53 protein-coding genes and 2 pseudogenes (2 of these 55 cut by a window edge) are annotated in these 57,671 nt (G+C 36.6%); 31 read left to right on the forward strand and 24 right to left on the reverse strand.

Annotated features, from left to right (window positions below; translation table 11 throughout):
- The 3 genes from fumC to BEN71_RS09630 all read left to right on the forward strand — a co-directional run.
- Nucleotides 1-195: the end of a class II fumarate hydratase gene (gene fumC, locus BEN71_RS09615; RefSeq protein WP_068975991.1), read on the forward strand. It extends 1,200 nt beyond the left edge of the window; only the last 195 of its 1,395 coding nucleotides appear in the window; the start codon falls outside the window, past its left edge; its stop codon occupies nucleotides 193-195.
- 1,064 nt (nucleotides 196-1,259) lie between these two features.
- Nucleotides 1,260-1,751 (forward strand): hypothetical protein, encoded by a 492-nt coding sequence (locus tag BEN71_RS09625; RefSeq protein WP_068975990.1) that lies wholly within the window; start codon nucleotides 1,260-1,262, stop codon nucleotides 1,749-1,751.
- A gap of 225 nt (nucleotides 1,752-1,976) precedes the next feature.
- Complete coding sequence (locus BEN71_RS09630) at nucleotides 1,977-2,579, forward strand: nitroreductase family protein (protein ID WP_068975989.1); 603 nt, start codon at nucleotides 1,977-1,979, stop codon at nucleotides 2,577-2,579.
- A 410-nt stretch (nucleotides 2,580-2,989) separates the two neighbouring features.
- Here the strand turns inward: BEN71_RS09630 and BEN71_RS09635 are convergent.
- Together BEN71_RS09635 and BEN71_RS09640 are read right to left on the reverse strand one after the other, a co-directional pair.
- Nucleotides 2,990-4,149: pseudogene (locus BEN71_RS09635) on the reverse strand (MFS transporter).
- 12 nt (nucleotides 4,150-4,161) lie between these two features.
- On the reverse strand, nucleotides 4,162-4,596 hold the full coding sequence (locus BEN71_RS09640) for a MarR family winged helix-turn-helix transcriptional regulator (RefSeq protein WP_068975988.1): 435 nt from the start codon (nucleotides 4,594-4,596) through the stop codon (nucleotides 4,162-4,164).
- A gap of 330 nt (nucleotides 4,597-4,926) precedes the next feature.
- On the opposite strand from BEN71_RS09640, the gene BEN71_RS09645 reads away from it, so the two are divergent.
- The 5 genes from BEN71_RS09645 to BEN71_RS09670 all read left to right on the forward strand — a co-directional run bounded on the left by BEN71_RS09645 (nucleotide 4,927) and on the right by BEN71_RS09670 (nucleotide 8,996).
- Nucleotides 4,927-5,412 carry a DUF2946 domain-containing protein gene (locus BEN71_RS09645; RefSeq protein WP_086322716.1) on the forward strand — a complete coding sequence of 162 codons (486 nt, stop codon included), beginning with the start codon at nucleotides 4,927-4,929 and terminating at the stop codon, nucleotides 5,410-5,412.
- Nucleotides 5,413-5,686: 274 nt separating this feature from the next.
- Complete coding sequence (locus tag BEN71_RS09655) at nucleotides 5,687-7,144, forward strand: cytochrome ubiquinol oxidase subunit I (protein WP_068975985.1); 1,458 nt, start codon at nucleotides 5,687-5,689, stop codon at nucleotides 7,142-7,144.
- A complete protein-coding gene (gene cydB / locus BEN71_RS09660) occupies nucleotides 7,144-8,148 on the forward strand; it encodes a cytochrome d ubiquinol oxidase subunit II (protein ID WP_068975984.1) in 1,005 nt (334 codons plus the stop codon). Before BEN71_RS09655 ends, cydB begins: the two co-directional genes overlap by 1 nt.
- Nucleotides 8,149-8,241: 93 nt before the next feature.
- Nucleotides 8,242-8,349, forward strand: a complete 108-nt coding sequence (locus BEN71_RS09665) for a DUF2474 family protein (protein ID WP_086322717.1) — start codon at nucleotides 8,242-8,244, stop codon at nucleotides 8,347-8,349.
- A 329-nt stretch (nucleotides 8,350-8,678) separates the two neighbouring features.
- Nucleotides 8,679-8,996 (forward strand): DUF7710 domain-containing protein, encoded by a 318-nt coding sequence (locus BEN71_RS09670; protein WP_068975983.1) that lies wholly within the window; start codon nucleotides 8,679-8,681, stop codon nucleotides 8,994-8,996.
- Nucleotides 8,997-9,002: 6 nt separating this feature from the next.
- Here the strand turns inward: BEN71_RS09670 and BEN71_RS09675 are convergent, their stop codons facing one another.
- Entirely contained in the window at nucleotides 9,003-9,920 is a 918-nt protein-coding gene (locus tag BEN71_RS09675; protein ID WP_068975982.1) for a LysR family transcriptional regulator, read from the reverse strand.
- Between the two features lie 129 nt (nucleotides 9,921-10,049).
- Here BEN71_RS09675 and BEN71_RS09680 point away from each other — a divergent pair, with 129 nt between their 5' ends.
- From BEN71_RS09680 to BEN71_RS09720, 9 genes are all read left to right on the forward strand, one after another.
- On the forward strand, nucleotides 10,050-11,288 hold the full coding sequence (locus BEN71_RS09680; protein ID WP_068975981.1) for an acyl-CoA dehydrogenase family protein: 1,239 nt from the start codon (nucleotides 10,050-10,052) through the stop codon (nucleotides 11,286-11,288).
- A 187-nt stretch (nucleotides 11,289-11,475) separates the two neighbouring features.
- Nucleotides 11,476-12,597, forward strand: a complete 1,122-nt coding sequence (locus tag BEN71_RS09685) for a phosphotransferase family protein (protein ID WP_068975980.1) — start codon at nucleotides 11,476-11,478, stop codon at nucleotides 12,595-12,597.
- Nucleotides 12,594-13,292 (forward strand): histidine phosphatase family protein, encoded by a 699-nt coding sequence (locus BEN71_RS09690; RefSeq protein ID WP_068975979.1) that lies wholly within the window; start codon nucleotides 12,594-12,596, stop codon nucleotides 13,290-13,292. Before BEN71_RS09685 ends, BEN71_RS09690 begins: the two co-directional genes overlap by 4 nt.
- Before the next feature lie 50 nt (nucleotides 13,293-13,342).
- Nucleotides 13,343-14,086 carry an SDR family oxidoreductase gene (locus tag BEN71_RS09695; protein WP_068975978.1) on the forward strand — a complete coding sequence of 248 codons (744 nt, stop codon included), beginning with the start codon at nucleotides 13,343-13,345 and terminating at the stop codon, nucleotides 14,084-14,086.
- Nucleotides 14,087-14,115: 29 nt separating this feature from the next.
- Nucleotides 14,116-14,454: a hypothetical protein gene (locus BEN71_RS09700; RefSeq protein WP_227542671.1), complete on the forward strand. Its 339-nt coding sequence runs from the start codon at nucleotides 14,116-14,118 to the stop codon at nucleotides 14,452-14,454.
- A 79-nt stretch (nucleotides 14,455-14,533) separates the two neighbouring features.
- Nucleotides 14,534-15,244: an SGNH/GDSL hydrolase family protein gene (locus BEN71_RS09705; RefSeq protein ID WP_068975976.1), complete on the forward strand. Its 711-nt coding sequence runs from the start codon at nucleotides 14,534-14,536 to the stop codon at nucleotides 15,242-15,244.
- A 32-nt stretch (nucleotides 15,245-15,276) separates the two neighbouring features.
- Nucleotides 15,277-15,627, forward strand: a complete 351-nt coding sequence (locus BEN71_RS09710) for a hypothetical protein (protein ID WP_068975975.1) — start codon at nucleotides 15,277-15,279, stop codon at nucleotides 15,625-15,627.
- A 202-nt stretch (nucleotides 15,628-15,829) separates the two neighbouring features.
- The gene (locus BEN71_RS09715) at nucleotides 15,830-16,711 is read left to right on the forward strand and encodes an IS982 family transposase (RefSeq protein ID WP_068975974.1); all 882 of its coding nucleotides are present in this window, start codon (nucleotides 15,830-15,832) and stop codon (nucleotides 16,709-16,711) included.
- Nucleotides 16,712-16,858: 147 nt separating this feature from the next.
- Nucleotides 16,859-17,449: a uracil-DNA glycosylase family protein gene (locus BEN71_RS09720; RefSeq protein ID WP_068975973.1), complete on the forward strand. Its 591-nt coding sequence runs from the start codon at nucleotides 16,859-16,861 to the stop codon at nucleotides 17,447-17,449.
- 24 nt (nucleotides 17,450-17,473) lie between these two features.
- Here BEN71_RS09720 and BEN71_RS09725 read toward each other — a convergent pair whose 3' ends face one another.
- Nucleotides 17,474-18,337 (reverse strand): DMT family transporter, encoded by an 864-nt coding sequence (locus BEN71_RS09725; RefSeq protein WP_068975972.1) that lies wholly within the window; start codon nucleotides 18,335-18,337, stop codon nucleotides 17,474-17,476.
- A gap of 146 nt (nucleotides 18,338-18,483) precedes the next feature.
- On the opposite strand from BEN71_RS09725, the gene BEN71_RS09730 reads away from it, so the two are divergent.
- Nucleotides 18,484-19,872, forward strand: coding sequence for an aminotransferase-like domain-containing protein (locus BEN71_RS09730; protein ID WP_068975971.1), 1,389 nt, complete (start codon nucleotides 18,484-18,486; stop codon nucleotides 19,870-19,872).
- A gap of 77 nt (nucleotides 19,873-19,949) precedes the next feature.
- On the opposite strand, the gene BEN71_RS09735 is transcribed toward BEN71_RS09730, so the two are convergent.
- Nucleotides 19,950-20,387 (reverse strand): hypothetical protein, encoded by a 438-nt coding sequence (locus BEN71_RS09735; protein WP_068975970.1) that lies wholly within the window; start codon nucleotides 20,385-20,387, stop codon nucleotides 19,950-19,952.
- A gap of 176 nt (nucleotides 20,388-20,563) precedes the next feature.
- Here BEN71_RS09735 and BEN71_RS09740 point away from each other — a divergent pair, with 176 nt between their 5' ends.
- Complete coding sequence (locus tag BEN71_RS09740) at nucleotides 20,564-21,205, forward strand: class I SAM-dependent methyltransferase (RefSeq protein ID WP_068975969.1); 642 nt, start codon at nucleotides 20,564-20,566, stop codon at nucleotides 21,203-21,205.
- Between the two features lie 38 nt (nucleotides 21,206-21,243).
- Here BEN71_RS09740 and BEN71_RS09745 read toward each other — a convergent pair whose 3' ends face one another.
- The gene (locus BEN71_RS09745; RefSeq protein ID WP_068975968.1) at nucleotides 21,244-22,722 is read right to left on the reverse strand and encodes a phospholipase D family protein; all 1,479 of its coding nucleotides are present in this window, start codon (nucleotides 22,720-22,722) and stop codon (nucleotides 21,244-21,246) included.
- Between the two features lie 193 nt (nucleotides 22,723-22,915).
- On the opposite strand from BEN71_RS09745, the gene BEN71_RS09750 reads away from it, so the two are divergent.
- Together BEN71_RS09750 and BEN71_RS09755 are read left to right on the forward strand one after the other, a co-directional pair.
- Complete coding sequence (locus BEN71_RS09750) at nucleotides 22,916-24,025, forward strand: S-(hydroxymethyl)glutathione dehydrogenase/class III alcohol dehydrogenase (protein ID WP_068975967.1); 1,110 nt, start codon at nucleotides 22,916-22,918, stop codon at nucleotides 24,023-24,025.
- Nucleotides 24,026-24,272: 247 nt separating this feature from the next.
- Nucleotides 24,273-24,467, forward strand: a pseudogene (locus BEN71_RS09755) (I78 family peptidase inhibitor); the annotation flags it as partial.
- Nucleotides 24,468-24,554: 87 nt separating this feature from the next.
- On the opposite strand, the gene BEN71_RS09760 reads toward BEN71_RS09755, so the two are convergent.
- From BEN71_RS09760 to BEN71_RS09775, 4 genes are all read right to left on the reverse strand, one after another.
- Nucleotides 24,555-26,141, reverse strand: a complete 1,587-nt coding sequence (locus BEN71_RS09760) for an ATP-binding cassette domain-containing protein (RefSeq protein WP_068975965.1) — start codon at nucleotides 26,139-26,141, stop codon at nucleotides 24,555-24,557.
- A 319-nt stretch (nucleotides 26,142-26,460) separates the two neighbouring features.
- Nucleotides 26,461-27,666, reverse strand: coding sequence for an amino acid aminotransferase (locus tag BEN71_RS09765; RefSeq protein ID WP_068975964.1), 1,206 nt, complete (start codon nucleotides 27,664-27,666; stop codon nucleotides 26,461-26,463).
- A 230-nt stretch (nucleotides 27,667-27,896) separates the two neighbouring features.
- Nucleotides 27,897-29,129 (reverse strand): HmuY family protein, encoded by a 1,233-nt coding sequence (locus BEN71_RS09770; protein ID WP_068975963.1) that lies wholly within the window; start codon nucleotides 29,127-29,129, stop codon nucleotides 27,897-27,899.
- An 84-nt stretch (nucleotides 29,130-29,213) separates the two neighbouring features.
- Nucleotides 29,214-31,142, reverse strand: a complete 1,929-nt coding sequence (locus tag BEN71_RS09775; RefSeq protein ID WP_068975962.1) for a TonB-dependent receptor plug domain-containing protein — start codon at nucleotides 31,140-31,142, stop codon at nucleotides 29,214-29,216.
- A 267-nt stretch (nucleotides 31,143-31,409) separates the two neighbouring features.
- Here BEN71_RS09775 and BEN71_RS09780 point away from each other — a divergent pair, with 267 nt between their 5' ends.
- Both BEN71_RS09780 and BEN71_RS09785 read left to right on the forward strand, forming a co-directional pair.
- Nucleotides 31,410-32,408, forward strand: a complete 999-nt coding sequence (locus tag BEN71_RS09780) for a DUF6607 family protein (protein WP_068975961.1) — start codon at nucleotides 31,410-31,412, stop codon at nucleotides 32,406-32,408.
- A 151-nt stretch (nucleotides 32,409-32,559) separates the two neighbouring features.
- Nucleotides 32,560-33,336 (forward strand): alpha/beta fold hydrolase, encoded by a 777-nt coding sequence (locus BEN71_RS09785; RefSeq protein ID WP_068976001.1) that lies wholly within the window; start codon nucleotides 32,560-32,562, stop codon nucleotides 33,334-33,336.
- A 119-nt stretch (nucleotides 33,337-33,455) separates the two neighbouring features.
- Here the strand turns inward: BEN71_RS09785 and BEN71_RS09790 are convergent, their stop codons facing one another.
- Together BEN71_RS09790 and BEN71_RS09795 are read right to left on the reverse strand one after the other, a co-directional pair.
- Nucleotides 33,456-33,812 (reverse strand): helix-turn-helix domain-containing protein, encoded by a 357-nt coding sequence (locus tag BEN71_RS09790; protein WP_068975960.1) that lies wholly within the window; start codon nucleotides 33,810-33,812, stop codon nucleotides 33,456-33,458.
- Nucleotides 33,802-34,110 carry a type II toxin-antitoxin system HigB family toxin gene (locus tag BEN71_RS09795; RefSeq protein ID WP_068975959.1) on the reverse strand — a complete coding sequence of 103 codons (309 nt, stop codon included), beginning with the start codon at nucleotides 34,108-34,110 and terminating at the stop codon, nucleotides 33,802-33,804. The genes BEN71_RS09790 and BEN71_RS09795 overlap by 11 nt, the downstream gene beginning before the upstream one ends.
- 192 nt (nucleotides 34,111-34,302) lie before the next feature.
- Between BEN71_RS09795 and BEN71_RS09800 the strand changes: the two genes are divergently transcribed.
- Entirely contained in the window at nucleotides 34,303-35,466 is a 1,164-nt protein-coding gene (locus BEN71_RS09800; RefSeq protein WP_068975958.1) for an MFS transporter, read from the forward strand.
- Nucleotides 35,467-35,534: 68 nt separating this feature from the next.
- Here BEN71_RS09800 and BEN71_RS09805 read toward each other — a convergent pair whose 3' ends face one another.
- Together BEN71_RS09805 and BEN71_RS09810 are read right to left on the reverse strand one after the other, a co-directional pair.
- The gene (locus tag BEN71_RS09805; RefSeq protein WP_068975957.1) at nucleotides 35,535-36,230 is read right to left on the reverse strand and encodes an LrgB family protein; all 696 of its coding nucleotides are present in this window, start codon (nucleotides 36,228-36,230) and stop codon (nucleotides 35,535-35,537) included.
- Nucleotides 36,230-36,670 (reverse strand): CidA/LrgA family protein, encoded by a 441-nt coding sequence (locus BEN71_RS09810; protein WP_068975956.1) that lies wholly within the window; start codon nucleotides 36,668-36,670, stop codon nucleotides 36,230-36,232. Before BEN71_RS09810 ends, BEN71_RS09805 begins: the two co-directional genes overlap by 1 nt.
- Nucleotides 36,671-36,767: 97 nt before the next feature.
- Between BEN71_RS09810 and BEN71_RS09815 the strand changes: the two genes are divergently transcribed.
- Both BEN71_RS09815 and BEN71_RS09820 read left to right on the forward strand, forming a co-directional pair.
- Nucleotides 36,768-37,667: a LysR substrate-binding domain-containing protein gene (locus BEN71_RS09815; RefSeq protein ID WP_068975955.1), complete on the forward strand. Its 900-nt coding sequence runs from the start codon at nucleotides 36,768-36,770 to the stop codon at nucleotides 37,665-37,667.
- Nucleotides 37,668-37,951: 284 nt separating this feature from the next.
- On the forward strand, nucleotides 37,952-38,233 hold the full coding sequence (locus BEN71_RS09820; RefSeq protein ID WP_086322714.1) for a hypothetical protein: 282 nt from the start codon (nucleotides 37,952-37,954) through the stop codon (nucleotides 38,231-38,233).
- Between the two features lie 109 nt (nucleotides 38,234-38,342).
- On the opposite strand, the gene BEN71_RS09825 is transcribed toward BEN71_RS09820, so the two are convergent.
- The 5 genes from BEN71_RS09825 to kdpA all read right to left on the reverse strand — a co-directional run bounded on the left by BEN71_RS09825 (nucleotide 38,343) and on the right by kdpA (nucleotide 46,650).
- Nucleotides 38,343-39,059, reverse strand: a complete 717-nt coding sequence (locus BEN71_RS09825) for a response regulator (protein ID WP_068975954.1) — start codon at nucleotides 39,057-39,059, stop codon at nucleotides 38,343-38,345.
- Between the two features lie 59 nt (nucleotides 39,060-39,118).
- Nucleotides 39,119-41,767, reverse strand: a complete 2,649-nt coding sequence (locus tag BEN71_RS09830) for a sensor histidine kinase (protein ID WP_068975953.1) — start codon at nucleotides 41,765-41,767, stop codon at nucleotides 39,119-39,121.
- A 492-nt stretch (nucleotides 41,768-42,259) separates the two neighbouring features.
- Nucleotides 42,260-42,862 carry a potassium-transporting ATPase subunit KdpC gene (gene kdpC, locus BEN71_RS09835; RefSeq protein ID WP_068975952.1) on the reverse strand — a complete coding sequence of 201 codons (603 nt, stop codon included), beginning with the start codon at nucleotides 42,860-42,862 and terminating at the stop codon, nucleotides 42,260-42,262.
- An 18-nt stretch (nucleotides 42,863-42,880) separates the two neighbouring features.
- Nucleotides 42,881-44,914, reverse strand: coding sequence for a potassium-transporting ATPase subunit KdpB (gene kdpB, locus BEN71_RS09840; RefSeq protein WP_068975951.1), 2,034 nt, complete (start codon nucleotides 44,912-44,914; stop codon nucleotides 42,881-42,883).
- Between the two features lie 11 nt (nucleotides 44,915-44,925).
- Complete coding sequence (gene kdpA, locus BEN71_RS09845) at nucleotides 44,926-46,650, reverse strand: potassium-transporting ATPase subunit KdpA (RefSeq protein WP_068975950.1); 1,725 nt, start codon at nucleotides 46,648-46,650, stop codon at nucleotides 44,926-44,928.
- 379 nt (nucleotides 46,651-47,029) lie between these two features.
- Between kdpA and BEN71_RS09850 the strand changes: the two genes are divergently transcribed.
- Entirely contained in the window at nucleotides 47,030-47,728 is a 699-nt protein-coding gene (locus BEN71_RS09850; RefSeq protein WP_068975949.1) for a DUF1826 domain-containing protein, read from the forward strand.
- A gap of 97 nt (nucleotides 47,729-47,825) precedes the next feature.
- Here the strand turns inward: BEN71_RS09850 and BEN71_RS09855 are convergent, their stop codons facing one another.
- The 5 genes from BEN71_RS09855 to pdxR all read right to left on the reverse strand — a co-directional run bounded on the left by BEN71_RS09855 (nucleotide 47,826) and on the right by pdxR (nucleotide 53,735).
- Nucleotides 47,826-48,626 carry a sulfite exporter TauE/SafE family protein gene (locus BEN71_RS09855; protein WP_068975948.1) on the reverse strand — a complete coding sequence of 267 codons (801 nt, stop codon included), beginning with the start codon at nucleotides 48,624-48,626 and terminating at the stop codon, nucleotides 47,826-47,828.
- Between the two features lie 105 nt (nucleotides 48,627-48,731).
- The gene (locus tag BEN71_RS09860) at nucleotides 48,732-49,226 is read right to left on the reverse strand and encodes a flavin reductase (protein WP_068975947.1); all 495 of its coding nucleotides are present in this window, start codon (nucleotides 49,224-49,226) and stop codon (nucleotides 48,732-48,734) included.
- A 439-nt stretch (nucleotides 49,227-49,665) separates the two neighbouring features.
- Nucleotides 49,666-50,697, reverse strand: coding sequence for a methionine synthase (locus BEN71_RS09865; RefSeq protein WP_068975946.1), 1,032 nt, complete (start codon nucleotides 50,695-50,697; stop codon nucleotides 49,666-49,668).
- Nucleotides 50,698-51,003: 306 nt separating this feature from the next.
- Nucleotides 51,004-52,005 carry a putative oxygenase MesX gene (locus tag BEN71_RS09870; protein ID WP_068975945.1) on the reverse strand — a complete coding sequence of 334 codons (1,002 nt, stop codon included), beginning with the start codon at nucleotides 52,003-52,005 and terminating at the stop codon, nucleotides 51,004-51,006.
- 221 nt (nucleotides 52,006-52,226) lie between these two features.
- The gene (pdxR, locus tag BEN71_RS09875; RefSeq protein ID WP_068975944.1) at nucleotides 52,227-53,735 is read right to left on the reverse strand and encodes a MocR-like pyridoxine biosynthesis transcription factor PdxR; all 1,509 of its coding nucleotides are present in this window, start codon (nucleotides 53,733-53,735) and stop codon (nucleotides 52,227-52,229) included.
- 271 nt (nucleotides 53,736-54,006) lie between these two features.
- Here pdxR and BEN71_RS09880 point away from each other — a divergent pair, with 271 nt between their 5' ends.
- The 4 genes from BEN71_RS09880 to BEN71_RS09895 form a co-directional block, all read left to right on the forward strand.
- Nucleotides 54,007-54,417, forward strand: a complete 411-nt coding sequence (locus BEN71_RS09880) for a nuclear transport factor 2 family protein (protein WP_068975943.1) — start codon at nucleotides 54,007-54,009, stop codon at nucleotides 54,415-54,417.
- Nucleotides 54,418-54,452: 35 nt separating this feature from the next.
- Nucleotides 54,453-55,868 (forward strand): NAD(P)/FAD-dependent oxidoreductase, encoded by a 1,416-nt coding sequence (locus BEN71_RS09885; RefSeq protein WP_068975942.1) that lies wholly within the window; start codon nucleotides 54,453-54,455, stop codon nucleotides 55,866-55,868.
- An 82-nt stretch (nucleotides 55,869-55,950) separates the two neighbouring features.
- The gene (locus tag BEN71_RS09890) at nucleotides 55,951-57,381 is read left to right on the forward strand and encodes an amino acid permease (RefSeq protein WP_068975941.1); all 1,431 of its coding nucleotides are present in this window, start codon (nucleotides 55,951-55,953) and stop codon (nucleotides 57,379-57,381) included.
- A 61-nt stretch (nucleotides 57,382-57,442) separates the two neighbouring features.
- Nucleotides 57,443-57,671, forward strand: partial view of an EamA family transporter gene (locus BEN71_RS09895; protein ID WP_068975940.1) — the 5' portion only. Its footprint extends 689 nt past the window's final position; the window shows 229 of its 918 coding nt (coding positions 1-229); it begins with the start codon at nucleotides 57,443-57,445; the stop codon falls past the right edge of the window.

Here is a 57,671-nt window from a genome sequence, read left to right on the forward strand (position 1 = left end):
TTACATAACTCATTGATGCTCGTGACGGCTTTAAATCCTGTGATTGGCTATGAAAATGCAGCGAAGGTTGCAAAAACAGCTTATAAACAAGGTAAAACTTTAAAAGAAGTGGCGGTCGAGTTGGGTTTTGTCACTCCTGAGCAATTTGATGAAGTGGTACAACCTGAAAAAATGGTTCATCCAAATGTGAAATAATCATTCAGTTGCATAATTGATTGTATTTTTACTCTTATGCATATCTGTCTTGTATGTAGTGGAAATCATATATGCGTAGATAGTGTTAGAGTAAAGTTGTATAAAATTAAAGCTCACATGAGTGGGCTTTCATTTTAGAGTGGTTAGAATGTGAAAATAATAATTATATTTTTTTCGTGTTCTAAATTGTATGCTGATTTAAACTGCCAACAAAATGATTGACAATATTTTCAAATAAAATACTGTCTTTTTAAGACGTCATGTAGATATATTTCAAACATGACATATAACTATCCAACAATTTGAACGGATTGCTTATTTGATCACTCAAAATAGAGTTTAAGCAGATTTAAAGCAATGAAGTAGAGCGCTTGGACATCTTTTTTATTGGTCGTTAAGAAATGATACTTTATCATTACGTTTTCAAAGTAAAGCTTCGTACAAAATTTTAAGTCAAATGATTCATTCTATTAAAAGCAATCTCCCCATTATTATTCTATTTTTGATCGTTGTTGGTGGTTTCGCCTATCCATTTTATTCTGGAGAGTGGTTCGTTGCGAATCGGTTGTCTGATATTGACACGAAGTGTTATGGCGTGGATGTTCCAGAAAGGATTCCCTATAACAAGGCAATTTTGTTTTGTTCCTGTGTGCATGCTAATGGACATGTCAGTAAAGAGGAAAATTATAAATATTGTGAAAGAAAATTTGTTGAATAGAACTTTGCTAAATAGCGCATTATTTAATGTGATTTTCTAAATGGTTTTAAAATTGACTTACATTGCCTCAAAGATAGATCTTAGCCCTAAGAATTATTTAAAAAGCACATACATCCGCGTTTTAAATGTAGAATGTATCGAAGTCATTCCATTTGAAATGATCTCCAATCTTAAACGCATCAAATCTAACCATTAACAATCTTGGTGAGAACCTTTGCATTGAATTCACTGTCATAGTTGATAAAATGCATTTTTAATTTTGTTAATGTTTTAAACTCACTTTGTATGTGTTTTGCAAGGTGGTAATTAATCATTAAAATACAGCTAGTTATCAAAGGTTATATTAATGCTCTCTATATATTTAACGGATGTTCAGGAAAATGTTCAATTCAAAGATTATCCAGGTGAGCATCCTGTTAAATTTATTTTAAATTTCAAAAAAATATTTCCAAGTATGATGGAGCTTCTATTGCCTGTACTTCCAGAAGATGAAGATTTAGATAAAATGACTTGGGAATCGACAACTGAAGATTTTGAAACCTTTAAGAAGTTTTTAACGGGTTGGGGTGTGATTGAACTACGCTTACAAGCCATTAGCCAATATAAAAATAAGAATTTTGCAGATCAATTGCTTAAGCAAGCGCAGGCAAAACGCAAGGAGTTTGCTAAAAAGCAACAGCAGTTATTGACAGTAGAGCTGGATTATTTATTGATGCATGAAACGCATGCTTTGATTGATGCCGAACTTGTTGAATTAGGTGAAAAATTTTATTTACCGACGTTGCGAGATCTTTGGAAAAATACAGTTTCAGCAAAAGTATTGAATGCAAATTTTTGATTATTACTTAGATTAAAATTAGGGGCTTTTGCCCCTTTTTATTTCTAAATGAAAATAGTCGTGGAGTATTTGTTGTTATATTTATAACTTATGAAAAGTAAAAAAATGTTGTCGATTGGAATCTAAAAATTACACAGTTTTAACGTAAATATCATAAAAGTCGTGACATTCCATGTTTAAATGATAAAAAGTTATATCAGTCACGTATTTAAAAGTGGAGTTAAAATGTCAAAAGACTTTAATGATTTAATTAAAAATCGTCGTTCTATTTATGCCATTGGTAAAAATGTAAAGTTTAGTGCAGATGAAGTCGCAGAACTCATTCAAACCACAGTTGCCAATAGTCCTTCAGCTTTTAACTCACAAACTTCACGTGTGGTGATTTTGTTTAATCAAGAGCATCAAAAATATTGGGATATTGTTAAAGAAGTGCTTAAACCATTTGCACCGAATGAAGAAGCTGCTGCAGCGACTAATGCTAAAATTGATAGTTTTGCAGCAGGTTTTGGAACAGCGTTGTTCTTTGAAGATCAAGATGTGGTGAAAACCTTGCAGGATCAATTCCCAGGTTATGCAGACAATTTTCCTATTTGGTCAGAGCAGTCTACAGGGATTGCACAATTTGCAGTGTGGACGGCATTAGCAGAGCAAGGCATTGGCGCGTCATTGCAACATTACAATCCGCTTGTTGATGAAAAAGTTGAGGCACAGTGGAATCTACCTGCAAACTGGAAACTTCGTGCACAATTGGTCTTTGGTTCAATCGAAGCATCAGCTGGTGAAAAAGAATATATGGATCGTGCGCAACGTTTCCGTGTGTTTAAATAATTTATTCAAAAGAATTAAATCATAATCTCAAAAAAGTTTATAAAAAGTAGATATTCGTATCTACTTTTTTTTGTTTTAACACCTTAGGTTATGATCATTTAATTTAAAAAAGTATTAATTAGAATATCTATGTAATATTTTCTGATGTATCGGTTTTTCCCGAGGATATATCTAAGGTTTTTCAATGAAATACTTAAATTATTAAGTCTGTCTTTTTAATTATGTTCAGAATTGCTGTATTGAATAAGCATTTAAATTTCTCAATTATATGGATGAAACTTAAATTGGTTTAAATTTATTCAATAAGAAATATCAATGCTCACAAGTAGTTGGCTTATGAGCATTGCTAATGATAAAAGTTTTTATTAGAAGCATTTTTTATTAAAAATAATTTGAAAAGATCTGAAAAACTAAGCAATTTTCCTGTGAGTTTTTGCAGCTGATTTGCCATGTAAAATGTAATGAATCACGATGCAGATTAATGTCGCAATTGCGCTATACAGATACAATTCTGCGTAATTGATATAGTCCAGTGTTAAACCAATAAAATAAGGTCCAAAACCTAAACCTGCATCTAAAAAGATAAAGAATGTAGAGGTTGCAAAGCTCATTCTTTCCAGTGAAGCACTTTTAACAGCAACGGTTTGGCAGACCGATTGGATATTGCCATAATTATAAATGCGGGATAGATAATGATATTTTCACCTTTACGATCCAGTAATGGACCTGTAAATGGGCGAGAAATCAGAATGGCGATGGCATACATTAAAAAGAAAAATGATGCAGCAGTAATCAGATCTAACTCTTTGGCATAGAAATTAATGAATGAAAGCACGCCTGAATAACTGATAGACGCCAAGAACATAATCAATGAAATAGGAATGGCTTTGGTTTCGACAAATTGTGAAAGCCAATTATGCTGTATCTGGTTGGATTCGATTTGTAACTCAGTCGAATTCACTTTTGTACTGTTTGTTTTTGCGCTTTGCGGAAGATCAGGCACTTGGATCAGAAATGCCGTGATCAGACAGCTTATTGCGATTAAGCTAGAAACAATAAAAATTGCATGATAGCCAATATGTAACATCATCCAAATAGCGAGAAAAGGTCCGATGGCTGTACCTAAAGTGCTACTCATACTGTAATAGCCAATCCCTTCACCACGGCGACTTGCAGGAATAATTTGCGCAATAATCGTGCCGAGTACAGTCGATGCCATACCCATCATAAAGCCATGCATAAAACGTACAAATAACAGCATTCCCACTTCAAATTTGATGAAGTACATGGCTGAGAATATGAGAAAGCCCAATAAAGCCGCGACTAAGGTATTTTTACGTCCAAAGCGTTCAAGAATATTTCCCACCAAGAGTCGTCCAACCAATGTCCCGACAATAAACAAACCCGATACTAAGCCTGCTTGTGCGGTCGAAACATGCAATTCAGCAACTGCATAGCCAACGATGACCACAACCAACAAATAAAAAGTCAGGACGAGTTGAAAATTGATTGCGCTGACGAGGATAAAGTTTTTCGTCCACAAAGGGGCTTGTAACGATGGGGTATTCATAATAAGTACGGCTTATTGACCAGATTGATGAGATTGCAACTGCTGCATAATTTGTTCGAGAAGATGTTGAGCTTGTTCAACTTCTTCCTTGTGGAAAGGTTTTAAAATCAGTTGTTCAAACTGCTGAATTTGAACATAGCATTGCTGATAAATGTCTTGACCATGAGATGAAAGTTTCAACATTTTCATGCGTTTATCTTCAGTTTTGATGTGCTCGAAAATTTGCATTTGAGTCAAAATTTTGACGCGCTTTGCAATCGAAGGTTTTGAAATATTGAGATATTCAGCCAAATCAATAGATGTGCAATGCTGTTTTAAATTCAGAACGAACATTACTTGCCAAAGTGAATAATTCAGCTCAAAAGGTACAAGTAGGGTATTTACTTCATCATTGAACATACGAGTGCAACGAAGCATGGTTGAACGGAATGTGTAGGGATAGGTCATAGTTTGATTAACGGCTTAAATAAATGGTTAACTAGGGTAACTAAATGAAACTATACGCCGAGTGGATTAAACTTTCAAGTTCATTGCAAATGGAAAAAATTGATTTTTGTTCGGCTTAAATAAATAAATTTCTTAATGAATAAAAGAGAAAAGTATTGCTAAAAAAATGCTAAAGATGCTTTGAATTAAATTTTAAATAGACTATAGTAAAGATTGAAAAGTCGAGTAATACGCTTGGTTTTTATTCTATTGATTATTTAATCTTGTTAAATATTTCTATAGTAACCAAAGCAAAAGCTTTTTATCTCTCTCCCAATATGAGCAATGCATGTGCTAAGACGTAGTGGTCTGTTGCTGGCTTTTGCAACAGTATTTTTACAGCTTGCGGTATTCTTACAACCGCTATTACCAGAGCAATATCAAATTGCTCCGGTCTGTGAGGACATTACTCAGTCTTTATTGCGTCCGTCTCATTCGCATAATTTACACTCAGAATCTCAAGACTTCTCTCATCATCATTTACAAGATTTTTCAAAACAGCCTGAAAGCAGTTTTATTCATCACTATTTACATGCAGATCAAGATGAACAACACTCTACAACAGGGCACAATCATCATGACATGAATCATCAATGCCAATATTGTGTGGTCTATGGCAACTTAGTGATGCCACCTGAAGTTGGTGTACAAGAGATTCTGGTTCGTATTCAAGTCAAGTTAATGGCATTTGTTGAAGCCTTTCAACATGTCTATTTTCTATTACAGCGTTTATTCCTCATTCCTCAAGGGCGAGCCCCGCCTATGGTCTTTGCATAACACATTCCTTGGCCCAGCATATTTAAAGATTTAGTGCTTTAAAGTGTTTGGTTAGATTACGAATTCGTTTGTAGAGACAGATTATGTTTAATCAAAATTTCCTTAAATTCGAAGGAAAAAACCTTTGCATACTTTTTTTAGAATTGTTTAAAAAAACTGCAAAATTAAAGCAACAGACCTTATTAAACCTGCGGATATATACTGAACAAATACAGAAAAATTTGTTCATGTCTGAAAACAAAATTCAACTTTTCTTGATGAAAAAGGTGATGCCATGAGTTTAGGTTTTACTGCTTTAGAATTGGCACGCATTCAGTTTGCTTTCACTGTGTCTTTTCATATTATTTTCCCTGCAATTTCCATTGGTTTAGCGAGCTTTCTTGCTGTGTTGGAATGGCGTTGGCTAAAAACCAAAGACCCTGTATATCAAGACTTATTTAAGTTTTGGGTCAAAATTTTCGCCGTGGCTTTTGGTATGGGCGTGGTATCCGGTGTGGTGATGAGTTATCAGTTTGGTACCAATTGGAGTGAATTTTCCCGTGTTGCAGGTTCTGTGACAGGTCCATTGCTGACTTATGAAGTACTCAGTGCCTTTTTCTTAGAGGCAGGCTTCCTTGGTATCATGCTGTTTGGTTGGGGGCGTGTAGGACCTCGAGCGCATTTCTTTGCCACAGCCATGGTAGCAGTCGGAACCTGTATTTCCATGTTTTGGATTTTATCCTCTAACAGTTGGATGCAGACACCACAAGGCTTTAGCATTGAAAATGGCATCATCGTGCCTCAAGATTGGTTTGCAATCGTATTCAACCCATCATTTCCATATCGCTTAGCTCATATGGCTGCAGCAGCATTCCTTGTTTCAGCACTTTTAGTTGCATCAACAGCAGGTTGGCATTTGCTTAAAGGTCGCCGTGATGCTTTGGTGAAAAAGTCATTTTCCATGGCAATGTGGATGATTCTCATCCTTGCACCTTTACAAGTGATCATTGGTGATAATCACGGTTTGAATACTTTGAAACATCAACCTGCCAAATTGGCTGCCATTGAAGGGCATTGGGAAACCAATAAAGGCGAAGGTATGCCTTTATATTTATTTGGTATTCCTGATATGGAGGCAGAAGAAACAAAATATGCGATTGGTATTCCAAACTTGGGCAGCTTGATCATGACCCATAGTATGGATGGAGAGGTGAAAGGCTTAAAAGAATTTGCCAAAGAAGATCGTCCAAACTCATTGGTGGTGTTTTGGAGCTTCCGCATCATGGTCGGATTAGGCGTATTGATGATTCTCTTGGCACTATTTGCATTGGTATTACGCAAAGGTGGCAAGCTGTATGAAAATAAATGGTTACATCGTTTTGCCTTTGTGATGGGTCCATCAGGTTTCATTGCCTTACTTGCAGGTTGGTTTACCACTGAAGTTGGTCGTCAACCATGGGTGGTTTATGGCGTAATGCGTACTAAAGATGCCTTGTCGCCAGTATCTGCTGAACAAGTTGGTTTGACTTTGATTATTTTCGTGGTGGTGTACTGCGTGGTATTCGGAATCGGGATTTATTACATGCTGAAACTGATGCATAAAGGTCCTGAGTTTATCCATGCAAGCCCTGAGGGCATAGTCCATAGCGAAGAAGCGGTGATTCTTGCTTCTAAACGTCCACTCAGTACAGTGGAAGAAAGCCTAGATGTTGATGCAAATACTCAAAATAGCAATGAACAGGAGCGTAAATAATGATTGATTTATCTCTGATTTGGATTGTTATTATTGCCATTGGCGTATTTATCTACGTGGTGTTGGATGGTTTTGATTTGGGAATCGGGATTTTATTTCCATTCTTCAAAGATCAACACGAACGTGATGTGATGATGAATACTGTCGCACCTGTGTGGGATGGGAATGAAACGTGGATGGTACTTGGTGGTGCTGCATTATATGCGGCATTCCCAATGGTTTATGCCACTGTATTATCCGCTTTATATTTGCCGATTATTTTCATGGTTATCGCTTTAATCTTCCGTGGCGTGGCTTTTGAATTTCGCTTTAAAGCCAATCGCACCAAGCATTTGTGGGATAAAGCCTTTATTGGTGGTTCTATTCTTGCGAGTTTTTTCCAAGGCATGATCTTGGGTGCGTATATCCAAGGCATTAAAGTTGAAAATCACATGTATGCGGGTGGGGGACTAGATTGGCTGACTCCATTTACTGTATTTACAGGGATTGGGGTGGTTGTACTTTATGCCGCTTTGGGATGCGGTTGGTTGATCTTTAAAACCGACCATGACTTGCAAGATCGTATGTATCAACTCATGCCAAAAATGATTATTGCCTTATTTGTCATCTTTGGGGCAGTGAGTATCTATACACCGATGGCGCATCCTGAAATTGCAGCACGTTGGTTTAGCCAACCGCAGTTGATGTACTTTAGCCCTGTACCAATTTTGGTGGTGATTTTTACTTGGCTCGTTCTACGTGCATGTAAGAATCGTGCTGAATTGAGTCCATTTATTTTTACATTGGCTTTGGTTTTCCTTGCATATACAGGCTTTATGATCAGTCTATGGCCATACATCATTCCACCATCAATTACGATTTGGGATGCTGCAGCACCACAAAGCAGTCAATTATTTGCTTTAATTGGTGCATTGATTTTGATTCCAATCATTTTGATTTATACCGGGCTGTCATATTGGGTATTCCGTGACAAAGTCCGTGTGGGTGATGAAGGTTATCATTAAGTTTAGAGCAATCGGTTGCTTAGGTGGTGTAAATAGCCTAAGCAATTTAGATACTTCATTGGCATATCGAACATAGGAATAGAGGTGACGACATTGAAATTATCTCAAACTCAATGGTTTATCATTTTATGGCTAGGTGGTTTTCTAACACTTGCTGTGATTGCAGGATTTTTTAGGATGTTGATTCAATTCGCCTACTAAGAAACTTTATATTGTCTAGAAGAAAAATGAGGAACTTAGTTCCTCATTTTTTTAATGACTCACGATGAAGTGGAAACTTAATGGAAAAGGTAGATGAATATCTTTTACTTAAGTCATGAATACGTCAGATTGAAATACAAATAATTATGAAAGCAAGGATAAATGTTGAAAGGAGAAATATAACAAAATAGCCTAAGCAAATTTTGGAATCATAAAGCTATATAGAAAGTTAATATTGTGAAATGTGTCACACTTTTAAAACAAAATAATTTTTTTGCTGATATAAAATATTTAAACAAGAAAAAATAAGATAATAAAGAGGTAATCATATGAATCATAGCCAAGTATATTTATTCAAAGCTGATAATGCTGTGTTCGCTTCTGCAATTTTTAGTAGTTTTAAAGCTGCACAGAAATGGATTTATGATAATTCACTTACTGGATTACTGATTGAGTACCCACTGAATATTTCCACTTATGATTGGGCAATAAAAAAAGGATACTTCAAAGTTAAGCATATGATTGATATTTCACCCATATTTATCGGTAGCTTTGTTTCAGCTTATCAAGTTCAATGGCATTTCAGGCATGGAAAATTCGACCATCAATTTTCTAGAGAAATTCTAAAGAACTATTCTGCAAACTAAAATAGCCTAAGCAAATATTTTAAAAATTTGGTCTCTTAAATAAGCATGTCTCGAATTTTCTTTTAAATCTCGATGCCAATAAATTCCCATATTTAACATTGGCAATTCAATAGGATGCTCAAAAATATGAATATTCTCGGCAATGTTCAAATGAGACAATATTTGTCTAGGAATGGTGAGCATCACTTCAGGAGATTGCGCAAGGACTTGTAGTGCAGTTGAATAATGCTGACAGCGCATAAAAATCTCTCGAACATATTGTTTTTTATTCAAATACATATCCTCTAAGAGAATCCCAGTGCGCCGTGATGAAACACCAATATGCGGTGCTGAAAAATACAAATCACTATTCATTTCACTTTGTTGGGTACAGATGACAAACTGGTCTTGCTCTAAGTTTTGATAGAGAATCTTCTCGCCATAATTTTGTTCAAGGTCAATAACAAAATCTATTTGTTGCGATGCTAAATCAGCAACAACATTTTTACGATCAAGTTTACAGCTTTGAAAATGAATCCCTAAATTAAGCATTTGAAAATGCTGGATTAGCTTAGGAAAAATAATCGGTTCAATTTCATCATGTACGGCAATTTTTAAAGTCTGTACCATACTTGGATCAAACATCTGTTTTTGCTTAGAAATACTTTGAAAAGCCAAGAGTGCATTTTGCACAGGTTGATAAATTTGCTCTGCAAACGGTGTAGGCAACATTTTACTGCCAGCACGTACAAACAAATCATCTTTTAAATGTTGTCTAAGTCGTTGTAAAGCATGACTGGCTGCTGATTGGGTAATGCACAAAATTTGAGCCGCTTTAGAAATGCTTTTTTGCTCATAAATCGTAATAAAAAGTGGATATAAATTAATGTCAATATGGTGAAAAATTGCCATATCGAGATGAGATTTATTATGAATACTATTCATAGTGATATATTGAATTAAATCATTTTGTTCATATTAGTTTTTCAGCTAATGTAAGTAAAGCATCAATATTTATGAAAACAGATTATTTTTTTTAATTTATTTTTTCAATCATTTGACAGGAAGAGCAGGATGTTTGAACTTTCAGCACGCGCACAGGATTTTGTAGAACGCACAAAAGCTTTTATTAAAAATGAAATTGAGCCCGTAGAAACAGAATTTTGGAATGAAGTACATCATTTGAATCAAGGTGGTGATTGGACCAAATGGCAATGGCCTGCACAACTTGAAGTATTAAAAAATAAAGCGAAAGACGCTGGGCTTTGGAACATGTTCCTGCCAGATCCAGTATTGGGGGCTGGCTTATCTGTGCAGGAATATGCCCATATCGCAGAACTTTCAGGACGCAGTTTGATTGCACCAACCGTATTTAACTGCAATGCACCTGACAGTGGCAATATGGAAGTTTTGTGGCGCTATGGTTCAGAAGCCCAAAAAGAACAATGGTTGAAACCCTTATTAGCAGGAAAAATTCGCTCAGTATTTTGTATGACTGAACCTGCGGTTGCCTCATCCGATGCCACCAATATGCAAGCCACCGCTGTGGTCGATGGTGATGAAATTGTTCTCAATGGTCGTAAATGGTGGTCTTCAGGTTTAGGCGATCCAAATGCAAAAATCATTATTTTTATGGCGCATACACCTGATGAAACCAAAGACCGTCATCATCAGCATTCGATGGTTTTGGTACCTGTAGATGCTGTTGGCGTGACAATTGAACGTATGCTCCCTGTGTTTGGTGATTATGATGCACCGCATGGTCACGGTGAAATTAGCTTTAATGATGTACGAGTACCAGTGGCGAATTTTATTGGCGGTGCAGGGCAAGGTTTTGAAATTGCACAGGGGCGTTTAGGACCAGGTCGTATTCACCATTGTATGCGTTGCATCGGCGCTGCTGAAAAATCATTAGAGTTAATGATTGATCGTGGCATGAGCCGAACCGCTTTTGGTAAAGAAATTTTAAAACTCGGTGGAAACTTGGAGCGTGTTGCTGAAGCACGTGTTGCGATCGATCAAGCACGTTTATTGACCTTATATGCGGCATATAAAATGGATACGCAAGGCAATATGGCAGCACTGACAGAAATTTCAGCGATCAAAGTGGTTGCACCATCTGTACTTGAAAAAGTGGTCGATATGGCAATTCAACTGCATGGTGGTATGGGCGTTTCACGCGATACACCATTGACAGGTTTCTTTGCACAAGCACGTTCACTCCGCTTGGCTGATGGTCCAGATGAAGTGCATAAAGGCATGATTGCAAAACTTGAACTTAAAAAACGTGGTTATGGATCACGTAAAAAATAAGCTTATTAAAGTTTGTGAATTTTAGTGAATAAAGTCCTTATTTGATTCAAGATGTTATATAAATAGATTGATGATTTTTAAAGTATATATTTTGCAACTAAGGGCTTTAAAAAGATGAGATTTCAGACATATCTCAACCAAAGTGATGCACGTTTGAAATGTCAGAGAATTAATTCAGGGAAAAAACATGTCGGTGATTGATGTTGGTGGAAATGTGCGTGAAGGTGAGGAACTGGATATTCGTGCAGTTGGAAATTGGCTCATTGAAAATGGTTCAGAAATTTCGGGGAATGTCGAAGTCACTCAATATTCTGGTGGTGCTTCAAATTGGACTTATCGCTTAAAGTATGACAATGCAGATTTAATTTTACGTCGCCCACCGAAAGGCACCAAAGCCAAATCCGCACATGACATGGCGCGTGAATTTAATGTACAAAATTGGCTTTCACCATATTATCCTGTACTTCCTGAAATGGTTGCATTATGCCAAGACGAATCTGTTATTGGCTGCGATTTCTATGTGATGAAACGCATTGAAGGTATTATTCCACGTGCCAAACTTCCAGCTGAATTGGATTTTAATGAAGAACAAGTCCGTGAATTGTGTATCAATGTTTTAGATAAACTAATTGAATTACATCAAGTTCCTTATCAAGGCACCAAGCTAGAACAACTCGGAAAAGGGGATGGTTATTGTCGTCGTCAAGTTGAAGGCTGGGATAGTCGTTACGAGAAAGCCCATACCATCAATGTGCCAAGTTTTAAATATGTTCGTAAATGGTTGAGTGAAAATATTCCTGCTGATTCGACCAGTTGTGTAATTCATAATGACTGGCGGTTTGATAATGTGATTCTTGATCCAAACAATCCAACTCAAGTGATTGGTGTATTGGATTGGGAAATGGCAACGATCGGTGATCCATTGATGGATTTAGGTTCTGCTTTGGCGTATTGGGTTGAAGATACCGATAACCAAATTTTCAAAGCCACTCGTCGCCAACCGACCAACTTAAAAGGTATGTTCACGCGTAAAGAAGTGGTTGATTATTATCTAGAAAAAACAGGTTTAAAACCTGAGAACTGGATATTCTATGAAGTTTTCGGCATTTTCCGTTTGGCAGTGATCGCACAACAAATTTACTATCGTTATTATCATAAACAAACCGATAATCCTGCATTTAAGGATTTTTGGATTGTGATACATGCCTTACATATTCGTGCTTTGAAATTGATTGGTATGCAAAAAATTGAAGCCAATGAAGTAGCACATAAATATATTGAAAAATTTAAGGAAATATTAGGAAAATGACCACAATCTATCTGGTTCGTCATGGACAGGCATCTTTTGGTGCAGAAAGTTATGACAAACTTTCTCCCAATGGCGAATTGCAAGCCAAAATTTTAGGACAATATTTCGATAAAATTTTGAAAGAAGAACCTTATGTCGTTGCAGGTTCAATGCAACGACATCAGCAAACAGCCAATTTTGCTTTAGCGGAATGTTTTCCTGAAGCAAAAATCGTGACAGACAGTGCTTGGAATGAGTTTAATCATCAGCAAGTTTTTGCGCAGTATGATCCACGTTTTAATGAACCGCACTTGCTTAAACAGGAAGTGGCTAAAGAAAGCAGTCCACGCGCATATCTCGCCAAGATTTTTGAAGGGGCGATTGAGCGCTGGACAGGTGGAGAATTTCATCATGAATATGATGAAGCTTGGCCAGATTTTAAAAATCGTGTTGAAACGGCGTTACAAAATCTCTGTGATGAATTGGCAAAAACTAAACCACGTTATGCAGTTGTATTTACTTCTGGCGGTGTCATTTCTGTGGTTGCAGGTAAGCTTTTAGAACTGAGTCCAAATAAAACTTTTGCTTTAAATTGGGCGATCGCAAATACCAGTTTAACAACATTGCGTTTGGTGGGAAATGAACCGCAATTGCTCAGTTTAAATGAACATCATTTTATCAAAGCTGAAGATCCACAATTATTGACTTGGATTTAAGTTAAAGAGAGAAAAACAAGCGAGAAATTCAAAGGATTAAAGGTATTGTCATGGCAAAAACGATTTTAATTACAGGTGCAAGTTCGGGTATCGGTGCAGGAATGGCACGTGAATTTGCACAAAAAGGCTATAACTTGGCGATTTGCGCACGTCGTTTAGAGCGTCTTGAAACATTAAAACAAGAACTTGAATCAAAATACGGCGTAAAAGTCATTGCAAAAACTTTGGACGTGACCCATTACGAACAAGTATTTCAAGTCTTTCGTGAGTTTAAACAAGATTTTGGCAACCTAGATCGAATCATTGTCAATGCTGGTGTTGGTGATGGTCGTCGTATTGGGAATGGTAAATTTGAAATTAACCGTGCAACGGTAGAAACCAATTTTATTTCTGCTTTGGCACAATGCGAAGCGGCTGTCGAAATATTCCGTGAACAAAAGTTTGGTCATCTCGTTGTGATCTCGTCAATGAGTGCGATTCGTGGTATGCCTAAACATTTAACGGCTTACGGCGCAAGTAAGGCAGGTGTTGCAGCATTGGCTGAAGGTATTCGTGCGGAATTGATTGATACTAAAATTAAAGTTTCAACAATTTATCCTGGTTATATTCGTACTGAAATCAATGAAGGTGCTAAAAAATTACCTTTCGAAGTCGATGTTGAAACTGGTTCACATTTATTGGTTAAAGCCATTGAAAAACAACCTGTTAAAGCTTATGTTCCACAATGGCCATGGTTACCATTAGGACTTGCTATGAAAGTTTTACCATTGAAAATTGTCAATAAATTGGGTTAAGTAACGAGCTATTTGATCTAAAAAATGTGATGAGTGATAAAATAAAATATGTTTTATCACTCAATAAAAACAATAATCAAAATAAAAGGTTTGACCCTATGTATGCAATCTTAGGTTTTATTGTCAGTAGTGTTTTGGTCATCATTGCGCGAGTGAGTTATTTATTTTTCTTTGATAAATCCTGTGAAATTCAACTGTGCCTTTTACAACTTTCCGAAACCCAAAAAGTGATGTATATCGGTGTTATTTTAATCGGATCTTATAATGCACATTTGATCTCAAAGGGTAAGAAAAATTCAATATTAATTTTTGAATTTATTGGGACATTTATATTTGCTTTCGCCTTGAATTTTTTAAATTTGGGATAAACATCCTTTTTAATAGATTTTAGTCAGTAACATTTTTCGATATGCTTATACTGGTAAATATTCTTTTGAATGGTATTCAATGTTTTTAAAAATTTCTACTGTTGCTTTAATCCCTGCATTATTGATTCAAGGCTATCATGTAAAAAAGAATACGCTTCGTTTACCAGAAGCAATAGGTATTCGTTATGGAAAAGTTGGTCAAGGAAAACCATTATCTATTTTAATTTTGGGTGATTCCGCTGCGGCGGGTGTCGGTGTAGAAACACAATCAGATGCATTATTGGGTGCTGTTTTAGATGAATTAAAACAAGATTTTGAAATCAGTTATCAACTGGAAGCAAAAACAGGCGATACCACGTTACAAGTTTTAGAAAGAACTCAGTTACTTGAGAGTCATGATTTTGATGTAGTGATTACATCTGTTGGTGTTAATGATGTGACAAAGTTAAGCTCACCGAGAAAATGGATTCAGCAACAACAAGAATTTTATAAAACAATTGAAGAAAAATTCACTCCCAAATTAGTATTAGTCACTGGTGTACCACCAATGAATCTATTTCCAGCATTACCCAATCCGCTTGGATGGCTATTTGGACAGTATTCAAGTGAAATGAATCAAAAATTAGCGCGGTTTGTAAAAAGTAAACCTAATTATCAATTGATTCAATTTGATTTAGCCCATTTTAAAGCATTGAATTTAGAAATGGCGGAGGATGGTTTTCATCCAAGTAAAGAGATTTATCAACTTTGGGCAGGGGAATTGGTGAAAAAAATTAAGCTTCTATTTTGATGTGTGATTTCAAGGTTAGGCAGAAGGCATAAATGAATCATCTTAGCATCATTACACAACTGATTATTGATATTTGGAATAGTCAACAAAATGTTGTGCTATCAGAATATTATGTGCAGGATGCTCAACACTATACGATTGAAATACTAATCATACGCTCAACTAATATGAGGACAAATCAAAGAAAAATTATCCTGTGTTATGATGAATATCGAGATGTTTATGGGGATGCGACCGATTTATATATACACGCAATCCGTAAAGAGTTTGATCAACTTGAAGATACGTTGTCATTTATTTTTCAAATGAAAAAATTGGATGATTTATATCAACTTTTTAAACTGAATTATAGTAGACGGTTTAGAAAACTTATTCAAAAATAAAGGTTTAATCTTTAGTAAAATTAAAAACATCACTTTTTTTTAAGTGATCTAAGATGTCACGACAACTTATTGTAATTAAAAGTCTAAATGTACAAAATATGTGCATAAATATATTTTAATACGCGAATCTCAACTTTTTAACTCATTGAAATATAAAGGACATAACCCAATTTAATTTTCGACCAAGAAAACAAACTAAGTTATGTCCATTCACGAATTTATCATTTCTATTTACTTAATCATAGAGGAAGTATATCTCCTCATTGTCACAAAACCCTTAAGAACCAGAGGTTTTCCACCTGCTTTAAGTGATATTGAAATTATCACCATGCAAATTTTTGGAGAGTTTCTCAGCCTAGATTCAGATAAAAATATCTGGATGTATTTCAAGCATAATTGGATTGAGTGGTTTCCTCAGTTAGGTTCATATCCTAATTTCTGCAAGCATTGTGCAAATTTATGGAATATTAATCAACAAATTACAGCAAAACTAAGTTCTCGTTTTGGTGCTGATAATATTCATTTTATGGATGGTTTACCGATTCCTGTCTGTCGTTATGCGAGAGCAAAAAAGCATAGAAACTTTAAAGCATCAGCAGGCTTTAGTTATTGTGCGGCAAAACAGGAAAAATATTACGGGTTTAAAGGGCATATCGTGATTAATTTATCAGGGATGATTACGAACTATACTTTTGCTCCAGCAAATTGTGATGAAAGAGATGTTGCACCTGAAATTACACAAAACATTTATGGTTTATTGGGAGCGGATAAGGGATATATAAGACCTGAATTAAAACAATATTTTAGGCATCAATATTTAGACTTACAAACACCTTATAGACGAAATATGGTTGATCTAAGACCAAAAGAATCAATCAGAATATTGATGAATGCTCGAAGGAAAATTGAAACTGTTATCGGTCAGTTGACTGACCGATTCAACACTCAAAAAGTAAGGGCAAAAGATCTGTGGCATTTAACACATCGAATTGTTCGTAAGATTCTTTCACATACTCTTTCAGTTATTCTAAATATGAAATTAGGGAATCCTCCTATACAGCTTGAAACCCTAATTAAAAGTTGAGATTGGCGTATTTTAATAGAAGATTAGAGCCGAAAAAAATGCTAAATATCTATCATAATAAAATAATAGAATTATATTTAAAATAATTGTGCAGTTTTGACGGATAGGCTTTAAACTAATTATTTAAAAGTCTATGACAAGTCAATAATGTCAGATCAAATTATCGAAACCCACCCATTACAACCATTCCTACCCCAGAATGCCAAACTGTTGATGCTTGGAAGTTTTCCGCCGCCTAAAACACGTTGGAAAATGGATTTCTATTATCCAAACTACCAAAATGACATGTGGCGAATTTTTGGTTTAATTTTTTTCAATGACAAAGATTATTTTTTAGATTTACCTAATAAAAATTTTAAAGAACAATTGATTCGAGATTTTTTAAATCAAAAGGGCATTGCGATTTTTGACACGGCGTATCAAGTGATTCGTTTAAAAGGAAATGCATCTGATAAATTTCTACAGATTGAAACACCGACAAATCTAAAATTACTTTTAGATCAAATGCCTAAATGCCATAGCATTATGACCACAGGGGATAAAGCGACAGATACTTTAATGCTTTCAATGCCAGATGGAACTGAAAAACCACAAATCGGGCATTCAGTACAAACAGTATTTGATAATCGTACAGTGACTTTATTTCGTATGCCATCATCATCACGTGCTTATCCACTGGCTTTAGATAAAAAAGCCGAAGCTTATAATAGCTTATTTAAAGAAATAGGCTTACTTTAAGTAAGTTAAAATTGGTAATTTAGATTAAGCATATTTTTTTGCAATAGTGACACATACAACCACTGCAAAACATACAACAATCATCGCTAGACTAATTTTTTCACCCAATAAAAGTGCGGATAACATTAAACCAATAAAGGGCTGAACCAATTGGATTTGACCGACTTGCGCAATACCACCAAGTGCTAAACCTTTGTACCAAAAAACAAAACCTATCAACATGCTAAAAAGTGATACATAAATAAGTCCAGCAATTTCAGCGATATAAATATGGTCAAAATTTACAGGGAAATAATAAATACTCATAATGAGCATCAAGGGTAAAGAGATGACCAAAGCCCAACAAATCACTTGCCAACCGCCGAGTTCTCTTGAGAGTTTTCCACCTTCCGCATAACCCAAACCACAAGTGATAATTGCAGCAAACATGTATAAATCACCTAAACTCAGTTTTAAATGCTGATTTTCATAAAACATGTAAGCGACAACGATCGTGCTACCAATCAAAGCAAACAGCCAAAAAGGCAATGATGGTTTTTCACCGCCACGCAACACTGCAAATATTGCTGTAGATAGTGGTAATAAACCCACAAATACAATTGCATGTGCTGAAGTCACCGTTTGTAGAGCCAGTGCTGTAAATAGCGGAAAGCCAATCACTACACCAAAAGCAACAATGATTAATGATTTAAACTGAAGCCTATTTGGCTTTGGTTGTTTAAAAGCATATAAACAAAGCAATGCGATCATACCTGCGATTGCTGCACGTGCAGTGGTTAGAAATTCTGGGCTAAAACCCATCACGGCGATACGTGTCGCAGGCAGTGAACCTGCAAAAATGGTTACGCCAATAAAACCATTGATCCAGCCAATATTTGTCTTATTCATTTTTTACTACTCAGTAGAGTTAAAATGATTTAACTGCACTGGCAAATAAATGAATAGATACACTACAATACAGTTTTAAATAACTGTTATGTATTGTAAAGCAGTACAATTTAGGTTTTAGACAAATTTTATTGGATAGCTATGTCATGGCAAAAACAAAAATAGATCAAACCATGCAAATAATTCGAGATCAAATTGCCAATAAAAGTTTAATCGTGGGTTCACGCTTACCCTCAGTTCGCCAATTTGCGATACGTTTAAATTGCTCTGTTTCAACAGTTGTCGAGGCTTACGCAAGATTAGTGGCGGAAGGTGTTTTAGAATCTCGTTTAGGCTCTGGCTACTATGTATTGGGTAAGACAAAAACATTTACCATTGTCGAAACAGAAGTGCAGTATCAACGTGAAGTAGATCCTTTATGGATTTCAAGACAATCTTTAGATGCAAAGTCAGATGTGCTTAAACCTGGATGTGGTTGGTTACCCAGTAATTGGATGCCTGAGCAGTCTATTCGTAAAGCATTAAAACAAGTTGCGAAGTCTGAAAATATACTCTTAACAGACTATGCAACACCGCATGGGCATTTAGAATTACGTCAATTGATCGCTAGGAAAAAAGAGGCACTTGATTTAAAAACTCAACTTAACCAAATTTTTATTACGGATTCTGCGACACAATCGATAGACCTTATTTTTAGGCACTTACTACAAGCAGGTGATGTAATTCTGATTGATGATCCTTGTTATTTTAACTTTAGAGCGTTAATCCAAGCGCATCATTTAAAAGCTGTGCCAATTCCATTTACTGCTAATGGTCCAGATGTTGAAAAGTTTGAACAAGCTTTAACACTTAAACCTAAAATTTATTTAACGAATTCAGGGATTCATAACCCAACAGGCACTTCGGTTTCATTACAAACAGTGTATCAAATTTCAAAACTGGTTGAACAAGCCAATATACTAATCGTCGAAGATGAAATTTTTTCAGATTTTGAATACACACCAGCGCCACGTTATGCGGCTTTAGCGGGTTTCAAGCATGTCATTCAAATTGGTAGCTTTACCAAAACACTTTCAGCAGCCGTCCGCTGTGGCTATATCATTGCCGAGTCAAAACTGATTGATCAACTCATTGATTTGAGAATTGCGACCAATTTTAGCAATAGCCATTTGAATGCAGAGATTGTTTATCAAGCCTTGATTGATGGGAGTTATCCAAAGCATTTAGATTGGCTCAAAAAACAACTTAATAAAGCAATGAATGATACGATTCAAAAACTTGCCGTTTTAGACATACATCCATTAAATGTTCCGACTGCTGGAATTTTTTTATGGTGTAAATTACCGATAGGAATTCAAGCAGCCGAATTATCCAAATTATGTCTTAAAAGCGATGTCATTTTGGCACCAGGAAATTCATTTAGCCAAGCTGAAAACGCAGGAGAATTTATGCGTTTTAATGTCGCACAATGTATTGATAAAAAAGTTTTTGATGTACTCGAACAGGCAATACAGCAATTGAAACTGAGCGATTAGAACTTAGTCATTTGACATGACAAATTTAGTTTGCGGTTTCAAAGTAATTAAATGATATGACTTTAATATTAAATCACTTATCCATCATATTCGACATAATCCCACAGGTTTAATCGTGATTTAATTTCTTTACGTATATTTGGAATCAGCGGTAATAATGTGCCATCAATCCATAAACTAAGTGCTTGAGTACTGATTTTATTGTTATCTGCATCAACCAGCTGAACACCTTTTATTATCAATAAGGTTTCTTCAAGAGTTGTCGTTTCAATGCCTTTAAACAGCACTTGTAATTCATGTCCTGTATCTAAAATCAGCCATTCCAATTCGATTTGAATGTTTTCATTAGATTTGAGTACTGCTTGACCTTGTAAAATAGCTTGATCCGCTAAGCAATCATATTCCACACGAACTTTACTGAGATGCCAGTGTTGACCTTTTAAATCATCTAAGGTTTTACGAGGCGTTAAAATATCTTCAAGATTGAACTGTTTACTTAAATCAAAAAATTGCATTTAGGGAGAAACTTAAACAAATAAAAGTGGAACAAAAGAATAGGACGGCATAATAAAACATTTACAAAGTTGAGTAAAACGATTCACCTTATTGATTCAAAATATGTATAAATGGGAAGCGAATAATGATTGTAAGATTCAACTTATCTTGAAGAAAATAAATGTAGGATCAAGTTATGGATGTAAAAGAAGTGCCAAGTCCGATTGATTTAAAGAATCCGCAAGATGCTTTAGTGTGGGCAAATGAAGTCAATGAAAAACGACCGTGGCGTTATGAATTCTTTGACTATTATGTCGATTTTGCTAAAAAGATCAGTCAAAAAATGAATAATGAAAATAGGGCAATCCATTTGCTTGAAATTGGTTCAGGACCTGGATTTTTAGCCAAACATTTATTAACTCAGTGTGGTGATATTCAATACACAGCAGCTGACTTTTCAGAAGCTATGCATGCACTTTCTAAAAGCAAGTTATCAGCCAATGAGTTACAAAGAACTGAATATATTCTTTGTGATTTTAAAACAGCTGAATGGAGAGCGCAGTTAGCTCAATATGATGTGGTGATTATTCATCAAGCTTTACACGAACTGAGACATAAGCATTACGCGACACAGTTTCATCAAGAGGTTAAATCACTTTTGAAACCGCAAGCTGTTTATTTTGTTTGTGACCATATCTTTGCACCAGACGCGATGAAAAATAACGAACTTTATATGTCTCAACATGAGCATTTTCAGGCATTAAAGAATGCGGGATTCAATGATGTAGCTTTAGTTAAAGAAATTAAAGGCTTATGTTTATTTGAATGTTATGTATAGTCATTTTTATGAGTAATTTTAATGTAATGACATTCATATTACATCATCCATTCAATGGGTAAATATGACACACTGTACATCATGAATCTTTGGAATCTTGTTGTTTCAGGGTCAACTTTATATTCAACGACTTTTCCATCTGAACGATGATCTCGCCAAATGATTTGCCCTTTGGGATCAAGTTTAAGTTCGTAAGCAACAGTGAGCAATGTACGGTCTAATAAGTGTGAAATCTGTTCTTGTAATGGGTCGGATTCAACAACCAAACCCACCTCAGTATTGATATTGAAAGATCTTGGGTCGAGATTAAATGAACCAATAAAAACTTTATTATCTATTTCTATAAATTTCGCATGTAAACTCGATTTATTTTTCCCTTTTTTGGGAATCACATTACCCGTAACAACTTCATACCAAGTACGGCGCTTACGCTCTATATAAGGCTTAAATTCATAAAGCTTTGCACCACCTTTGAGTAGATCCACACGATATTTTTGATAAAAAGCATGTACTAAAGCAACATCATTTGCCACAAAAGAATTGGTTAATATCCTGACATTTACATTCTGTTTAGGAAATTGATTGATAAAATTTACCCCGTTTTTTGTCGGAACAAAATAAGCAGCAATCAAGTCCATTTCTTCTTTAGGATCGCCAAGATGTTCTCGAATTTGATGAGAAATCAATTCACTTCCTTGGGCATGCCCTAAACTTTTCTTTGGTGAATCTGCAAGAAACTCTGCTTTAGCCCAACTGACTTTATTCTGATTCAATTCATTCGCAAGTTCTTTCTGCTCAAGATCAACTTTTGCATCGGTCGCTTTGTCTTTCTGTTCTAATTGTTCAAAATGACCACGTAACAGCAGAAGGTCTTGCGTTGTACCTTTCGGAATAAATTGCTCAACTGGGTAGCTTAGTTCAAAGTTCCAAAAATCTGTAAAAACCTCATTGGCACGATGTACTGCATGACCAAAAAATAAAATATCCATATCAGTAAATTGGAAAGATTCACTGGCATCAAAATATTCGCTACTGATATTACGCCCACCTGTCACAGCAATCGCACCATCGGCAATAATCAATTTATTATGCATACGATGGTTAACTTGATTCATGCGGAGCAAATAATCCATCACACGAAATTTTCGATATTTATAAGGGTTATAGAGTTTGATCGAAATATTGGGATGGCTGAGTAACGCACTCAGTTGATCATCAATTTTTGTGCCATTTTGATCATCAATTAGCAATCTGACTTTAACACCGCGATCAGCCGCTTTAAGTAATTCATGCAACATGAGATTGCCAATAAAATCATCAGCCCAAATATAGTATTGCAAATCAAGGTTATGTTTAGCTTTACGGATTAAGTGAATACGAGATGCAATACTCTGATAAGCATCATTCATGGCGAGATATGCAGTTAGCCCTTGAGTAAGCATATTTTTTACTTGTGGTTCATTGATCCATTGTTCTGGATGTTCTGCAATTTGTTGTACTTCTGTTGATTGATTCATAGGTAGGCTACATCCAGAAATGATAAATGTGCATAGCATTATTACGAGTGTAGGCTTCAAATAATTCATTTTTTTGAAATGAGTACTTTAAAATATACTAAATCATATCATCTCGTTAATGGTTGAATCTGTAAAGCAAAAAAGGTTAATGTAGTCCAACTGTTAAAAAGCAAATTCATTAGGATATTGAGCTATGAAATCACGTGCTGCTGTTGCATTTGGTCCAGGGAAACCTTTAGAAATTGTAGAACTTGATGTCGCTCCACCTCAAAAAGGTGAAGTCCTTGTAAAAATCACCCACACAGGTGTATGTCATACGGATGCTTTTACTTTATCTGGTGATGACCCAGAGGGTGTATTTCCCGCAGTACTTGGACACGAAGGTGCAGGAATTGTGGTTGAAGTGGGTGAGGGTGTGACTTCAGTTCAACCTGGCGATCACGTGATTCCTTTATATACTGCTGAATGTGGTGAATGTTTATTCTGTAAATCTGGTAAAACTAACTTATGTACATCTGTACGTGCAACACAAGGCAAAGGTGTAATGCCAGATGGCACAACACGTTTTTCATACAATGGTGAACCGATTTACCACTACATGGGCTGTTCAACATTTAGTGAATATACCGTCGTTGCAGAAGTGTCTTTGGCAAAAATTAATCCTGAAGCAAACCCTGAACACGTTTGTTTATTGGGTTGTGGTGTAACTACAGGTATTGGTGCTGTTCACAATACTGCTAAAGTTCAGGAAGGTGATTCTGTCGCAGTATTTGGTTTAGGCGGAATTGGTTTGGCTGTTGTTCAAGGCGCTCGCCAAGCAAAGGCAGGGCGCATTATCGTCATCGACACGAACCCAGATAAATTTGAACTTGCCAAAGAATTTGGTGCGACTGATTTCTTAAATCCAAAAGATTATGATCAACCGATCCAACAAGTCATTGTAGAAATGACAGGTTGGGGCGTAGACCATTCATTTGAATGTATTGGAAATACCAATGTCATGCGTTCAGCACTTGAATGTGCGCACCGTGGTTGGGGACAATCTGTGATTATTGGTGTTGCTGGTGCAGGACAAGAAATTTCAACTCGCCCATTCCAATTGGTTACTGGTCGTAAATGGATGGGGACAGCATTTGGTGGCGTGAAAGGACGTACACAACTTCCAGGTATGGTTGAAGACGCCATGAAAGGTGATATTCAACTTGCGCCATTTGTCACTCATACCATGAGCCTCGATAAAATCAATGAAGCATTTGATTTAATGCATGAAGGAAAATCTATTCGTACTGTGATTCACTTCTAATTTTTAAAACGATATAAAGCCAGTGTTTAGTTTTTCTGCACTGGTTTTAATCGCAAGAATATGAATTTTATATATAAATTTTACGATTCAGAATATTTTTGTTATGGTGTAGTTGATACAATTTTTGGGGATACAAATTATGATTAAAAATATTGCACTTTTAGGTTGTATGGCTTTTGCTGTTTCAGCTTGTTCATCTGTACCATCAAGTGAGCCAACAAACTCAACACCAAGTAAACCGACAGAATGTGTTGCAGCAGAGGCTGCGAAACTTGTTGGCCAAAATGATTTATCAGAAGCTAAAATTAAACAATTGACCAAAGCGACTATTGTTCGTAAGTTAGCGCCAAATCAACCAATGACGATGGACTATCGTATTGAACGTGTTACGGTTACTGTAGATCCTGCAACGAAAAAAATTACTAATGCTTCATGTGGTTAATTTAAAAGTAGTGAATTTAGAACATCACGTATAGCACGAGAATGAAAGATGATTGAATCAAGTATCCAATCATCTTTTTATATGCTTTTACAGCATTTTATACTCACTGCTGATTCCACATTGCTCAACAAAATAATCATCATGTGAAACTAAAATTATTGCACCTTGAAATTGTTGAATGGCTTGAGCCAATAATTGTTTAGACTCTAAATCTAGATGATTTTCAGGTTCATCCAACAGCAATAAATCAATACTTTCCTGACTATGACTGATTGCCAATAAAGTAACTTTCAGTTTTTCACCACCACTCAGTTGTGCCAATTTGAGCAATGATTTTTCACGACGAATTCGTAATTGTCCAAGTAAATTTCGCCATTCAACTTCTAGTAAAGTCGAATTAAAACGCGCTAAATTTTCCAGAACTGAAAGCTCATCATTCAATAAGCTAAAATTCTGATCCAAATACAGCACATTTCCTGTGTAGTAAATTTCTGGTGAAACTTCAAAATTATTTACATGCTGAACAATGTGTTTGAGCAAAGTCGATTTACCAATCCCATTCGCACCTTTAAGTTGAATTTTTTCACCCGCTTGAAGCGAAAGTTTTATCTTTTGTTGCGAAGCAAAGGGCAATTTCAAATCATTAATTCTTAAAATTTCACCATGTTTAGTCGTTTTAAATTGAAAATCAAACTTTTGTGGCTTGATTTTTTCTAAGCGACTTTGCTGTTCCGAAAGTTGAGCTTGGCTATCTTCATGCTGTCTCATCTGTTGATTTTTTAATTTCTCAAGACTTTGACTGGCTTGTTCTTTATTAAAATCGAGTAAGATTTTTGCTTGAGAATTTGAGTCACGTAATTGACGACCGTTACGCTGTCGTTTTTGAGCTTTCATCAAACTTTCATGTTGTTGCTGTTTCAGGTGTTGAATATCACGTTTCTCTTGCTCAACAGATTTACTTAAAGCATTCAATTGTTGCTGATGTTGCACAGCATATACTTCATAGTTTCCAGTGATCTGCTGCAACCCCAACTCACTCAAAGCATAAATATACTCAACTTCGTTCAATAATCTCAGATCATGACTAATCACACAGACACCTGCTTTATGTGCATGAATAGATTGAATAAGCCATTGCCTTGATTCCGTATCTAGATGGTTACTTGGTTCATCTAAAAGTAGATAATGATCTTGTTTTAAAAATAAACGACATAGTGCCAGTTTGGTTTTTTGTCCCTCACTCAGTTGCTGAATTGGAAAATTTAAATCGTGAGGTAAATTGGCATTGGACAAGATTTTTAGCCATTGCTGTGGTGCATCCCAATCATTTTCAACCAAATCAAAATCTGAAAAATTGGCAGTGTTATTTTCAATACGCTGAAAAGCATTATATAAAGTATCTACATCCAAGGCTTGAGCGATATTTTCTGCATCTAGCCTTTGAATCTGTGCTAAATATTCATGTGGCATATTCCATGAAACTTGCCCTAAATAGGGAATTTCAACCGGTGATGGAGAATTTAAAATTTTAAAAAGTAATGATTTACCTAAACCATTACGACCGATCAAAGCTGAAGTTTTCCCCGCATGCAGCACAAAATTCAATTGTTCAAACATACTTTGAGTAGGGAAAGCTAAACTTAGATTTGAAACGATACACGCTTGTTGAGTCATATACACGCATCCTTATAAAAAACAGGATGTGCAAAATAGTCAAATGAATGCCGTAAATAACAAAAGTTTAAAGATATTTTTGTAGAGCATGAGTAAGCAAAGCATAAAGTGTGGTCTATTTTACACATCAAAAAAGAACAAATAATTTGATGGGAAAATGACTTACTTCATTGGCGTTACTCTTTTATATGACGAGGGAATGAGTGCTATTGTATAAAATGAACTCAATTTGTCAATAAAATTGCGCAAGATGACTTTTGATTTTATGAATAAAAAAACCCAAGTGAACTTGGGTCTTTTGAAATTTATTGATCAATGATTAAGATGTCGCTTTAATCACTTCTGCAACAGAATCAGCCACATAATCAATATTTTTAAGATTTAAGCCAGCAGCACACATACGACCACTACGCACTAAGTAAATTGCATATTTATCTTTCAAAATATCCACTTGTTCAGCAGTTAAACCGGTATAACTGAACATGCCTTGTTGTGCTGTTAAATAGTCAAAATTACGCTCAGGTAAAGCAGCTGATAATTTAGCTTTAAACAACTCACGCATCTGAATAATACGCTCACGCATTTCTTTTAATTCAGCATGCCATTGTTCAGTCAAATCTGCATTGTTCAAGACATTATCAACAACTAAAGCACCTGTGGTAGGTGGGCTAGAGTAGATACGGCGCACAGTTGCTTTTAATTGACCTAAAACTTTTTGCGCAGTTTCTTTATCATCACAAATGAATGACAAACCACCGACACGCTCACCATAAAGCGAGAAGATTTTAGAGAATGAATTGCTGACAATAAAGTTCATGCCTGATTGGTCTAAAGCACGAATTGCATACGCATCTTCTTCTAAACCTTGACCAAAACCTTGATAAGCAATATCCAAGAAAGGAATCAAATCACGTGCTTTTAATACCTCAATCACACGATCCCATTCAGCAGGCGTTAAATCTGCACCTGTTGGGTTGTGACAACAGGGGTGTAGCAACACAATACCTTTTGCAGGAATTGTATTTAAATCCGCAAGCATGCCTTCAATATCAACACCATTGGTCGCTGCATCGAAATAACGATAAAAATGCGAGTTCACACCTGCACCATTAAAAATTGCAATGTGGTTTTCCCAAGTCGGTTGGCTTACCCAAACATCTGATTCAGGGAAATATTTTTTAAGAAAATCTGCACCAACTTTCAGTGCACCAGAACCACCTAAAGTTTGAATCGTGACTGCACGACCATCTTTACGCGCTTGGCTATTTTCACCTAAAACTAACTTTTGGGTCGCTTCGTTATAAGACTTTGAACCATCCATAGGTAAATAAAGTTTTACTTTATCATTTGTTGGTTCGATATTTTTTAAAGCAGCACGGACTGAGTTTAACTGAGGAACGATCGTATCCTCATTATAATAAAGACCAATACTTAAATTTACTTTATTGGTTCGTTCATCCTTACCATAAGCTTCCATCAGGGACAGGATTGGATCACCTGCATAAGGATCTACATGTTGAAACATGGTTCAAAGTCCTAAATCAAACGAAGTTATTGAGCCTTGATCATATATGTATTTTAAAGGTTCACTCAACAGCAGATTGAAGAATAATTTGAATAATTCATTCAACTTTAGCTTATATAAAGCCGTTAAATCGTGAACTTAGCGCTTAAAACTATAAGAGAAAAGAGTGAAACGATAAAACGGAGCGGGAACTCCGTTTTAACAGGTAAATTTAACTTATTTCAATGCACTTATTTTGTAGGTTGAATATCAAATTCAAAGGTCCATGTGGTTGCACTAGCATTATTGGTTGGATCTGCATAGGCAATTGATTTTAAATGCATGCGTGCATAGCTATTGCCTTTATTACCACGAATCATACTTGCACCATTTGGATTCGCACCTAATACGTGTTGAGCTTGTAATCCATCTGCTTGAGCTGATGCCAGTGTTGGATAATAGTAATACCATCCATAACTCAATTTACTTGGATAAGTACCTTGGAAACTCGGATTTAATACCGAAGTTACAGTATTTGAACCCCATTTAAACCCTTTTGCTGAAACTGCATTTTGTAAATCAGCTAATGTTGCTGTTACAGCATTGGTATCTTTAAATTTTTCTAAGATCACTTTGCCATTTACATCATAAAAACCAACAGGTTGCGATGCAACAGCAGCACCAATATCGCTATTCAATTGTACATTGTAGCGATTAAAAGCAATTTGCCATGTACCAGTGCTATTATTGTTGCTGACTTGTCCAGTGATTAAATTGACATAAGTCCAACCTTGAGTTGCATCAACAGATAAGGTTTTAACATTATTATCCAGTGTATTTAAATAGCGTAAAGTGATATTCCCAGAAGCTGTCCCTTTATAATAATCAACAATTTGCATGGCAAAAACAGGTTTTTCTGCGGTACCAATCGTATCGGTTTTACTCTTATCGGTAGTGAGTAAATAAGTCTTAAAGTTTGGTGACATACGGTGATCACCAAATAAATCATATTCAAAGAAACTATTGAAACCACCATTTGTGGTATCCATGAAAGCATTACTATAGCTATCTACCAACCAAGCCGCACTTGGTAAACTTCCTTTTTGTGTTGCGTCTAATTCTTTTGAAAGGGTATCCCATTGTCCATCAAACGGTGAATATAATGCACCTCCTTGCCCTGAACCACTGACACCACTGTTGGTAAATAGCATCGGTGTACGTGTACCCATTGCAAATTTAAGATCCCAATCTGTACCTTCACAAGTAATTTGAGCTTGGGTATCAATATCATAGCAATATGAAGTATTTGAAGCAGGCTGAATAACCCATTCCTTGTTTTTGATAGTGAATAAATCTGTATTGGTTACAGGTGGAGTCGTCGTTGAACCGCCAGTGCTACTATCGCCACCGCCTCCACCGCAAGCAGTCAGCAAAAGTCCCAACGTTGAAACGGCAAAAAGTCGAGTTAAATTCGTATTTAACATGAGTGTGAATAATCCTTTTGTTGATTAAGTCGATGACTGAATTGATGATTTAGATTGATCGCTAAATTGATCGTAAATAAAGGGTTATGAAGCTTTTTTATTCCAATTAAAACGTAAGCCCATATAGGTATATCGTCCTGAAATTGGGCGATAATCAAATGAAGCAGAGAAATCACGTTGTTCATTAAAAATATTGTCCATACCAACAAAGGCACTGACATAAGGGGAAATTTTGTAGTCCAGTTGACTATCTAAGGTGAACCAATTTGGTGATGAATATTGATTGGCACTGTCACCATATTCTTGGCTTTGATAACGCGCACGCAGGGTCACATCCAATTGATCATTGACGGAATAATTACTGCCTAAACGTGCAATATGCTTAGGACGGCGCGTCAAATCTAAACCTGTAGTTTTATCGCTTGCTTCTGTATAGGTATACGAACCGTTTAAAGCCAAATAGGGCGTGATATTCCATTGTGCAGATGTTTCAAAACCCTTAGTTTCAGCTTTTGCGACATTGCTATAGGAATATTGCGTGATGCCATTCGACACCACGGCATTGTCATAATCAGTCTGAATTAGATCTTTGACATCATTCCAAAATAGATTGAAATCAGCGTTCCAAAGCTCACTTTTAACTAGGCTTAAACCCAATTGATAACTATCTGAAGATTCAGGCTTTAAATTTGGATTACCAATGACGATATAACCTAAATGGCTATGATCAAATGAATAAAAGCGTTCTTTTAAGTTTGGTACACGGTAGCCTTGACCATAACTCAATCTTAAATCTGCAAATAAATCATTCTCTTGATAAAAGCGATATTTGGTACTGAATTTAAAAGCATTATGATCACCAAAATCTTGGTCATCTTGGAAACGCCAACCGAAGACTGCATCTATTTTGTCTGTCAATGCAGCATCATTTTGCAGATAAAATTCGTGGCGATCGCGTGAAACTTTGCCACCTTGCATTTCAAATTTGCCATTATTGCTTTGTTCTAATTGTTCTTCGTGCCAATCATAGCCCATCTGCCAATTTTGTTTATGCCATGTAGGCAATGAAACTTGCGAACTAAAATGGTTATTTTCTTGATTTGAATTGCGTAAAGCCGATAAATAGCCATCCGTTGTTTGTGTTGATGTGGTGTCATAAGTTTCATGTACTGCTTTGACATCAAAAGCAATTTTATTGGCAGTTTTATATTGACCACCAGCACTGAAACGTTGACGTTCAATATCTTCAACTTTGGCTTGTTCACGATTGGATGGGGAAATAAACACTAAACTCCGTTGATGATCTTTTTCTTGATAATCATTGAAATCTGCCCATATCGAGAACTGATCTGAAGGTTGCCACGCACCATATAAAGCATATTGTTGGCGTTTTTGAATATCGCCCTGTAAGGGATAATTGTCAGGATTTACTGCAAAACCGTCACTTATAAGTTGGTCTGCAATCAAGCGTCCTTGAAAACTGCCTTGTTTTGCTTCGAGTTGGACTTTTTCATGATGATTATTAATGGATACGGATTTTCCATTGGCGTTTTGCTTGCCATAAGAACCAATATCCACTTGCCCAGAAGCTGAAAAACCATCACTGACTTTTTTGGTGATGATGTTGATTACACCACCCATTGCAGAAGAACCGTATTGTGCTGAAGCTGCGCCTTTGACCACTTCAATGTGATCTATACCTGACACTAAATATTGATCTAAATCAACAGTAGAACTGGTACTTGCTGCCAAAGGAAGCCCATCAATCAGTACCAAAACTTGATCACTGGTTAAGCCTTGCAGAGAAATTTCATAACCTGATTTTCCATGAATTTCACGTAATAAAATTCCTGGAATATTTTCTAAAGCATCCTTTAGGGTAATGGCATTGGTACGAATCAGTTCTTGTTCATCCACAATCTCTGTGCGAATTGGGCTATCGACCAATTTCTTTTCTGAACGTGTGGCTGTGACGACGATGGTATTTAATTTTACTGATTCTTCTGTTGCCATCTCAGCAAAAGCTGATTGATGGATGATGCATCCATTTGCAAAGAGGCTAAGAAGCAAAAGATTACGTTTGAAATGTAGCGGGTAGAGGGAGCAGATATTCACGTTAAAATTTCATCAATGAAAATAATTATCATTTATAAATAGTAATCATTATCTTTATTATTTACAATACCCTCGATTTTTATTTCAAAAAAGCAACTTGTTCTCCACAAAAGAACAGTGCAACTGAAATAAATACGTGTTTTATTACAATATGGATTTGTTTTTATGAATTTACGTTTTATACCTGCTTTACTGACGTTAATCGTACTCGGGGGGACGAGTGTGCATGCTCAAGAAAAAACAGTAATCACGACTCAGCCTACTACACAACAGCAAGATTTCATTCATAATTTAAGTCAAGCTCAAGCGCACCAAGCGATTTTGAAAATGGTGGGTGAGTACCAAGTAACATTCCGTTTTGAGGAAATTTATTCGGTAAAAAGTGGCTATGACATTTTGCCACCAGACATTTCTAAAGGTTTTGAAACTGTTTTTGTGATTGAAGACACGCCGAATAAAGTATCTCTACAACATTTGCTTTTAGCAGGTGAGCATGTCGTTAAACATTGGCGTCAAGACTGGGAATATGAACCAACCAGTATGTGGAGCTATGTGGGGAATTATCAGTGGAAAAAAGTTCAACTGACTAAAGAGCAAAGTAAAGGCAAATGGCTACAAACCGTATGGCAAGTGGATGATTCTCCACGTTATGCAGCATTGGGCAATTGGACAAGTGATCATGGTATCGAGGCTTGGACTTCTGCGGAAACTTATCGTCCTTTACCACGTCGTGAACTGACTACACGTGATGATTATGACATTATTTCAGGCATCAACCGCCAAGCGATCACCGCAGATGGTTGGGTACATGAGCAAAATAACATTAAGTTTGATACAAAAACTCAAAAGCCTTTAGCACGTGAACTCGGCTTAAACCAATATGAGCGCGTTAGCAAAACTGACTTTAAACCTGCCTATGACTATTGGGAAAAAAATAAAGCATACTGGTCAGAAGTTCGTGCAGCTTGGGATAAAGCGTTCCAACAAAATGAAGTTTTAGGTCTAAAATTCACGCGTCAAAAAGATGATGATAAAAAAGCGCACTATGTTCAGTTTATGAAACAAGCTGAAGAATTTGCGGGTAAAAAAGTAAGCAAACAGCAAATGGATGAAAAGATTAAAAAACTTCTCAATCAAGAGTTGACTGTTGGTCAGTTGAAATAATTTTTTAATTTTCTTTATTTTCAATCGAAGGTATATGTTTTTACATATACCTTTTTTAATTCATCATTTTATATACATAAAAGCATTGTTCAACTAGCAACTTCTTGTCATCATTGAATAAAGTTTAAATTTATCAATGGATGGTTTGTTCATGCTCCTCAATTATCAATTTGATCGTATTGAATCTTCAGTTGAAACCCAAACTTTGGTTTTGATTCATGGCTTATTTGGTAGTTTGAGTAATTTGGGCATTATTGCACGTGCTTTTCAAGGTAAATTCGATATTTTACAAATAGATGTGCGTAATCATGGGCATTCAGCTCATTCTGATGAAATGAATTATAATTTAATGGCAAATGATATTTTAGAAACTATTGATCATTTAAATATTCAAAATTTCATTGTGATTGGGCACTCGATGGGTGGAAAAATCGCCATGAAATTGGCTGATTTAATGCAACAAACCGCTTCAGATCACCTACAGAAATTAATCGTTTTAGATATGACACCTTTTGCATATCAAGAAAATCATCATAATCAAATTTTTAAAGCTTTATTTGCTGTTGAAGAAGCACAAGTTGAATCTCGTAAAGAAGCGACTGAAATCATGCGTCAGTTTTTAAATGAAGAAATGGTGATTCAGTTCTTGTTGAAATCATGGAATAAAGGACAGTGGTTGTTTAATGTGAAGGCACTTTATCACCATTATGCTGATATTTTGAGTTGGGATGTTCAAACTGTAAATGCTGTACCGACTTTATTTATTAAAGGTGGAAATTCGCCTTATCTTTCCAAGCCTGAGCATTTTGAAGCGGTTAATACACAGTTTAGCAATGTTCAAATTGAAACAATTGAGGGTGTAGGGCATTGGTTACATGCGGAGAAGCCAGCGGAAGTGAATGGATTGATTGAGGGTTTTATTGGATAATAAAATTTTAAAAACCTCATCTTTTGAAAGGTGAGGTTTTAAATCATCTTGATGCACGTGACTGTATGCATTTTTAGTCAAGGATGAGTTGATAGTCGCCACCGAAAGGTGGCTATTTCTCAGGTTGCTGCCATTAAAGTATCGTATGAAATATTAAGATTGTGATGTAACTGTTTCATCATGCGTAAACTTAAACCGCGTTTACGATTTAATACCTCTGATACTCGACTTTGCCCGCCTAGATATGGTTCTAAATCTTTTGGGGTCATATTTCGTTCTATCATTCGACACTTGATTGCTTCAATTGGGTCGGGTTGAGCAATTGGATAATGTTTGTTCTCGTAAGCTTCGATGAGTGTAACAAGCACTTCTCGTTCGTCTGCTTCGGGTGTACCATTTTCAGCTTGGAATATACTTTCTAAACGAATAAATGTTGCTGTTAAATCATCATCATTACGAATGGGCTTAATATTCATTTACTGTCTCCACATCTATTTTATCGTATTGGGCATGAGTACCTATGAATTTAACCCATACAATACTGGCTTGATATTGGATTTCTACGACTAAGCGGTATTTGTTGCCACCAATATTAAAGACAACTCTATTGCTACCACAAATACTGGCATTACCTGCATATTGCTTGACATCATGCGGTGTTGTCCACGTTGCTTTTATTACATCGTGATACCACAGTTCTAAAGGTGTTTGTGAGTCTTCATAACCTACTTGTTCCCAAAATTGGCATAAAGAACGCTTAGCAATTACTCTCATGAATTGTCCTAGTTGAGATTGTTATTACAATATCCCAAAAATGGATAATTAGCAATACTCAGCTAAGGTTAGACCTTATTTATCATAATTTTTATTTGTAGACTATTGAATTACAAGTGTAAGCAATTCAGTACAAATACATACAACCTTAGAATATGTTAACATATTGAAAATACAAGTTAATACAACTCTATGCGACCTCTTACAATCCAAACTAAACTTGGTGGATTCTACTTCTGGTACTATTCAATCGTTGGGACGTTTTTGCCGTATTGGAGTTTATACCTACAAGATCAAGGCTTTAACTACAAAGAAATTGGATTACTTTCATCTATAGCCATCCTGACACGAATTTTTGCACCGTTTATCTGGGGTTTTATCGCAGACAAAACAGGCAAACGAATGCTACTGGTTCGTATCGCCACATGGATGGAAGCGACCATTTGGTTCCTGATCTTTATTATTCCCAACAATATGCAATCCATTGCATTACTCATGCTGATTTTTAGCTTCTTCCAAAATGCGATTCTTGCACAATTTGAAGGCGTTACACTATTTTGGTTAGGCGACAAACATACTGAATCTTATGGAAAAATACGGAAATGGGGTTCGATCGGATTCATTGTTGGGGTATTTAGCATTGGCGCATTATTGGATGTAGTCGATATTCACTATTTACCGATCATGCTGTTATGTATTGCATTTACCGCATTTATTTGGTCATTCACCATCAAAGAACCTAGCACTGCACCAAGTTCACAAAAAATATTAGAACCCTTATTGCCCATATTAAAAAAACCAGTGGTTGCAGCATTCTTTGCAATTGAATTTATTATGCTTTTTGCACAAGCACCATTTTATAGCTTTTATAGTAACTATTTAAAATTAGGTGGTTTTAGCACAACTGAAATTGGCTTTTTATGGTCAGTTGGTGTGATTGCAGAAATTATCATGTTTAACTATGCCAATTTCTTTTTAAGTCGTTTTTCTTGGCGTAATTTAGTGGCGCTTTGCCTTGTGATGACCTGTATTCGCTTTCTATTGGCGGGCTATTTTCATGAAAGTTTTGCCATACAATTTATTTCCCAAACTTTTCATGCATTTAGTTTTGGTTTATTTCATATTATTGCCATGCGCATCATCCTACAAAACTTTAATGCAAAACAACAGGGCAGAGGGCAAGCACTGTATAGCACCATGTGGGGGCTGGGTGTGGCTTCAGGTAGTATTTTAGCAGGACAATATTGGGAACAATTGACAGGTCAATCTATTTTCATCATTGCAGGTTTATCTGCACTAATCGGTTTATTATTGGTGAATTTCCTACCAAAAACTATTCAAACACCTGCTAGATAAAAGTATTCAGAATATAAAAAAACCTTCTCAAGTATCGAGAAGGTTTTTATTCAACAGAAAATGAATGATTAACCAAAGATTTTTACAATCAAATGGACAATAAATGGTCCAACTAAAACCATAAAAATTCCTGCTAATACCATGGTTAAACTTGCAATTACACCTTCTTCTTTATCACGCATATACGCTTTACTGGTTCCAAAACCATGCGCTGCATTGCCCAAAGAAGCACCTTGCGCAAAACGTGACTTAAGTTTTAAACCACCTAAAACCAAATCTCCGATTAGCATCCCAGTCACACCTGTAATCATGGTGAATAAAATCACCAATTCGACAGAACCGCCAATATGAGTACTGAGTTCCATGGCAAATGGTGTAGAAATGGAACGAGCCATTAAACTATAAGTCGTAGTTTGGTCGAAATGAAATAATTTCGCCAAATAGTAAGCACTGATCATCCCGGCAAACATACCAATCACAACCCCCATGCTGATCGAGATCAAATGTTCTTTAATAATGGCACGATATTCATAAATCGGAATCGCAAAAGCCACAGTTGCAGGACCTAACATCCAGATAATCCATTGACTATCAAGCATATAAGTATCATAAGATACATGTGTGCACAGTAAAATAATGATTAAAATTGTCGGTACAAAAATAGCTGGAGATAAAACAAGATAAGGATATTTACGATACAGTTGTTTAACTAAAACATACGCAATCAATGTACCTATAAAACAAAGGATTGAAATAATAGACATTATTTATCTCCATGCATGACATGCATCGTTTTATTTGACTGATGCTGTTTTAATCTATGCTCAATTTTAAAACCCAAATGCACGCTATATGCTGTAAACACCATCACACAAATTGTGCCAAGTACAACAACGACAATTAATTGCCAACCTTCAGTCATAAATAAAGTTTTATATTTCATCAAACCAATAAAACAAGGAATGAAGAATAAAACCAATTCACCAAGAATAAAGTCTGATCCAGATTTAATCCAACCAAGTTTTAATAGACCAGTCATTAGCCCGATCAATAGCATAAATAATCCAATCACAGCTGCTGAGACAGGTAAGTTAAACTGTTTTTGAATGATTGAACCGACCCACCAAATTAGGATTAAAAATATAACTTGTAGACAGTTGGTGAAAATGGATTTCAATTGGAATCTGTGTACGGATGTAGACATGAATGACTGATTTTTTCAGGAGATGAGATATTTTAATGATAATTCTCATGCTAAATTATGAATAGTAAATCTTAAATTATGCTTTTTTGGAATGTTTATGGATATTAAAGCACTCAAAGTCTTTGTAGAAATTGTGAATTGTAGAAGCTTCACTTTGGCTGCGGAACACTTGTTCATGACACAACCCACGATTAGTAAAACAATCAAAAACTTAGAAGAAGATTTAAGCACGGCGTTATTTAAAAAAGGTGAATCAGGAAGAAAAAGGGAAGTTGTATTGACTTATGAGGGAGAACTCATTTATCAACATGCTTTAAAAATGCTAACCGAACAAAAACAACTTTTAGAGAGCTTAGTTCAAGTTAAAAATTTAAAAAAAGGGCAATTAATTATTGGCTTACCGCCATTAGGCTCTGTATTACTCAGTCCTTTGATTGCGTTATTTCATCAAAACTATCCGGATATTCAACTAAAATTTTTAGAAGTTGGTGCAAATGGTATTGAAGAAGCGATTGCGGATAAAAGCATTGATGTTGGGATTTTATTGGGAAATTTAAGACCTAATTTTGCAGCAATTCCTGTGTTAGATTCTCCAATGTGCTTGTTAGCAAAGAGAAATTCTCATTGGGATTATCGAGACTCGGTTGATTTAGTTGAGTTAAGTGAGGAAACATTCTTACTTTATGCAGATTCATTTACTTTGAACAAGATGATCATTCAAGCAGCAAATTCAATTGGTTTTGACCCCAAAGTGGTGTGTAAAAGTAGTCAGTGGGACTTCATTGCAAAAATGGTTGAATTTAATATGGGGATCGCCATTTTACCTAAAATTTATTGTGAACAGCTCGATAGGGATAAATTTTGCTGGACTGTATTATCTAAACCACAATTAAATTGGACACTGAGTATGGCGTGGAATACATCTGTCGCGATGAGTCCGGCAACCAAAGCTTGGTTAAATATCGTGGATCTTCATCGAGATAAGATTCATTTTTAAGGGTTTTATTAATATTTTAAAAATCTTAAACATAAATATTAATTCGAATAATTTTAATGAAATTTAAGACAATATTATATTTAAATACAATTGCTTAATTGTTTTTATTTCGCATAATGTATATTATGTTAAATAACATTTACATATAAATATAACATATTCTAAGCTTAATACAATGCTCATCATCATTTCTTACTTATAGGTTTTGCTTTAGGCTCTCCATATACCGTGGCTCACAAACTTAAAGTTGCTCGACCTACGAAACACGTCATGTCTATCTCAGCTTGAATGAAAAACATCGCGGCAAACTTAGTGCTCAATCAGATTCAGATCATATACGTGAGTTAAATCTACTCTCACCCAATAAAAGTAAATTTATACGCTTATTACAACACCAATTTACTGAACATCATCTAATCATTAACAATCGACGTTTTTATGTTGTTGATTGGGATAATTACCCTATTGTTATCTTTGAATACCGAGATGGTACGCAAGCGATGAAATTGCAAGACCAAGACGATGGTTTGCCATTATTTTTTGTACAAAGCCATTCTTTCGAGTGAATCTATTGAAAGTGACAAAAACAAGCCTATAAATTAGTGCTTAAGCATTGATTATGTTAAATAAACTAACACTCAATATTTAACTCATTAATATTAATAATAAGTTCTACTACACCAAAACATTTAAAAACCTTAAACCAATACCTGGCTCGGTCACAATATATTTAGGATGTACAGCATTATCATTCAATTTAGCTCTTAGTTTAGCAACTAGAATTCGTAAATAATGCGTGTCTTCCTGATGTGTCGGCCCCCATAACTCCTTTAGAATTTGAGGTTGAGTCAATAATTGACCTTTATGTTGAGCCAATAGACTGAGTAATTGATATTCCTTTCGGGTTAAAGTCACTAAATTCTGTTCTAAAAATACCTGACGTTGAGCAAAATCAATTTTGAGTACACCATCATCAAAAATAGCTGATTCAACTGCAACATGTTGATATTGCCGAAGTAAGACACGTATTCTTGCCATTAACTCTTGTACACTAAATGGTTTAGTCACATAGTCATTCGCACCAGCATCAAGTAGTTTTACTTTTTCAACTTCATCCGCACGTACAGAAAGTACAATCACTGGAGTTTTTGACCATGTTCGCAATTCTTCAAGAACATCAAACCCATCTAAATCAGGTAATCCAAGATCCAGTATAATTAAATCAGCACCTTGCAATGCCAATAATTCTAAGCCTTTTTGCCCATTTTCAGCCAATAAAGTTTTATAGCCTTGTGCTCTAAGTGCTATATCTAAAAATTTACGAATCTGTGTTTCATCATCAATAATTAAAATATGCGTCGTTGAACTGACTGTAGCATTTTTCTCAGACATCATTATTCCTCACAAACACAGATAACCAATTAAAATCAATAATTTAGATAAGTTTAAATTTATATAATCTGTTGAATTGGCAATATAATTCGGATACAAGTTCCATGATTATTCTTTGCTGATGATGCACTAATTTTCCCCATATGTGCACCAATAATCGCTTTAACAATGGTTAAACCCAATCCTGTACCATATTGCCCACGATCACCTCGTTCCATAGTATAAAACATATCAAAAATCCGATCTCGCTCATCCTCTGGAATCCCCTGTCCTTGGTCGCTAATCGCTATTTCAATTTCATTATCACCGACTTGCATTACATCAACAATCACAGCTTGCTGTTCAGGTGAAAATTTTGCTGCATTTTCTAAAACATTAAAAATTGCTTGCTCGATTAATGCCGCATGCACAAATAGACTTAAACTTTGCTCAGGTAAATGCACTTCAATCACGGCGTGTGGCATATAGCGTTGTAATCGTCGAACAGCTGAACCGACTAATTCATCTACACCAATCCAATCGCGCTTTAAACTTAAACCTTCATGACCTAAACGTGTCATATCAAGTAAATTTTGGATATAACGGTCTAAACGCTCACCTTCCAAACGAATCGCTTCCAAAAGACTAGCTTGATCTTGTTCATCCATAGCATGCCGATAATGCGTCAATGTATCCGCAGCACCAATCATTGACGCGAGTGGTGAACGTAGATCATGTGAAACTGAGGATAAGAGTGCTGAACGCAATTTTTCAGTTTCTGAACTGACATTGGCGACCTCTAAAGCTTTGGTTAGTTGCGTCCTATAGATGGCTTGTGCAATATACTCGACCATTGCTTCCGCTAAACGCTTTTGCTCATTTCCGAGATGCGCTGGTGCATGTAAAAACTGAATACCGATCACCCCTAAACATTGTTTAGATGCAAGTAGAGGTAAAAACCACCACGCATTTTCAGTCAACGTCTGAGTAAAACGACCTGAAGGTTGTAAATTTTTAAATGTCCATTCAGCTGAAATCCGCTCTTTATCACTGAGTTGTTTTAAGACATCTTTACCATCTGAAGCTTCTGGACAATATAACCATACTTGCGCTTTTAAATTTTTACTTAGACTGCTACTTGCAATTTCTTGTACTTGCTTGAGATCCACAGCAACCGAAAGCTTTTGCCCTAAATCTTGCATGATACTGTTATAGCTATTGGCTGCTTTCAACGCTGTCACTTGTTCACGGAGACGCGATGCTAAACGACTAGCAATCAGTGCTGCACCAAGAAAAGCCACGACCGTGATCACACCTTGATGTGCTGAAATTTGCAAAGTAAATTTAGGTGAAATAAAGAAAAAATTATAGGCTAAGAAAAATAAAAGCGCTGAAAATACTGCAGCCACCATTCGAGTTTTAGAAGCAACAAATACCACAGCGGTTATAAAAATAACTGAAAGCTCTTCAATACCAAGATATTTTTCTCCTAAACTTGCGATGATAATACTGATTGCTGTAGTCAGTACCACATACAGACTTTCTCTGAAGGTTAAGAAAGCCCCTTGTCGTTGAAAAAAATGCCGCGGTCTTGATTCTGATGCAATAGGTACGATACTCAGTTCAAAACTTGGTTGATACTTTAAAATTTGTTCAAGCAAATTAGGTTTAAAGCTAAACCATGTGTTACGTGATTGAATTTGTGCTAATACAAGTGTGGAAATTCCATGATCTATAACATAATCAAATAATGTACGAGCATGTTGTTGACCATATAAAATTTCTGTCATACCGCCCATTTGACGAGTCAAATTGAAAGCATTTTCAATCTCTCGGCTTTGTACATTTTCTGATTGTTGTATATTGGATTCTTGAGAAAATGTCACCACACTCCAATTTGCCAAACGATTTTCAGCAATACGACAGCCTATCCGAACCAATGCCTCCGCATGACCATTACCTTCAATCAGCACCAAAATATGATTTTTTAATGGAATTGGTGCAATCCCCTGAACCGCAAAACTTTCCCGTACATCACTATCCACATGACTAGCGACGGTTTGCATCGCCAATTCACGTAAAGCAGTAAGATTGGAATGATTAAAAAATCGTTGTAATGCCTGTTCTGCTTGCTCTGGTATATAGACTTTACCTTGATTCAACCGTTCCAATAATTCATTGACTGGTAAATCAATCAAGCGAATATCACGAATCCGTTCAAATACTCGATCGGGTACAGTTTCAGATACACGAATTCCTGTAATTTGATACACCACATCATTCAAGCTTTCTAAATGCTGAATATTCATTGTGGTAAAAACATCAATACCAGCATCTAATAATTCATTGATGTCTTGCCAACGCTTTTCATGCCGACTATTTGGCATATTGGTATGAGCAAACTCATCAACAAGTACAATACTGGGCTTTTTCTCCAATACGGCGTCCAAATCCATTTCTTCCAAAGAATGCCCTTGATATTCAATGACCTTTCGAGGAATAACCGTTAAGCCCGCTATTAAGTTTTCAGTCTCACTCCGACCATGTGTTTCCACATAACCGATAACAATATTACTTCCTTGTAATGCCAATTCATGTGCACGAGCCAACATTGCAAACGTTTTACCCACACCCGGTGCTGCACCTAAAAAAATCGTCAATCGCCCAGATTGGTAACGCTGTGTATGTTGTAATAAGACATCAGCTTTGTTGCTTCGTTGGTCAGTCATAGATTTCTGCTATATGTGTTGAATTTTAAAACAACGTAAATCTTTTTATTCGAACAACTTTTCCCTTTTCCAAAGGGTGAGAAGTATTACTTCGGAAGAGGGAGTTTACTTAAGTAATAGATATTACAGATTTGAAAAATAAAGTATTCATTTTTCAAATTTTATTAATGTTTCTCAGCGGAGTCTTACATCAGAAATTTCAATTTAGGGATTAGCCTTCGGCTCGAGGTACTTTTGTTTCGGCAAAAGTACCCAAAACCATTGTCATCCGCAAAACTCGTCTACTTCCGTCATGTTATTTAATACATCGCAAAAACATATCTGATTAAAAGTAGTCCTGCCTCAAACACGTTGCGGATGACGTTATCGCGTATCCAATATTATTGAGAAGCAAAAGTTGCTCTTAGGTTACTACGTAAAATCAGTTAAGTTAAATAAGCGCCCAAATCCCTATTTTAAAACTGTGATTAAATAATCTTTTTTAATTATCCATCACTTCCCTACACGATCTAAAGCCAAATTCAACTCAAGTACATTCACGCGTGCCTGACCCAAAATTCCAAAAGTCGGCTGAACCGTTTGTTCCTGTACTAGTTTTATCACATCTTGATCTGCAAGATGCCGCGCTTGAGCAACACGGTTCACTTGAATCATTGCCGATTGCACACTAATTTCAGGATCAATCCCACTACCTGAAGCAGTGACTAAATCTGCAGGAATTTTTGATGGATCAATCTGTTCCTGAGCAGAGATTTTATTCAACCGTTCATTGATGATTTTATTCAATTCTGGATTCGTTCTCGCCATATTACTACCAGCCATCGCCATTGGATCATAATTGGCAGCAGATGGTCGAGGATGGAAATATTGCGCTTGAGTAAACGGCTGAGCCACCAAACGTGAACCGACAATTTGATTATTTTCAATCATCATACTGCCATTGGCTTGATCTGGAAATATTGTCTGTCCAAACCCCGTAGCTACACTACTATAAATAAAGCCACATAAGCCCAGTGCAATAACCGTTAATCCTAAAGAACCACGTACTAACTCAGCCATTGATGAATCAATGAGTTGATTATTTTCAATATTCATTTTTATCATCCTCAATAATTAAAGTGACAAGAGTGGACTAATCAGAAGATCAATCGCTTTGATCGCTACGAATGGTAATACGACCCCACCAACCCCATAAATCAACATATTACGGCGCAATAATTGTGTAGATGTTGAAGGTTTAAATTTCACACCACGCAGTGCAATTGGAATAAGCATCGGAATAATAATCGCGTTAAAAATCAATGCTGAAAGAATCGCACTTTCTGGACTTCCCAATTGCATAACATTCAACACATGCATTTGAGGAATCGCAGCTACGAATAAAGCAGGCAGAATAGCGAAGTATTTGGATACATCATTGGCCAAAGAGAATGTAGTCAATGCGCCACGTGTAATTAACTGCTGTTTGCCGATTTCAACCACAGCCAATAATTTGGTTGGGTCAGAATCCAAATCCACCATATTGCCTGCTTCTTTGGCTGCTTGCGTACCTGAGTTCATCGCTAAACCAATATCTGCTTGTGCCAAAGCGGGTGCATCATTGGTACCATCCCCCACCATTGCCACCAAATGCCCTTTGTTCTGTTCAGTACGAATACAGCTTAATTTATCTTCTGGTTTCGCTTCGGCAATATAATCATCCACACCTGCTTCAGCTGCAATCGCAGCCGCAGTCAAAGGATTATCGCCTGTCACCATGACCGTTTTAATCCCCATTTCACGTAAGCGAGCAAACTTTTCTTTGATGCCTTGTTTAATTACATCTGAAAGTTCAATCACACCGAGAATATTTTGATCTTTTGCAACCACAAGCGGTGTCGCACCTTTAGAGGCCACTTGTTCAACACGGGTTTTTAATTCAGCATGATGTTCAATATGTTGTGATGTAAATTTTAAAATGGCATCCAAAGCACCTTTACGGATCTGATGCCCATCTGACAAATTCACGCCTGAAATTCGCGTTGCTGCATTAAACGCAATAAACTCAGCTTGTGTAGGTTCAATAATCCGTTCACCTTGATCTTTTGCCAAAGCCACGACTGACTTACCTTCTGGTGTTGGATCTGCCAATGACGTCAATACAGCGGCCTGACGTAATTCTGTCTCAGTGACACCTGTCACTGGATAAAATGCGGTTGCTTGACGATCGCCATAAGTAATTGTTCCTGTTTTATCGAGCAGTAATACATCTACATCGCCTGCAACTTCCACAGCCTTACCTGATTTAGCAATCACATTGGCTTTTAAAGCACGATTCATCCCTGCAATACCAATCGCAGGTAATAAACCGCCAATCGTAGTTGGAATTAAACACACCAATAGCGCCACCAATAGAATTGGATTGATTTCAATATCTAAGAAATGACCAATAAAAGGCAAACTCACGACAACAACAATAAAAGTCACAGTCATCACGGTGAGTAAAATCCCCAAAGCAATTTCATTGGGTGTTTTTTGGCGATTTGAACCTTCAACCAAGGCAATCATACGATCAAGAAAACTATTGCCTGATTCAGCAGTCACTTGCACGATGATGCGATCTGTCAATACTTTTGTGCCGCCAATCACCCCTGATTTATCCGTTCCTGCTTCACGAAGTACGGGTGCAGATTCACCTGTTACTGCTGCTTCATTGATTGTGGCAAAGCCTTGAATAATTTCACCATCGGCAGGAATCAATTCTCCTGCACGGACTTCAATCAAATCATTCATTTTTAAAGAAGCTGCAGGAATTTGCGTACCTTCAGCATCTTTTTGAGAAGTTAAGCGTCGTGCTGTTAAATTTTGACGTGCTTGACGTAAGGATGATGCTTGTCCACGACCTTTCGCCTCTGCAACTGCTTCTGCATAATTAGCGAATAAAACGGTGATAAACAAAACTAAGGTCACTAACAAGCCAAATACCAAACTTGCATAGCCCATCAAAGTACTGACCAAAGTAATGATTGTTCCCAACCACACAATAGCCATAACTGGGTTTTTCATCACATGTTGCGGTAACAATTTGATGAAGGCATTTTTCCATGCCTCACTTTGCAATAAAGTTGAAGCGATGCTGTTTTGAGAAGATTGATTTGAATGATTCATTGTATTCACCCTTAACCTTGTACCAATAACAATTGATCAGCAATTGGCCCCAAGACAAGCACTGGCATAAATTGTAATAAAGTCAACATCACCACGATCGCAATCAAAGTCAGTGCAAATGTTGGTGTTTCGACTTTTAAACTCCCACTACTTTCAGGTGTTTGGCGTTTGGCTGCCAAACGTGTTGCGATCCATAATGGAATAATGAGCGTCGGGAAACGTCCAAGGAGTAAAGCAATTGCACAGCTGACATTCCACCATACGGTATTGTCAGATAAGCCCTCAAAACCTGAACCATTGTTGGCAAATGCAGAAACATATTCATATAAAATTTGCGAAATGCCGTGATATTGCGGATTACTATTTCCTGTCAATTCAGGAAAAAACAATGCAATCGAACTTAAGCCAAGAATAGTGATGGGCTGAATCAAAATCACCACAGCCAGTAATTTGATTTCACCAGCTTCGATTTTTCGGCCAAATAACTCAGGAGTACGACCTGTCATTAAGCCTGCAATGAAAACGGCTAAAAATAGATAGATCATAAATTGCTGTAAACCACAGCCAATTCCGCCCCAAATTGCATTGATCAACATATTTGACAATTCAATCAATCCAGTCAGTGGCGCAGAAGAATCATGCATCATATTGACTGAACCATTATTCACTTGTGTGGTGATTGCCGCCCAAATCGCGGAAGATGTTTCACCCAAACGAACTTCTTTCCCTTCCATTGCTGAAAGTAAGGTTGAAGTTGAAGATAAACTTTCTGACCAAATCGCACTGCTTGCAGAAATAACTGACATCAACAGCATCGAAGCAAAGACAAAACCTGCAAATTTGGCACGTTGGGTAAAAAAGCCCAACATGAATATGACTGAAACAGGAATCAACAGAATTGCCATCATTTCTAAGAAATTTGACAATGGCGTTGGATTTTCTAAAGGAACTGTGCTGTTTGGTCCATACCAACCGCCACCATTACTTCCCAATTGTTTAATCGCCACCATTGGTGCAACTGGGCCTAAAGGAATTTTTTGAGTTTTTAATTCACTGGTTTGGTCGATAACTTGAACTTCTGGTCCAGCTTGAAAGGTAGATGGTACACCTTGACTTGTGAGCAATAATGACCAAATCATGCATAACGGAATGAGAAAACGAAATGTCGGACGAATCACATCTGCCCAGTAATTCCCTACATTGATCTGTTGCACTTTATTATTAAAACTTGCTTGTTGGTCATTTTCAGATAATGCATTCGATTGTTTATAAAATAATGCTCGAACTGTAGCAACGACCATTGCCAACCCCATCATCGGAGTAATGATCTGCAAACCGACAATACCCACCATTTGTGATAAATAGGACAATTGTGCCTGTCCTGAATAATGTTGTTGGTTGGTATTGGTTAAAAATGAAATCATGGTATGCAATGCCAAATCCCATGACATATTTGGTGCATGGTTTGGGTTCAGTGGTAAACTGGCTTGAACCATAAACAGCACCCAAGTGATCAACCCAATCACCATACAACTCATCACAAAACTCAACGTATAGGTTTTGACATTCATACCTCGTTTTGGATTTGTACCTAAAACAGCATAAATGGGTTTTTCAATCCAATTGAATAGTGGATCGACTTTCATCTGTTCATTGCGCATCACTGCGGCAAGATATTTACCCAAGGGATAAGCCAAAATGATCACTATGGCTAAAAGTAAAATAAACTCTAGCATGATATTTCTCCTGATTTCGTATGATCTAAAGGAGAAAATCTACAATCGCTATGATTTTTAAATTGTGGTACAAAGCATAATTTTGGATGCTGTACTGGTAGATGCACTATGGATTTAGCGCTCATCTTTTTTCATCCTAAACATTGGGATATTCCATGTCTAAGTATGTGAAAGATGCCCGTAAACTCTCTATTCTCACCTGAGTATTTGGCGTAAAATTTGCGTAAAATTTATTGAATATTATAATTTTGGAAATGATCTAAGATGTGATTGATCAGCTCAAGACCCGATTGAATTATGATTTTATTCATATATAAAAATAAAGAATGCATTACTTCACGTATATAATACGATACAACTGATGTTTTAATCTTTTGAAATGACAAATACGATTTATAGCAACGAACAAGTGGGTATGGTTTCTACATTTTCTGAATTGGTAGATTCAAAATTTCATGACGAAATGAACGCGATTTGTTGGTCTAGAAATTTACAGGGTGATTTTAAAGAAATTGTGAATAAACTAGAATTAAAAGAAAATATTACAGAGGTTTCTAGAGAAGATTTATTGGCACTTAATCTTTCAGAACATGGGCAATTAGCCAGAGCAACTATTTTAAATGATATACAACAACTAGCTGATTTTGGTGCTTCACCTAGCCTAAATTTATTGAAATGCTATGAGCGTGATGATGAATTTGACTTTATTTCAACGGATGTTTATTCATTTCACGTTGACCGATCACCCATTGAAACAGACACCTTTTTATGTACCTATTACGGCGCATCCAGTGATATTTTGCCCAATGATCAGACTGTGCAAAAGATTTTAATTCCTGAAATTAGAGAAAAATTAAAAGAGCTTTATGATGGTGCTGAAACAGGTTTTGAAGATTTCTTAGCAGAATATTTTTTTGATTTACATTATCAAGCAAAGCCAGAAGCTACCCCGACCAATTTAGGTTTAGGACATCTTTGGAAATTGGCTGTTGATCATCCAACCCAACAAGTTTTACCTTGTATACATCGAGCACCGATTGAAAATGAAGGTGAATATCGGTTGTTATTAATTTGCTAAAAATTTTATATTTTAAAGAATTAACTTCAATGCTTTAACCATTAAAAAAACCTACATGACGTAGGTTTTATTTTAAAGTTGATTTTATTCTGTCTATTTAGAGAAACCCTTTCACCAAAAAGAAACTGCCTACACAGAGCAATAAAACGGCAAAACATTTTTTTAACACTGCTGGTGATAATGCATGTGCTGCTTTTGCACCGAATTTTGCAGTAAAAAAGCTCATGATACTGATGCCTAAAAATGCATAAACATGAATATAACCGATGGTATTTGGCACATTCACCTGCGCATTCATTCCAAAAAGCATGAACCCTAAAGCACCTGCAATCGCAATCGGCAAACCACATGCAGCTGAAGTTCCGACTGCTTTTTGCATGACCACGCCATAGTGTGTGAGATATGGCACAGTGATACTCCCGCCACCGATACCAAAGATTGCAGAAGCGATACCTATCCCCACTCCTGCACCAATTTGTGCCGAAGTTGATGGTAATGTTTTAGTATTGTCCACGATCTTTTTCGAGCCCATAAACATGGTGTACGCCACCCAAAGCAAGAATACGCCAACAATCATTTGCAGATGAAGTCCAGATAACCAGCCTGCAATCCCCGCCCCCAAGAAACAGCCCAATGCCATACCTGGTGCCAGATTTCTAAATACCGACCAGATAATGCCATCTTTCTTTTGATGTGCCATTAACGAGCTGATTGAAGTGACAATGATCGTTGCAAGTGAAGTACCCAATGCCAGATGCATGACAACATCAGGATCATAGCCCATTTGGCTAAAGACGATATATAGAAGCGGGACAATGATGGTACCACCACCCACGCCAAACAGCCCAGCTACAAATCCTGCAAATGTGCCGATGATTAAAAAAATGATGAGTTCCACGGATTACTGACTTTATAGATTGAGGGAATAAGATTTTGGAGCGTTAGGTCTGTACACACAGCGTATATGGTTTGAAAATACACGGACGAATGACACACCCTAGATTTAAACGATTTCTGTTTCACCAACCTGATGATAAGCACGGTTAAAATAAACCAAAGCTTGATCTTCCTGGTTTTTCTGGATTGCAACAATTGGGCAGATAAAAATGGTATGTGTGCCTACTTCCTGAATATCTGAAATTTTACAATCAAAACTCACCAAAGCATCAGCCAATACAGGTGAACCTGTTTCAAGTTCAGACCATTTCCCAAGTGCAAAACGCTCATCTGAACTAAGTTTAGACGATGCAAATGCATTGGAAAGTTGCTCATGTTGAGCACCTAAGACATTTACTGTCAGAACTTTATTTTCAACAAAATGCGCATGGGAACGTGATGATTTATTCATACAGACCAATAATGTCGGTGGTGTATCAGTTACACTGCATACAGCAGAGGCTGTAAAGCCATGAAAACCTGATTCGCCAACTGTGGTCACAATATTGACCGCACTTGTTAACGAAGACATTGCATTTTTAAAGTCTGTTGCATCAACCATGACCGTGTTCCTATTCGCCTAAAACACTGTATTTGAATAAAGTTCTGAAATACTGTGCTGTTTAGATCTAACTGTGTATCGGAAGTTCCCTCTTCTTTGTAGAAAAAGGAACTTTGAATGCTGTGTAAATGGTTAGTTTAAGTAATTACTGATATGACTTACTTAAGAAATAATTGTATTCATAAAAAATATTTAAACTTTTTAGTCGGAGTCTTACAACCATAGTTTTAATTTAGGGATCAGCCTTCGGCTCGACCTACTTTTCTTTCGGGAAAAGTAGGCAAAACCATTGTCCTTCGCAAAACTCGCAAAATACCGAGAAATATAAAAATTATCGCAGAAACAATATCTTTAAAATATTGTCATGCTCAAACAGTTGCGAAGGACGTTTCCGCGTATCAAACTCAGTTTAAGAAACCAATACAATCCTGTTTCAAAATTATCTCAATAATTCCTGGCGGATAATTTCTGCGCCTGCACTCAGGGCTTTCAATTTACCACGTGCAACTTCACGTCCAAGTGGCGCCATACCACAGTTGGTTGAAGGATAAAGTTTATCTGCATCGACAAACTGTAAAGCTTTACGTAATGTATCCGCAACCTGTTCAGGTGTTTCAATCACATTGCTTGCAACATCGATTGCACCCACCATAACTTTTTTACCACGAATCAGCTCAATCAGATCCATCGGTACACGTGAGTTTTGACATTCAAGTGATACGATGTCGATTTTAGACTGTTGTAGTTTCGGGAATGCCTCTTCGTATTGACGCCATTCTGAACCTAAAGTCTTTTTCCAGTCGGTGTTGGCTTTAATGCCGTAACCGTAGCAAATGTGTACCGCAGTTTCACATTTCAGACCTTCAAGCGCACGTTCTAAAGTTGCAACCCCCCAGTCATTCACTTCATCGAAGAACACGTTAAATGCAGGTTCATCAAATTGGATAATGTCCACACCTGCCGCTTCAAGTTCACGCGCTTCTTGGTTTAAGATCTTAGCAAATTCCCAAGCCAATTTTTCACGACTTTTATAATGACCATCATATAAAGTATCAATCATGGTCATTGGACCAGGCAACGCCCATTTAATTGGTTGATCAGTCAATGAACGTAAAAATTTAGCATCTTCAACAAATACAGGCTTTTGACGTGATACAGCCCCCACCACAGATGGTACGCTTGCGTCATAACGATCACGAATTTTCACCGTTTCACGTTTTTCAAAGTCCACACCATCTAAATGCTCAATAAATGTGGTGACGAAATGCTGACGGGTTTGTTCACCATCGCTGACAATATCAATGCCTGCTTGTTGTTGCTCATGTAATGACAAACGCAGTGCATCCAATTTACCATCTACGAGTTCTTGATCTTGCAATTTCCACGGCGACCAAAGTTTTTCAGGCTCTGCAAGCCATGAAGGTTTTGGTAAACTGCCTGCTGTAGATGTAGGTAATATACGTTGAGTCATCTTTAATCTTCTATCTTTAAATTCATCTAAAAAACGTAGGATTCATGCATAAGCTCAAAAGAACTAAATATTTAAACAACCACGATTATTGAAAATATACCTATAGTTCCTTCTCTTGCGCCATATATGGCTCAGGGATGAGGAGGTAACTCCGCACAAGAGGATGGGGATTATCTTCATATAAATTATCTTCATATAAATCCTCTCCCTAACCCTCTCCTTTTAAAGGAGAGGGAACTTCCAATACAAATCAAAAAATTGAACTAAATAATATGCAAGAAATCCAATATTAAAATTAAGCTGTGGTTACGCTGCAGCGCTTTCTTGCTGTGCTGTTTTTGCAACAAAGTGAGCAGCCCATTCATTCAGAATGTCTTTATAAGGCTGAATGAAGTTTTCTTCAGTCCATTTGCCCTGTTTTACTGCCAATTGACCACGTTCAACACGGTCATATACAACGCGAGTCAACGAGAAATCTTGATAATTCAAACTCGGTTGATAGACTAAACCTGCGACTGAATTAGTATTGTAAATTTCAGGACGGTAGATTTTCTGGAAACTTTCCATGGTGCTGATCGCACTGATTAATTCAAAATCGGTATAGTCAGTAAGCAAGTTATTTGCAGAATAGAATGCCAACGGTGCAGTTGCATTTTCAGGTTTGAAATAACGAACGCTTAAACCCATTTTTGCAAAATAATCATCCGTACGTGAATATTCATCATTTTTATATTCCACACCAAGTACAGGGTGCACATTGGCAGTGCGGTAATATGTTTTAGATGTTGAAACACTTAGGCAAATTACAGGTTGCTTTTTAAATTCAGCTGTAAATACATCTGAAGTCACTAAATGCTGATATAGTTTTCCGTGTAAGTCACCAAAATCTTCTGGTTTTTCATTGGTTTTACAACCTAAGTTAGGCAATACCACACTAAAGTCATAATCACGTACATAAGAAGAAAAGCTGTTGCCGATCATACCTTCAAGACGTTCATTGGTTTTATGATCGGTAATGGTGCTTTTCAACATTTCAATGAATGGGAAAGTTTGACCATTACCCTCTACGTCTAATTCCGCAGAGATAATATCAATTTCCAGTGAATAACGATCCGCATTTGGGTTATCGCAACTCGCCAAAGTATTAAAGCGGTTATTAATCATCGCCAAAGTTCTACGTAAATTTTCTTCACGATGTTCGCCACGTGCTAAATTGGCAAAGTTAGTGGTTAGACGTGTGCTATCTGCTGGAAGATAGTTTTCATCAAAACGAATACGTTTAAGAGAACATCCAAATTTTTGACTCATGGGAAATACCACCTAATTTCTAAAATAAATCTAAATTCTTTCAATGCAGATATTTATACTTGAAACCTAACATGAATAAAAATGATTTAATCTAAGGTGAAACTGAGTGAAATTCACTTTGTATAAGTTAATGAGAACTATATAAAAATAAATATTGAAAAAACCTAGAAAATACTCGCGTATAATTAACAATAAGCAATTGAAAATAATACTTATCTTAATTATGTAGATAGCTTTGTAGATTTAAACTTCGCTACACATTGTGCAATACGCTGTATACCCTCTTCAATTTTACTTTGTTCAATAGAACCAACCCCCATTCTTAAATAGCACAAATGATCTATTGTTGAATTGATAAAAAAGGCTTGACCTGTTTCGATAAATACGCCATGCTCCTTTACCTGTTGAGCCAATGATTGTGTATTGATATTTCGAGTATTGACCCAACAGGATGAGCCACCATTGGCAGAATTTACAATCCACTCTGGGAAATGTTCGTTTAAAGTTTTAATCAAAAACGATGTGCGCGCTAAATGAGCTTCATGTTGACGGCGTAACATACTGTGGTAATACCCCATCTCAATAAAAAATGCAAAAACACGTTGGGTGAACAGATTTGGATGTCTGAGCATTAATCGTCTTAAAAAACGTAATTCCTTTATCAATTCCGTATTTGCAACGATATAACCTAAACGTAATCCTGGCGCGAGTGGCTTAGATAGACTCCCCACATAAATTACACGACCACAATGATCTAGGCTTTTGAGCGAGGGCAACATATTTTTTTGCACAGAAATTTGTGCATCATATTCATCTTCTATAATAATACTGTCGTATTTTTCAGCCAATTCAAGCAGTTCTGTACGACGTTGTGCTGACATTGAGATTCCAGTTGGACAATGTCGACTGGGGGTAAGATACACATAGTTACATCCTTGGATCTGTTCTGGATGAATTCCGTCTTGATCGATATCTAATGCTCGAATATTACTAGTACGCATCGAAAAAATATTATAAGCATCTGGATAACATGGATTTTCTATACCTACTACAGCATCAGGATGACATAAAAGATCAGCGATCATATACAAAGCATGCTGACTACCAACAGTAAGTAATATTTCATTTTCATCGGCAAATATGCCTCGAGTAGGTAAAATATGCTGTCGTATTGCTTGAATTAAATGCATATCATCGCCCTGTTGTGTTAAATCTTGTGCCCATAATGATGCATTTTTTGTTGCTAAGGCTTTGAGAGAACATTCTCTCCATGCAGCAGCAGGAAAATTTTCTGGATCATGTTGTCCATAGATAAACGGAAATGGATAATTTTCCCAATCCAAAGGCTTAATTAAATTATTTTGTTGGGATAGTTTTTTAGAGAGACGTTTTGACCAATCATATTGTTTATTAGGATTTAGCGCATTGAGTTGCTGAGTTTGATACAGTATATGACAGTCAAAATGTACAAAATGTCCACTACGGTGTCGTGACTCTAAAATATTTTCCGTCACCAATTGTTGAAATGCAATAATCACTGTATTACGTGCAATTCCTAAATGTTCAGCAAAAAAACGGCTCGATGGCACAGGCTCACCTATTTTTAAAAATCCTGTACTAATCGCAGTAAAAATCATACGGCAAACTCTGCCTTGTAAATTTAAGCCAAGGTCTATGGTTTCTTGATATAAACGAGACCAAGTCATCGGTATCATATTGAGATGCGTCATTCTCAAAATCCCCATATTTGAGCACTTATAAGTATATTTCACCTGAATAGTGCAATAATTTATAAAAAAGCCTTAATCAACTAAAATTTAAAAATAAAAAAGAAATATGCATTAAACATGCCAAACACAATAATAAAAATATATAAAAATCAATTAAATGTGACTAAATATCTGGTTCTATTAAAAGTAGGTCACTGGGTCTACGCCTATTTTTAAAGTTTATCTACATTGTAATCACTGCAATATTTCAGCAAAAGACTAAGGGAAACTCATGGAAAATAATCAACGATTGGCATTGCTCAAAAAATTTTCAAAAGCATGGAATGAACATGATGTAGAGACACTTATGGCATGTATGCATGAGGATTGTATTTTTGAAACAGTTGCTGGTGATGATGTTTATGGACAACGTATTTCAGGTTTTACAGCCGTTCGTGAAGCATTTAGTAAAACATTTACCAGCTTTCCTGATGCGCAATGGTTGAATGGGCAACATTGGCTCAGCGCAGATCAGCAACGTGGGATTTCTGAAACAACGTTTGTGGCAACAGCACCAGATGGTGGTTTGATTGAAGCAAATATGGTTGATGTTTTCACATTTAAAGACGATAAAATTTTGATCAAAAATGCCTTTAGAAAAAATCGCCCTGTGCAAAAGAAAAATTTTACAACTAAGGAATGAAGACAATGAATAAAAAATTAATATCACCCTCTTCTATGCAAAACGAAAGTTTTTCACTGCATGGACATGTATTACAGCAACAGCAAATATTGAAAGACTACAATCCAAATTTCGACCCACTTACTGATAAAATCTTAACAGGTAATGAAAACTATGCACCCACTTATTGGGTGGCTACAGCAGGGACTCCTCCTGAAGATGATGGTCCTATTTTAACGGATACTGAGGCGGATATCGTCATCATCGGCGGAGGCTTTACAGGTCTTGCAACGGCGCTTGCCTTAGCAGAAGAACATGGCGCTGCTCCACTGGTACTTGAAGCCAATAGAAGTGCATGGGGCTGTACCAGTCGTAATGGTGGACAAGGTCAGAATGCTTCTGGACGGCTCTATCGTTCACAATGGATTCAGAAGTGGGGGCTTGATACTGCAAAACAATTAGATGCAGAAATTCGAGATGGATTTGAGTATTTTAAAAGCTTAGCCTCAAGTATCGACTGTGATGCTCAAGATAAAGGACATTTATATACAGCACATCGCCGTAAGAAAATTCCATTTTTAGAAAATGAAGCCAAAGTGATGAAAAATGTCTTTGGCTATAACACCCGCATGCTATCACAACAAGCTCTGCAAGAAGAATTTGTGAATGACCAAGAAGCGGTTGGCGCATTATTTGAACCTGAAGGTGTGGGAGTACATCCGCTTAAACTTGCTTTTGGTTATCTTAAACGTGCACGTGCAGCAGGTGCCAAAGTACATACCTCTAGCCCTGTATTGGATTGGGAAACACGCAATGGTGTGCACTATCTGAGAACACCACAAGGCATTGTAAAAGCAAAGCGTGTTGCTGTTGCGACAGGTGGCTACACCCCCAATGGTTTACATCAAAGTTTGACGGGAAAAATTATGCCGATCTTATCCAATTCGATCGTCACTCGTCCATTAACAGCACAGGAACTCAAAGACGCTGGATTACACAGTACAACGTTTATTACAGACACTCGAACCTTACGTCATTATTACCGTTTATTGCCTGATGGTTCTGTGCAATGTGGTAGTCGTAGTGCACTTACAGGTGCAGATGCGCATAATCCGATTCATTTAGAACGTTTAAAAGAAGGACTATATCGTAAGTTTCCAAGTCTACGTGGAATACCTATTGCATATTCATGGTGGGGTTGGGTGGATGTGAGTCATGACATGATGCCTCGCATTGTACAACCAAATCCTGATGAAACAATCTATTACGCCATCGGTTATGGTGGTAATGGCGTGTCATTTTCAGCAATGGCAGGAAAACGTTTAGCAGAGCGTGTCATGGGTATTCAACGTAAGCAATTCGATTTACCAATTTATCGTACTGCACTGCCATCACATCTATTTAGCCCTTTTCGCCGTATGGGGCAAGCTTTGCTCTATCGTTGGTATTACCTACAAGATGAGATTTTGTAAAACAGCACATGAAACATTTTAGGCTTTTATTAACAACTTCTAACTGAATGAATTATCAATACAATTACAGGAGTGGTATAGCATGGATCATTCTGAACATTCACTGAAAAGTGGTTTAAAACCTCGCCATGTACAAATGATGGCATTGGGCGGGGTGATTGGTATGGGGCTATTTGTAGGCAGCTCCGTTGTAATTCAATCTGCTGGTCCAGCAGCTATTTTATCTTTTTTGATTACAGGCATACTCATCATTTTAGTGATGCGAATGTTGGGTGAGTTGGCGACTGCATCCCCTGCAACAGGCTCTTTTTATGCATATGCTCGTTATGCATTTAAAGACTCACCTTTTTTATCACGCTTGGCTGGTTTTATGACAGGTTGGATGTATTGGTACTTTTGGGTCATCGTCATCGCTCTTGAAGCCATTGTGGGTGCAAAGCTCATGGCATATTGGATACCAGATGTACCGAGTTGGATCATTAGTCTAGTTCTTCTTGTGTTATTAACTGCAACAAATTTATTTTCCGTGAAGTCTTTTGGAGAGTTCGAATTTTGGTTTTCATCTATCAAAGTTGCTGCCATCGTGGTGTTTATTTTTCTGTGTGGCTTATATCTCATAGGGTTTTGGCCTGATCACCAAGCCAATGGCTTTGGCGAAATGCTGAGTCATGGTGGCTTTATGCCAAATGGTTGGGGTCCTGTTTTATCAGGTGCAGTTGCCGCAACAGCCTTTTATTTTGGTGCTGAAATTGTCACTATTGCTGCTGCTGAAACACAAGATCCTGAAAAATCGGTAGCAAAAGCAACCCAATCTGTGATTACACGTGTATTAATTTTCTATATTTGCTCCATATTTTTAGTTGTATGTATTGTTCCTTGGAATAGCCCAGATATGGCAACGCCTTATGTCAGTGCATTAAAGGTTTTAGATATTCCTTATATTGCTGGCATTATGAATGCTGTGATTTTAGTTGCTGTCTTAAGTTGTTTAAACTCAGGTGTATATGCTGCAAGCCGTATGTTATTTGCATTGACCAAAAATGGAGATGCGCCACGCAGTTTGACCAAGTTATCTAAAAATGGAGTTCCAATTCGTGCCATTTTATTCAGTACATTATTTGGCTATATTTCTATTTTAGCTTCGTATTTTTCACCTGATGGCGTCTTTCCTTTCCTTGTTGAATCCTACGGTACAGTTGCATTATTTGTTTATATTCTGATCGCACTTTCACAGATTCGTCTACGCCGTGATCTTGAACGTACAGCACCTGAACGTTTAAAAATTAAAATGTGGTGCTTTCCTTATCTCAGCTATGTCGCAATCTTGGGCATGATCTGTATTTTAGTCGCAATGGCTTTTATTCCTAACTTACAAAAAGCATTTTGGTTCGGATTAGCTAGTTTAGGTATTTTATTCAATATTTTCCTAATCAAAGATTATATCGAACTCACTCGTTTACGCCGTAAGTATTCAGAAGCCTTTCTCACGACCTCTCCATCAAACAAAGCCTAATCATTCGTTTACATTCTGCGGTCATTTCACCGATGACCGCATACCTCTTAGGAATTTTTCTATGCTATTAAAAGATAAGCTAGCAGCTTTTGCTGTTATTTTTATTTGGGGCATCAATTTCTTTTTTATGAAACTCGGTGTAAATGATCTTAGTCCGATGTTGCTCGGTTTCCTACGTTTTTTGATGGTTATTTTTCCTGCAATTTTATTGGTTAAAATCCCTAAAACCTCTTGGAAATGGTTATTGCTCTACGGCATCGTTAGCAATTTTGCTCAATTTGCATTTATGT

This window comes from Acinetobacter wuhouensis (assembly GCF_001696605.3).
In the GTDB taxonomy this organism is placed as follows: Bacteria; Pseudomonadota; Gammaproteobacteria; order Pseudomonadales; family Moraxellaceae; genus Acinetobacter; species Acinetobacter wuhouensis.

Excerpts from the sequence above, each read along its gene's own strand:
- BEN71_RS09670 (WP_068975983.1), top strand. The coding sequence starts at position 8,679 with ATGAATCATAGCCAAGTATATTTATTCAAAGCTGATAATGCTGTGTTC.
- BEN71_RS09730 (WP_068975971.1), top strand. The coding sequence starts at position 18,484 with ATGGCAAAAACAAAAATAGATCAAACCATGCAAATAATTCGAGATCAA.
- BEN71_RS09795 (WP_068975959.1), bottom strand. The coding sequence starts at position 34,110 with ATGAGAGTAATTGCTAAGCGTTCTTTATGCCAATTTTGGGAACAAGTA.
- kdpB (WP_068975951.1), bottom strand. The coding sequence starts at position 44,914 with ATGAATCATTCAAATCAATCTTCTCAAAACAGCATCGCTTCAACTTTA.
- BEN71_RS09865 (WP_068975946.1), bottom strand. The coding sequence starts at position 50,697 with ATGACTCAACGTATATTACCTACATCTACAGCAGGCAGTTTACCAAAA.
- BEN71_RS09625 (WP_068975990.1), top strand. The coding sequence starts at position 1,260 with ATGCTCTCTATATATTTAACGGATGTTCAGGAAAATGTTCAATTCAAA.
- BEN71_RS09800 (WP_068975958.1), top strand. The coding sequence starts at position 34,303 with ATGCGACCTCTTACAATCCAAACTAAACTTGGTGGATTCTACTTCTGG.
- kdpC (WP_068975952.1), bottom strand. The coding sequence starts at position 42,862 with ATGAATATTGAAAATAATCAACTCATTGATTCATCAATGGCTGAGTTA.
- BEN71_RS09825 (WP_068975954.1), bottom strand. The coding sequence starts at position 39,059 with ATGTCTGAGAAAAATGCTACAGTCAGTTCAACGACGCATATTTTAATT.
- BEN71_RS09890 (WP_068975941.1), top strand. The coding sequence starts at position 55,951 with ATGGATCATTCTGAACATTCACTGAAAAGTGGTTTAAAACCTCGCCAT.
- BEN71_RS09815 (WP_068975955.1), top strand. The coding sequence starts at position 36,768 with ATGGATATTAAAGCACTCAAAGTCTTTGTAGAAATTGTGAATTGTAGA.
- BEN71_RS09675 (WP_068975982.1), bottom strand. The coding sequence starts at position 9,920 with ATGAATAGTATTCATAATAAATCTCATCTCGATATGGCAATTTTTCAC.
- BEN71_RS09705 (WP_068975976.1), top strand. The coding sequence starts at position 14,534 with ATGTTTTTAAAAATTTCTACTGTTGCTTTAATCCCTGCATTATTGATT.
- cydB (WP_068975984.1), top strand. The coding sequence starts at position 7,144 with ATGATTGATTTATCTCTGATTTGGATTGTTATTATTGCCATTGGCGTA.
- BEN71_RS09885 (WP_068975942.1), top strand. The coding sequence starts at position 54,453 with ATGCAAAACGAAAGTTTTTCACTGCATGGACATGTATTACAGCAACAG.
- BEN71_RS09760 (WP_068975965.1), bottom strand. The coding sequence starts at position 26,141 with ATGACTCAACAAGCGTGTATCGTTTCAAATCTAAGTTTAGCTTTCCCT.
- BEN71_RS09775 (WP_068975962.1), bottom strand. The coding sequence starts at position 31,142 with ATGGCAACAGAAGAATCAGTAAAATTAAATACCATCGTCGTCACAGCC.
- BEN71_RS09790 (WP_068975960.1), bottom strand. The coding sequence starts at position 33,812 with ATGAATATTAAGCCCATTCGTAATGATGATGATTTAACAGCAACATTT.
- BEN71_RS09880 (WP_068975943.1), top strand. The coding sequence starts at position 54,007 with ATGGAAAATAATCAACGATTGGCATTGCTCAAAAAATTTTCAAAAGCA.
- BEN71_RS09745 (WP_068975968.1), bottom strand. The coding sequence starts at position 22,722 with ATGAATCAATCAACAGAAGTACAACAAATTGCAGAACATCCAGAACAA.
- BEN71_RS09740 (WP_068975969.1), top strand. The coding sequence starts at position 20,564 with ATGGATGTAAAAGAAGTGCCAAGTCCGATTGATTTAAAGAATCCGCAA.
- BEN71_RS09720 (WP_068975973.1), top strand. The coding sequence starts at position 16,859 with ATGTCAGATCAAATTATCGAAACCCACCCATTACAACCATTCCTACCC.
- BEN71_RS09770 (WP_068975963.1), bottom strand. The coding sequence starts at position 29,129 with ATGTTAAATACGAATTTAACTCGACTTTTTGCCGTTTCAACGTTGGGA.
- BEN71_RS09805 (WP_068975957.1), bottom strand. The coding sequence starts at position 36,230 with ATGTCTATTATTTCAATCCTTTGTTTTATAGGTACATTGATTGCGTAT.
- BEN71_RS09870 (WP_068975945.1), bottom strand. The coding sequence starts at position 52,005 with ATGAGTCAAAAATTTGGATGTTCTCTTAAACGTATTCGTTTTGATGAA.
- BEN71_RS09700 (WP_227542671.1), top strand. The coding sequence starts at position 14,116 with ATGAGTGATAAAATAAAATATGTTTTATCACTCAATAAAAACAATAAT.
- BEN71_RS09850 (WP_068975949.1), top strand. The coding sequence starts at position 47,030 with ATGACAAATACGATTTATAGCAACGAACAAGTGGGTATGGTTTCTACA.
- kdpA (WP_068975950.1), bottom strand. The coding sequence starts at position 46,650 with ATGCTAGAGTTTATTTTACTTTTAGCCATAGTGATCATTTTGGCTTAT.
- BEN71_RS09735 (WP_068975970.1), bottom strand. The coding sequence starts at position 20,387 with ATGCAATTTTTTGATTTAAGTAAACAGTTCAATCTTGAAGATATTTTA.
- BEN71_RS09695 (WP_068975978.1), top strand. The coding sequence starts at position 13,343 with ATGGCAAAAACGATTTTAATTACAGGTGCAAGTTCGGGTATCGGTGCA.
- BEN71_RS09690 (WP_068975979.1), top strand. The coding sequence starts at position 12,594 with ATGACCACAATCTATCTGGTTCGTCATGGACAGGCATCTTTTGGTGCA.
- BEN71_RS09785 (WP_068976001.1), top strand. The coding sequence starts at position 32,560 with ATGCTCCTCAATTATCAATTTGATCGTATTGAATCTTCAGTTGAAACC.
- BEN71_RS09810 (WP_068975956.1), bottom strand. The coding sequence starts at position 36,670 with ATGTCTACATCCGTACACAGATTCCAATTGAAATCCATTTTCACCAAC.
- BEN71_RS09725 (WP_068975972.1), bottom strand. The coding sequence starts at position 18,337 with ATGAATAAGACAAATATTGGCTGGATCAATGGTTTTATTGGCGTAACC.
- BEN71_RS09780 (WP_068975961.1), top strand. The coding sequence starts at position 31,410 with ATGAATTTACGTTTTATACCTGCTTTACTGACGTTAATCGTACTCGGG.
- BEN71_RS09655 (WP_068975985.1), top strand. The coding sequence starts at position 5,687 with ATGAGTTTAGGTTTTACTGCTTTAGAATTGGCACGCATTCAGTTTGCT.
- BEN71_RS09680 (WP_068975981.1), top strand. The coding sequence starts at position 10,050 with ATGTTTGAACTTTCAGCACGCGCACAGGATTTTGTAGAACGCACAAAA.
- BEN71_RS09830 (WP_068975953.1), bottom strand. The coding sequence starts at position 41,767 with ATGACTGACCAACGAAGCAACAAAGCTGATGTCTTATTACAACATACA.
- BEN71_RS09685 (WP_068975980.1), top strand. The coding sequence starts at position 11,476 with ATGTCGGTGATTGATGTTGGTGGAAATGTGCGTGAAGGTGAGGAACTG.
- BEN71_RS09710 (WP_068975975.1), top strand. The coding sequence starts at position 15,277 with ATGAATCATCTTAGCATCATTACACAACTGATTATTGATATTTGGAAT.
- BEN71_RS09640 (WP_068975988.1), bottom strand. The coding sequence starts at position 4,596 with ATGACCTATCCCTACACATTCCGTTCAACCATGCTTCGTTGCACTCGT.
- BEN71_RS09630 (WP_068975989.1), top strand. The coding sequence starts at position 1,977 with ATGTCAAAAGACTTTAATGATTTAATTAAAAATCGTCGTTCTATTTAT.
- BEN71_RS09750 (WP_068975967.1), top strand. The coding sequence starts at position 22,916 with ATGAAATCACGTGCTGCTGTTGCATTTGGTCCAGGGAAACCTTTAGAA.
- pdxR (WP_068975944.1), bottom strand. The coding sequence starts at position 53,735 with ATGACGCATCTCAATATGATACCGATGACTTGGTCTCGTTTATATCAA.
- BEN71_RS09715 (WP_068975974.1), top strand. The coding sequence starts at position 15,830 with ATGTCCATTCACGAATTTATCATTTCTATTTACTTAATCATAGAGGAA.
- BEN71_RS09860 (WP_068975947.1), bottom strand. The coding sequence starts at position 49,226 with ATGGTTGATGCAACAGACTTTAAAAATGCAATGTCTTCGTTAACAAGT.
- BEN71_RS09765 (WP_068975964.1), bottom strand. The coding sequence starts at position 27,666 with ATGTTTCAACATGTAGATCCTTATGCAGGTGATCCAATCCTGTCCCTG.